The sequence below is a fragment of the Hyunsoonleella flava genome, from assembly GCF_004310325.1.
In the GTDB taxonomy this organism is placed as follows: Bacteria; Bacteroidota; Bacteroidia; order Flavobacteriales; family Flavobacteriaceae; genus Jejuia; species Jejuia flava.
The window spans coordinates 230505-288175 of record NZ_SIRT01000003.1; the positions used below are offsets into that span (position 1 = coordinate 230505).

At 33.8% G+C, this 57671-nt stretch carries 50 protein-coding genes (2 of these 50 cut by a window edge); 18 read left to right on the forward strand and 32 right to left on the reverse strand.

Going from position 1 to position 57671, the window contains the following annotated elements; all coding sequences use genetic code 11:
* Positions 1 to 603 carry the 3' portion of a tetratricopeptide repeat protein gene (locus EYD45_RS06190; protein ID WP_130963620.1) on the forward strand. It extends 1266 nt beyond the left edge of the window, so 603 of the gene's 1869 nt are visible here — the last part of the coding sequence; the start codon falls outside the window, past its left edge; it ends in the stop codon at positions 601 to 603.
* On the opposite strand, the gene bshC is transcribed toward EYD45_RS06190, so the two are convergent.
* The 6 genes from bshC to EYD45_RS06220 all read right to left on the reverse strand — a co-directional run bounded on the left by bshC (position 600) and on the right by EYD45_RS06220 (position 11950).
* On the reverse strand, positions 600 to 2201 hold the full coding sequence (bshC, locus tag EYD45_RS06195; RefSeq protein WP_130963622.1) for a bacillithiol biosynthesis cysteine-adding enzyme BshC: 1602 nt from the start codon (positions 2199 to 2201) through the stop codon (positions 600 to 602). The genes EYD45_RS06190 and bshC overlap by 4 nt on opposite strands.
* A 71-nt stretch (positions 2202 to 2272) precedes the next feature.
* The gene (locus EYD45_RS06200; protein WP_130963624.1) at positions 2273 to 2980 is read right to left on the reverse strand and encodes a hypothetical protein; all 708 of its coding nucleotides are present in this window, start codon (positions 2978 to 2980) and stop codon (positions 2273 to 2275) included.
* Positions 2977 to 8382 carry a T9SS type A sorting domain-containing protein gene (locus EYD45_RS06205; protein ID WP_130963626.1) on the reverse strand — a complete coding sequence of 1802 codons (5406 nt, stop codon included), beginning with the start codon at positions 8380 to 8382 and terminating at the stop codon, positions 2977 to 2979. The genes EYD45_RS06200 and EYD45_RS06205 overlap by 4 nt, the downstream gene beginning before the upstream one ends.
* Positions 8383 to 8406: 24 nt before the next feature.
* Positions 8407 to 10665, reverse strand: coding sequence for a peptidase G2 autoproteolytic cleavage domain-containing protein (locus EYD45_RS06210; RefSeq protein WP_130963627.1), 2259 nt, complete (start codon positions 10663 to 10665; stop codon positions 8407 to 8409).
* A 23-nt stretch (positions 10666 to 10688) separates the two neighbouring features.
* On the reverse strand, positions 10689 to 11222 hold the full coding sequence (locus EYD45_RS06215; protein ID WP_130963629.1) for a T9SS type A sorting domain-containing protein: 534 nt from the start codon (positions 11220 to 11222) through the stop codon (positions 10689 to 10691).
* 83 nt (positions 11223 to 11305) lie between these two features.
* Positions 11306 to 11950 carry a hypothetical protein gene (locus EYD45_RS06220; RefSeq protein ID WP_130963631.1) on the reverse strand — a complete coding sequence of 215 codons (645 nt, stop codon included), beginning with the start codon at positions 11948 to 11950 and terminating at the stop codon, positions 11306 to 11308.
* 602 nt (positions 11951 to 12552) lie between these two features.
* On the opposite strand from EYD45_RS06220, the gene EYD45_RS06225 reads away from it, so the two are divergent.
* Entirely contained in the window at positions 12553 to 13830 is a 1278-nt protein-coding gene (locus tag EYD45_RS06225; protein ID WP_130963633.1) for a carboxypeptidase-like regulatory domain-containing protein, read from the forward strand.
* Positions 13831 to 13885: 55 nt separating this feature from the next.
* Here the strand turns inward: EYD45_RS06225 and rimO are convergent, their stop codons facing one another.
* Entirely contained in the window at positions 13886 to 15190 is a 1305-nt protein-coding gene (gene rimO / locus EYD45_RS06230; protein WP_130963635.1) for a 30S ribosomal protein S12 methylthiotransferase RimO, read from the reverse strand.
* Positions 15191 to 15273: 83 nt separating this feature from the next.
* On the opposite strand from rimO, the gene EYD45_RS06235 reads away from it, so the two are divergent.
* Positions 15274 to 16347 (forward strand): serine hydrolase domain-containing protein, encoded by a 1074-nt coding sequence (locus tag EYD45_RS06235; protein WP_130963637.1) that lies wholly within the window; start codon positions 15274 to 15276, stop codon positions 16345 to 16347.
* 78 nt (positions 16348 to 16425) lie between these two features.
* Positions 16426 to 17481 (forward strand): serine hydrolase domain-containing protein, encoded by a 1056-nt coding sequence (locus tag EYD45_RS06240; protein ID WP_130963638.1) that lies wholly within the window; start codon positions 16426 to 16428, stop codon positions 17479 to 17481.
* On the opposite strand, the gene EYD45_RS06245 is transcribed toward EYD45_RS06240, so the two are convergent.
* Together EYD45_RS06245 and EYD45_RS06250 are read right to left on the reverse strand one after the other, a co-directional pair.
* On the reverse strand, positions 17478 to 19109 hold the full coding sequence (locus EYD45_RS06245; RefSeq protein WP_130963640.1) for an amidase family protein: 1632 nt from the start codon (positions 19107 to 19109) through the stop codon (positions 17478 to 17480). The genes EYD45_RS06240 and EYD45_RS06245 overlap by 4 nt on opposite strands.
* 41 nt (positions 19110 to 19150) lie before the next feature.
* Positions 19151 to 19579 carry an SRPBCC family protein gene (locus EYD45_RS06250; RefSeq protein WP_130963641.1) on the reverse strand — a complete coding sequence of 143 codons (429 nt, stop codon included), beginning with the start codon at positions 19577 to 19579 and terminating at the stop codon, positions 19151 to 19153.
* Between the two features lie 58 nt (positions 19580 to 19637).
* Between EYD45_RS06250 and EYD45_RS06255 the strand changes: the two genes are divergently transcribed.
* Entirely contained in the window at positions 19638 to 20954 is a 1317-nt protein-coding gene (locus EYD45_RS06255; RefSeq protein WP_130963643.1) for a M48 family metalloprotease, read from the forward strand.
* Here the strand turns inward: EYD45_RS06255 and EYD45_RS06260 are convergent.
* The 12 genes from EYD45_RS06260 to recR form a co-directional block, all read right to left on the reverse strand.
* Positions 20951 to 22423, reverse strand: a complete 1473-nt coding sequence (locus EYD45_RS06260; protein WP_130963645.1) for a DUF6770 family protein — start codon at positions 22421 to 22423, stop codon at positions 20951 to 20953. The two genes, EYD45_RS06255 and EYD45_RS06260, sit on opposite strands and share 4 nt — an antisense overlap.
* 14 nt (positions 22424 to 22437) lie before the next feature.
* The gene (ftsY, locus tag EYD45_RS06265) at positions 22438 to 23391 is read right to left on the reverse strand and encodes a signal recognition particle-docking protein FtsY (protein WP_130963647.1); all 954 of its coding nucleotides are present in this window, start codon (positions 23389 to 23391) and stop codon (positions 22438 to 22440) included.
* Between the two features lie 436 nt (positions 23392 to 23827).
* A complete protein-coding gene (locus tag EYD45_RS06270) occupies positions 23828 to 23980 on the reverse strand; it encodes a DUF4295 domain-containing protein (protein ID WP_130963649.1) in 153 nt (50 codons plus the stop codon).
* A 35-nt stretch (positions 23981 to 24015) separates the two neighbouring features.
* The gene (gene rpmG, locus EYD45_RS06275) at positions 24016 to 24198 is read right to left on the reverse strand and encodes a 50S ribosomal protein L33 (RefSeq protein WP_008992117.1); all 183 of its coding nucleotides are present in this window, start codon (positions 24196 to 24198) and stop codon (positions 24016 to 24018) included.
* A 24-nt stretch (positions 24199 to 24222) separates the two neighbouring features.
* Complete coding sequence (gene rpmB / locus EYD45_RS06280; protein ID WP_057778512.1) at positions 24223 to 24459, reverse strand: 50S ribosomal protein L28; 237 nt, start codon at positions 24457 to 24459, stop codon at positions 24223 to 24225.
* Between the two features lie 261 nt (positions 24460 to 24720).
* A complete protein-coding gene (locus EYD45_RS06285) occupies positions 24721 to 25971 on the reverse strand; it encodes a competence/damage-inducible protein A (protein WP_130963651.1) in 1251 nt (416 codons plus the stop codon).
* A gap of 2 nt (positions 25972 to 25973) precedes the next feature.
* Positions 25974 to 26315, reverse strand: coding sequence for an Hpt domain-containing protein (locus EYD45_RS06290; RefSeq protein WP_130963653.1), 342 nt, complete (start codon positions 26313 to 26315; stop codon positions 25974 to 25976).
* Position 26316: 1 nt separating this feature from the next.
* A complete protein-coding gene (locus EYD45_RS06295; RefSeq protein WP_130963655.1) occupies positions 26317 to 26928 on the reverse strand; it encodes a fumarylacetoacetate hydrolase family protein in 612 nt (203 codons plus the stop codon).
* 178 nt (positions 26929 to 27106) lie between these two features.
* Positions 27107 to 27880 carry a 3'-5' exonuclease gene (locus tag EYD45_RS06300; protein WP_130963657.1) on the reverse strand — a complete coding sequence of 258 codons (774 nt, stop codon included), beginning with the start codon at positions 27878 to 27880 and terminating at the stop codon, positions 27107 to 27109.
* Positions 27881 to 27972: 92 nt separating this feature from the next.
* Positions 27973 to 29301, reverse strand: coding sequence for a dihydrolipoamide acetyltransferase family protein (locus EYD45_RS06305; protein WP_130963659.1), 1329 nt, complete (start codon positions 29299 to 29301; stop codon positions 27973 to 27975).
* An 89-nt stretch (positions 29302 to 29390) separates the two neighbouring features.
* Positions 29391 to 30488: a glycosyltransferase family 2 protein gene (locus EYD45_RS06310; RefSeq protein WP_130963661.1), complete on the reverse strand. Its 1098-nt coding sequence runs from the start codon at positions 30486 to 30488 to the stop codon at positions 29391 to 29393.
* A gap of 10 nt (positions 30489 to 30498) precedes the next feature.
* Complete coding sequence (gene recR / locus EYD45_RS06315; protein WP_130963663.1) at positions 30499 to 31116, reverse strand: recombination mediator RecR; 618 nt, start codon at positions 31114 to 31116, stop codon at positions 30499 to 30501.
* 126 nt (positions 31117 to 31242) lie between these two features.
* Here recR and EYD45_RS06320 point away from each other — a divergent pair, with 126 nt between their 5' ends.
* Positions 31243 to 32703 carry a sodium:solute symporter gene (locus EYD45_RS06320; protein WP_130963665.1) on the forward strand — a complete coding sequence of 487 codons (1461 nt, stop codon included), beginning with the start codon at positions 31243 to 31245 and terminating at the stop codon, positions 32701 to 32703.
* On the opposite strand, the gene EYD45_RS06325 is transcribed toward EYD45_RS06320, so the two are convergent.
* The gene (locus tag EYD45_RS06325; protein ID WP_130963667.1) at positions 32674 to 33036 is read right to left on the reverse strand and encodes a CoA-binding protein; all 363 of its coding nucleotides are present in this window, start codon (positions 33034 to 33036) and stop codon (positions 32674 to 32676) included. The genes EYD45_RS06320 and EYD45_RS06325 overlap by 30 nt on opposite strands.
* A gap of 101 nt (positions 33037 to 33137) precedes the next feature.
* Between EYD45_RS06325 and EYD45_RS06330 the strand changes: the two genes are divergently transcribed.
* Complete coding sequence (locus tag EYD45_RS06330; protein ID WP_130963669.1) at positions 33138 to 35627, forward strand: TonB-dependent receptor domain-containing protein; 2490 nt, start codon at positions 33138 to 33140, stop codon at positions 35625 to 35627.
* Positions 35628 to 36111: 484 nt separating this feature from the next.
* Here the strand turns inward: EYD45_RS06330 and EYD45_RS06335 are convergent, their stop codons facing one another.
* A complete protein-coding gene (locus tag EYD45_RS06335; protein WP_130963671.1) occupies positions 36112 to 37119 on the reverse strand; it encodes a 3-oxoacyl-ACP synthase III family protein in 1008 nt (335 codons plus the stop codon).
* Between the two features lie 228 nt (positions 37120 to 37347).
* Between EYD45_RS06335 and htpG the strand changes: the two genes are divergently transcribed.
* The 8 genes from htpG (at position 37348) to EYD45_RS06375 (ending at position 47721) form a co-directional block, all read left to right on the forward strand.
* The gene (gene htpG / locus EYD45_RS06340) at positions 37348 to 39285 is read left to right on the forward strand and encodes a molecular chaperone HtpG (RefSeq protein ID WP_130963673.1); all 1938 of its coding nucleotides are present in this window, start codon (positions 37348 to 37350) and stop codon (positions 39283 to 39285) included.
* A 193-nt stretch (positions 39286 to 39478) separates the two neighbouring features.
* A complete protein-coding gene (locus EYD45_RS06345) occupies positions 39479 to 39871 on the forward strand; it encodes a hypothetical protein (RefSeq protein WP_130963675.1) in 393 nt (130 codons plus the stop codon).
* Between the two features lie 7 nt (positions 39872 to 39878).
* Positions 39879 to 40082 carry a hypothetical protein gene (locus EYD45_RS06350; protein WP_130963677.1) on the forward strand — a complete coding sequence of 68 codons (204 nt, stop codon included), beginning with the start codon at positions 39879 to 39881 and terminating at the stop codon, positions 40080 to 40082.
* Between the two features lie 133 nt (positions 40083 to 40215).
* Positions 40216 to 41103: an ABC transporter ATP-binding protein gene (locus tag EYD45_RS06355; RefSeq protein ID WP_130963679.1), complete on the forward strand. Its 888-nt coding sequence runs from the start codon at positions 40216 to 40218 to the stop codon at positions 41101 to 41103.
* A 31-nt stretch (positions 41104 to 41134) separates the two neighbouring features.
* Positions 41135 to 44779 (forward strand): ABC transporter permease/M1 family aminopeptidase, encoded by a 3645-nt coding sequence (locus EYD45_RS06360; protein ID WP_130963681.1) that lies wholly within the window; start codon positions 41135 to 41137, stop codon positions 44777 to 44779.
* A gap of 83 nt (positions 44780 to 44862) precedes the next feature.
* Positions 44863 to 46188 carry a hypothetical protein gene (locus tag EYD45_RS06365; RefSeq protein WP_130963683.1) on the forward strand — a complete coding sequence of 442 codons (1326 nt, stop codon included), beginning with the start codon at positions 44863 to 44865 and terminating at the stop codon, positions 46186 to 46188.
* 96 nt (positions 46189 to 46284) lie between these two features.
* On the forward strand, positions 46285 to 47211 hold the full coding sequence (locus EYD45_RS06370; protein WP_130963685.1) for a sterol desaturase family protein: 927 nt from the start codon (positions 46285 to 46287) through the stop codon (positions 47209 to 47211).
* A 9-nt stretch (positions 47212 to 47220) separates the two neighbouring features.
* The gene (locus EYD45_RS06375; protein WP_130963687.1) at positions 47221 to 47721 is read left to right on the forward strand and encodes a cupin domain-containing protein; all 501 of its coding nucleotides are present in this window, start codon (positions 47221 to 47223) and stop codon (positions 47719 to 47721) included.
* Between the two features lie 10 nt (positions 47722 to 47731).
* Here EYD45_RS06375 and EYD45_RS06380 read toward each other — a convergent pair whose 3' ends face one another.
* From EYD45_RS06380 to EYD45_RS06400, 5 genes are all read right to left on the reverse strand, one after another.
* Positions 47732 to 48415 carry a peptidoglycan DD-metalloendopeptidase family protein gene (locus EYD45_RS06380; RefSeq protein WP_130963688.1) on the reverse strand — a complete coding sequence of 228 codons (684 nt, stop codon included), beginning with the start codon at positions 48413 to 48415 and terminating at the stop codon, positions 47732 to 47734.
* A gap of 30 nt (positions 48416 to 48445) precedes the next feature.
* Positions 48446 to 50056 (reverse strand): hypothetical protein, encoded by a 1611-nt coding sequence (locus EYD45_RS06385; RefSeq protein WP_130963690.1) that lies wholly within the window; start codon positions 50054 to 50056, stop codon positions 48446 to 48448.
* A gap of 12 nt (positions 50057 to 50068) precedes the next feature.
* The gene (locus tag EYD45_RS06390; protein ID WP_130963692.1) at positions 50069 to 50650 is read right to left on the reverse strand and encodes a hypothetical protein; all 582 of its coding nucleotides are present in this window, start codon (positions 50648 to 50650) and stop codon (positions 50069 to 50071) included.
* Positions 50634 to 51185: an RNA polymerase sigma factor gene (locus tag EYD45_RS06395; protein WP_130963694.1), complete on the reverse strand. Its 552-nt coding sequence runs from the start codon at positions 51183 to 51185 to the stop codon at positions 50634 to 50636. Before EYD45_RS06395 ends, EYD45_RS06390 begins: the two co-directional genes overlap by 17 nt.
* A 382-nt stretch (positions 51186 to 51567) precedes the next feature.
* Complete coding sequence (locus tag EYD45_RS06400; protein ID WP_130963696.1) at positions 51568 to 52104, reverse strand: hypothetical protein; 537 nt, start codon at positions 52102 to 52104, stop codon at positions 51568 to 51570.
* Positions 52105 to 52355: 251 nt separating this feature from the next.
* On the opposite strand from EYD45_RS06400, the gene EYD45_RS06405 reads away from it, so the two are divergent.
* Both EYD45_RS06405 and meaB read left to right on the forward strand, forming a co-directional pair.
* Positions 52356 to 52910: a DUF2911 domain-containing protein gene (locus tag EYD45_RS06405; RefSeq protein WP_130963698.1), complete on the forward strand. Its 555-nt coding sequence runs from the start codon at positions 52356 to 52358 to the stop codon at positions 52908 to 52910.
* Positions 52911 to 52952: 42 nt separating this feature from the next.
* On the forward strand, positions 52953 to 54035 hold the full coding sequence (meaB, locus tag EYD45_RS06410; RefSeq protein WP_130963700.1) for a methylmalonyl Co-A mutase-associated GTPase MeaB: 1083 nt from the start codon (positions 52953 to 52955) through the stop codon (positions 54033 to 54035).
* Here the strand turns inward: meaB and EYD45_RS06415 are convergent.
* Genes EYD45_RS06415 through EYD45_RS06425 form a run of 3 tightly spaced genes read right to left on the reverse strand, consistent with a single transcriptional unit; the run spans position 54012 to position 56203 of the window.
* Positions 54012 to 54581 (reverse strand): phosphatase PAP2 family protein, encoded by a 570-nt coding sequence (locus EYD45_RS06415; RefSeq protein WP_130963702.1) that lies wholly within the window; start codon positions 54579 to 54581, stop codon positions 54012 to 54014. The genes meaB and EYD45_RS06415 overlap by 24 nt on opposite strands.
* 9 nt (positions 54582 to 54590) lie before the next feature.
* On the reverse strand, positions 54591 to 54818 hold the full coding sequence (locus EYD45_RS06420) for a hypothetical protein (protein WP_130963704.1): 228 nt from the start codon (positions 54816 to 54818) through the stop codon (positions 54591 to 54593).
* Entirely contained in the window at positions 54815 to 56203 is a 1389-nt protein-coding gene (locus EYD45_RS06425) for an MATE family efflux transporter (protein ID WP_130963706.1), read from the reverse strand. The genes EYD45_RS06420 and EYD45_RS06425 overlap by 4 nt, the downstream gene beginning before the upstream one ends.
* 312 nt (positions 56204 to 56515) lie before the next feature.
* On the opposite strand from EYD45_RS06425, the gene EYD45_RS06430 reads away from it, so the two are divergent.
* Complete coding sequence (locus EYD45_RS06430; protein WP_130963708.1) at positions 56516 to 57457, forward strand: TolB-like translocation protein; 942 nt, start codon at positions 56516 to 56518, stop codon at positions 57455 to 57457.
* Here the strand turns inward: EYD45_RS06430 and EYD45_RS06435 are convergent.
* Positions 57443 to 57671: the 3' portion of a hypothetical protein gene (locus tag EYD45_RS06435; protein ID WP_130963710.1), read on the reverse strand. 98 nt of this gene lie beyond the right edge of the window; the window shows 229 of its 327 coding nt (coding positions 99-327); its start codon lies beyond the right edge, outside the window; the stop codon is at positions 57443 to 57445. The two genes, EYD45_RS06430 and EYD45_RS06435, sit on opposite strands and share 15 nt — an antisense overlap.

Below are 57671 nucleotides of genomic sequence, written 5' to 3' on the forward strand. Positions count from 1 at the left end.
GAACAACAAATTGCCTTGCAAGAAACAGAAATCGATTTATTGGAAAAAAAAGGAGAAATCAATACACTGTATATCATCTTATTGGGGTTTGGTTTATTATTAGCATTAATTGGGTTTTACGCCTTAAGACAAAAACTAAAACGAAGTAAAACTGAAAAAGAAAAGTTAAACCTTGAATTGGATTTTAAAAAGAAAGAATTAACAACCCATGCACTACATTTAGCAAAAAAGAACGAAGTTTTAGAAAACCTGAAACAGCAAGCCAAAAACTTCAAAGCTTCCGAAAACTCTCAAAAAGGATACAATCAACTCATTAGAACCATTAATTTTGATTTAAAGGATGATAATAACTGGGAAAACTTTAGCAGGTATTTTGAGCAGGTACATACTGGTTTCAATAGCAAAGTAAAACAGAAATTTCCCGATGTTACTCCAAATGAGTTGCGACTTATGGCACTGTTAAAGATGAATCTGTCTTCAAAAGAGATTGCAAATATTTTAAATATTTCGCATGAAGGCATAAAAAAAGCTCGTTATCGTTTACGTAAGAAATTAGGAATTACAACTGAGGACTCTTTGCAAGATTTGGTGCTGAATCTTTAAAGAGTTAAAACCGCAAATTCAATTTTTAAAGGTTCTAAATTTTTAATTAATTGTGAAATCAGATCATCTCCATATTCCAAGTAAAACTCAGAGAAGTTAGCGCTGCGTTCTTGCAAGCTGCCGTTTGGGAACAACTCATTTTGAAGCTCTGTCATTCTAAACACCTGATCTGACAGGGCTTTCTTTTGCGCCTTTAGTAACCGTTTCTCTAATATGTCAAGACCTTTTAGTTGTTTCTTCTCTTGTGCTTTTACCGCTCCAATAAAAGACTTATCCGTTTGTTCTGCAAGTTTATACAGATTTTCAAATTGCGCTTTTAAATGCTCCTTTTGAGATGTAAAACTTAAATCGATATTAGAAATTTCTCGAACTTTTTTATTAATGAATGAATGGCGTTTCAAGAAAATATCTTCATTCGAAATATTTAATTTATTTAGCTTTCTTGTTTGTTTTTCAGTTTTAATTAATACTGAATTTCGAAGCAACAGCATAGGAAACGTTACATCTACAGCATCAAAATAAGATTTTAACTGGATCCAGTAGGCCAATTCACCGCCACCGCCAATGTAACAGAGATTGGGTAGTATAACCTCCTGATACAATGGACGCATAATTACATTTGGTGAAAACCTTTCTGGTTTCTCATTGAGATGTTTTAGTATTTCACTCTCGCTCCAAATGATATCCGTATTTAATACTTTATAAATATCATCTTCAAAAACAATACGCTCTCTTAAATTTTCATTTAGATAAAACAGATTTATTTCTCTTGGATTTACCTGTATTTTATAGGATTCGTCAACGTTTTCCAAGGCATCATTTGTTGAAGAAACATGTTTAAACGCTACTTGATTAACAAGTTCTTTTTCAACATAAGGTATAAACAAACGTTTTAAATCTTCATCATTGGCATCAACAATTACCAATCCATATTCCTTAAATAATGCATTAGCCAAAAAACGGGTAGCATCGGCTAAATTATCATGCTTCAAATAGGCATTTTCAAAAAGCAGCTTTAAGGATTCAGCATTTTTACTGGTTCCTAAATCTTGAGAAAACAACTCCAAAACCTCATCTAATCCATCAGTCGATAAGGCTCCTACAGCTCCACTGGCATCTCTGTTCCATTGAAATTTCTTTCCTTTAAAATTGAAATAGTTTATCTCGTCAAAATCATGATCTTCTGTCGCCATCCAATAAACTGGAACAAAATTGTACTCCGGATATTTTTCCTTTAATTCTTTTGAAAGGTTTATAACTGAAACTATTTTGTACAGAAAGTAAAGTGGGCCCGTAAACAAATTGAGTTGATGCCCTGTTGTAATGGTAAATGTATCTTCTGAATTTAAACTTTCAATATGTTGAATTGTTAAGCTTGATGTTTGAAGGGTTTTATATTGGTTTTTTAAGGCTTCAATTAAAACAGTCCTCGACCGCCCTTGAACAGACAAATTTTTCTCTTCAATTTGAGCTTTAAAATTTTCAATAGCAGGAAACTGATTGTAAAATGGTTTTAAATCAGAATTTTGATCTAAATAATCACAAATTAACTTTGAAAAATAACCTGTTTCTCTAAAGGGAAGGTAGTCTTGCTGCATATTTCAATTAAAAACATGTAAATATACAGTTATTCCATTTTCTAAAATCTAAAATTTAAGTTAAGACTTAACTAGAGTACCCTAAATTGGAATACGCCAGACTCTGAAGTATTTCCTGCTGCATCTTTAGTGACAATTTTCCAATAATAAATTGCACCAGAAGTAACGGATACATTTAACTCACTAGCTGTAACATCGGTTGCATGAATATCTGGATTGTTATTGGTGCCTAGATAAACATCATAACTAGCTATATCGTTATCAACATCACTTCCTGTCCATCTTAAATTAACATTTCCAGCATTAACCGATGCTGCCATATCAGGGGAATTAATTGTTGCTGGAAAAGGTGCATAAGTTTGCACGCCTGGACCAGAATTATAAAACTTCCAGGTTTCACTTTCAGCAATCACGGCACCACGTTTAGAAATAACATACCAAGAATAAGGTGTTGCTCTATTGAGTACTATACCAATTTTATCTTCAGTAGTTTCATCTTCAATGGTAGATCCATCAACTAAATTTGTAACAAAAATGCTATAGCTTTCGGCAATTTCACTTGCTTCCCATTCAAAAACCACAGTACTCTCTGTTGGAGTAATGTCCGCTCCTATATTACACAGACCATCTTTATGAGGAAACTGCAAACTTACTGTTAACCTTTCTATTTGACTAGGTTCTTCGGGATCTAAAGTATCTGGATCTGGTTCTACAGTTGAAGGGCTACTGCAGGCAAACATCAAAAAACACAAACTAAATATGTAAATTAATCTTTTCATTTCTTAACAATTTTAAAGTTAGAAACAGAATTATTTGATTGTATAAATACCGTATACAAACCAGTATTAAAATAGGTTGTATTTATACTGATGCTCCTTTTATCTTTTACATCAAATTCTTTTAAAAATACCATTTGTCCAATGGAAGAGTATACACTTACTTGAACATTCGCACTGTCCATTTCACCTAAATACAAATTGAGTTCGTTTTGAAATGGGTTTGGATGTACAAACATATTATTTGATAACAAAATAATCTCTTCGTGCTCACCCTGACAAGGTAAATCCGTAGAAATTTTTATGGTATTTTTTCCATGTTCTAGTTGTAACGTCAATTGAGATTCTGAAGTAGTAAACTTTAAGCCATTAAAGTCAATATTATAACTAGAACTCCCAGACATATTTACTGTAATTTCCTTCCCGTTTTTGCGTTTTCCAGTAATTACATCTAAGTTTTCTGGATGATTGATAATAATATCAAAACAACGTTGAAAATTGGGTATTTCATCTGAAGTTATACACAATCTGTATGTTCCTGCAAGCAGATTAAGAATATCTATCTCTTTTGTAAACGTATATTCTCTATCAAAATCGTCGCCAACCAAATGTGCTTTATATTCATAAAACTCTTTGGTAATAATATTTATCTTTCCATCATTATTATTCAAACAAGTTTCCCCCGTAATCAAAATAGTAAAGTTATCTTCTGGTAATGGAGAATATGTACAACCAAATAAATCAACAGCTTCACCAAATGGAGTTCCTGGACATAAATCGTCTTCATTAGCTACACCATCATTATCCGCATCATCACAAACTGTTTGGTAAGTCGCAGTAGGGTCTTTAAACCAATCATCATAAGTACCATCAACATTAGAAATAACTGCAACAGGATTATCAACCAAAATACAGCTTAAGTCTGGATTATCAGAAGCATTAAATACTGTTAAAAATTGATTTGCACCATTCTGAATATTTAACTTGTCTTGAAAAAACAAATTAGACGAACAGATAAGCTCAAGTAAATTTGAATTTAATGTAACATCTAATTCCGTTAACTGATTTGATGCACAATTAAGCCCCTCTATATCCAACAGTAAGCTTACATCTAGGGTTGAAAAGTCGTTTTCTGAAATATTTAGATTTGTTAAGCCTAAATTATTACCGAAATCAAGCTGGGTAAAATTATTTTCAGAAATATCTAAAACTCTTAATTCAATTAAATTTGATATATCTAAATCTGATAGGTCATTTCCCGAAGCGTCAATACTTTCTAACAATGCATTATTACTCAAATCAACCGCAGCTATTGTATTGCTTCCAAAATTTAGATTTACGAGATTTTCAAAATCTTCAATACCAGTTAAATCTGAAATTTCTTTATCAGCAATATCCAAAGATGTTCTATTTTGAATGTTTATTGTAGGCACATAATCGTCTAAAGGTGCAGTATCTAAACCAAAATCAATTAAGGCTTGTTCAAAGTTGTCATCTGGTACATAAGTTTCTCCAAAATGACAATCAATAGCATAAGCTGCTGTAGCGTCTTTCAACCAAGTTACTCCTGAAGGTTCAGCACCATTATCAGTTTGTATACAAGATAAATTAGGATTGCCTTGAGCATTTAGGTTTGTAAGACTTGTATTTGCTCCGTTTTGAAGATTTAAAACTTCCAACTCATTTGAAACACAACTTAAGTTTGTAAGCGCTGTATTAGTTGAAAAATCTAACTCAACAATAGTATTACCATCACAATTAAAAACTTCTAATAGTGAAATTAAACTTACATCAAATTCCAGAAAACTATTGTTTGCAATATTTACTGAAGTAACACCTAAATTATTTGTTAAGTCTAGACTTTCCAAAGTATTATTGGAACAATCAATGTCGATTAAATTAACATTGTTACTCACATCAATGGTATTTATCGCATTATTGGAACAATTAAAATTTTGTAATGCTTCAAAATCTTCAATCCCAGTTAAATCTGAAATACTATTTCCACTTATGTCTAAAGTTGCTATAACTTGAATATTCACTGTTGGAACGTAATCATCCAAAGGACCAACATCATAACCTAAGTTAATTAAAGCCTGCTCAAAATTATCATCAGGCACGTAGGTTTCACCAAAGCGACAATCTATACTATATTCTGCTGTTGCATCCTTAATCCAATTGGCTCCAATAGTGTTCACATCATCAACTTGAATACAAGTTAAATTTGGATTTTCAGTTGCACTAAAACTAGATATTTCACTATTTATTCCATTTTGAATATTAACAAAATCCAATTGATTACCAGACACATTTATGGTGATGGTATCTGGACAAAAATCTAAGGGATTATCCTCGTTTTGCGCAGGACATGTACCTGTTCCAATGTTAGACAAATCGAAACCCCCTGAGATTTCATTATCGCTACAATTAAACGTTTTTAATTGATTTAAATTGGTAGGCAGTTGTAAGTTTGTGATATCATTATTACTTGCGTTTAATTCAATCAAATTAATATTAGTATTTACATCTAAATCGGTAAGTTGATTGTTACTCACAGATAAGTACTTAATAGATACCAAACCATTTAGTACTGCACTCAATTGATTAATCTGGTTGTTATCTAAAATTAAGGTTTCTAATACTATTGAAGATAAATCGTCTATTTCAGTTAATTCATTTTGAGAACCGGAAAGTGCTATCAAATTAGTATTTGCTGATAAATTTAGATCTGCTAATTCGTTATCGGAAAAATCTAAAACTTCTAAAACTGCGTTTGCGCTGATATCAAGTAATGTCAAAACATTAGTTCTACAATTTAGATTACGTAATGCCAAACATCTGTTTACCAGTAAAGTTGAGAGTTCATTATTATTACAGCTTAAATTGGTAAGTGTAGAATTATCAACCGCATAACTTACAAAGTTTGAAATTTGATTATTATCACAATTAACTTCAATTAAACTATTATTGCCACTAATATCTAAAGTAACAATCTCGTTATTAGAACAATCCAATATTTCCAAATTAGCATTTATAGAAACATCTATGTCTGACAAACTATTATCCGAACAGAATAATTTGGTTAAGTTAGTTGTTCCAGTTGTATTTAGTAGACCATTTACATTGGCTGGGTTATTTGTTAAAAAATAGTTTGATCCACAGAACAACTCTTCTAAATTTACCATTCCACTAACATCCAGCTCATCTAAATAGTTATTGCTACAATCTAGCTCTATTAGCGATAAAAAGGCTTTAATACCTTCAAGACTTTCAATATTTTCTCCACTTACATTTAACGATGTTAAGTATTCTATATTTGAAGTCAACACCTGATTATCTAAAGGTCCATTATCTAAACCTAAATCAATTAAGGCTTGTTCAAAATTGTCATCAGGAATTGCTGTGTATCTATTGTTTTCACAGTCGTCATTATAACTAGCAATAGGATCAATCATCCAGCCTGCAGGAATATTTGCGATTACAGCAGCATCTATATTTATACAAAATAAATTGGGGTTGTTTGTGGCATTAAATACGGTGGTATTTGCATTATTACCATTTCTAATATCAACAAACTCCAAATCATTGTTATTACATGTTATACTTGTTAATGCTGTGTTTTCGGTTAGGTTTAATTCTACAATATTATTGTTAGAACAATTAAACGTTTGTAAGTCGGTAAAATCTTGAATACCTGTTAAATCAACAATGTTGTAGTTACTAACATCTAAATTAGTTTCGTTTTCAATATTTGCTGTTGGCACATAATTATCAAGTGGTCCAACATCAAAACCAGCATCAATAATGGCTTGCTCAAAACCGTTATCTGGCACATAGGTTCCACAATTTGAATATAAAGATGCTGTTCCAATAGCCCAATTTACACCACCAGGTATTGTGTTAGTATCTGCCTGAATACAAGACAAGTCTGGGTTGTTCGTGGCATCAAAATTAGAAAGGTTTACATTTTGTCCATTTTGGATATTTAGAGCTTGTAAAGTGTTAAAAGCACAATCGAAATCTGTGAGATCTACATTAGCACTTAAATCTAGAGATTGAAGAGTATTATTTGAACAGTTTAAATTTTCAAGAGAAAGATTAACACTTAAATCTAATTCTTCTAAATCGTTATTCGCAACATTTAAAATAGTTAAAACTGCTTGATTACTCAAATCAATATTGACTAAACTGTTTCTTGAAACATCAAAATTTGTCAATAATGTATTATTCGAAATATCCAAAAACTCAATAACGTTATCACTAATATTCAGTGTTTGGAGTGCTCCAAAATCTTCAATACCTTCAAGACTTTCAATATTAGAATTTGATACATCAAGGTTTTCAATTCCATTAATACTGGCCGTTAACACCAGATTATCTAGTACATCATCTAATCCCAGATTTATTAGCGCCTGTTCAAAATTGTCGTCGGGCACATAAGTATAAATATTAGCACAAGCAGTTTCTCCATAATACGTCCAATCATCCTTTGTCCAAGTAGCGTTTGGCGCAAAACCTGTATCAACTTGAATACAAAACAAATCTGGATTACCTTCAGAAGTGAAGGTTGTGATTAAATCGTTAAAACCATTAGCTACAATTAAAGATGTTAATTGATTGTTTGAAACATTAATTGAAGATGACCCTTGGCAAGCGGTAACTGGGTCGGTTTGCGGATTTGGACAATTTACCGAATTTATAGTGCTTAAATCTAAGTTTAAAAGTGCATTATTTGAGACATCTAATATTTTTAAATATGTATGAGATGAAACATCTAATGTCACTATTTGATTTGATGCACAATACAAACTTTCTAATTTTGTATTATTTCCAATATTTAATCCGTTTACCCTGTTATTTGAAATTGACAAAGAAACTAAATCTATATTTTGGCTTACATCAACATCCTCAATTCGGTTGTTTGAACAATTAACACTTTCTAATAACGTATTATTGGTAACATTCAGTAATGAAATTTGATTACTAGAACAATCTATTTCTTTCAAATTAGTATTTGCACTAATATCTATATCTGTCAGCTGATTTGAACTACACAATAGGGTTATTAAATTAGAATTATTAGAAACATCTATTGTAGATAAATTATTTTCATTGCAGATTAAGGTTTCCAGAGCAATGAAATCCTCTATTCCATTTAAGTTTAAAATATCAAGGTCGTTAACAATAAGAGAAGTTACAGTATCTATTCTATCAGTAAAAACTATTCCATTCCCTTCTATCCCATCTCCCATACTTGTATCGTCACCGACATCTACAATACCACCGTTTGCATCATGGGTTTCTAGATACTTCTCAAAGTTTATATCAGGAATTGCTGTAGTTTGTGCAGTTGCGCACAGAGACACAAATAGCATTACCATAGAAACTAGAATATAATTTTTCATAATTCTACTGGTTTATCCTAGATGTTATTTATGTCTTTTTTTCTTATCAATTTGTTTATGATAATGCATCTGCTTATCAAAACGTTGCATCAATTTATCTATTAATTTATTTTTAAAATCAGGTTCAGTTTTCACCTTGTTCCAGAAAACGTCATTATCAATATCATAACCATCTTCTCTTAGATTTTTCTCGGCAAGTTCGAATCCGTAATCAAAATCCTTACGTTCCACTTTAAAATATATTATTTCACCATGATCTGTATCCACAACATCATATTTTCGTTCATCATTTACTGCTTTAAATTCTGTATTTTCATCTGTATCATCAGATGCAATTAATGATGCTTTAATTTTATTTTGCTTTAATTCTTTAACTATACTTAAAATATCTGAGATTTGGCTTTTTAGCTGTTCTATCTGTAGTTCTTGTTTATTAACCTTAGTTTCTAAATTTTCTATTATTGGATTATTATCATTTGTATTTAAACCTACAGCAGTATTAACAACATTAAAACCAGTAATATTATTGCTACTTTCCCAAGCTATACCAACAATTTTCTTTACATCTTTAGTGGTTATTAAAGAAGGTGCAATTGCTACACCAATGCCATCATTTTTCCCACTAGGTATTATATAATCCCCAATATTAACTTTACCGAAAACTTTTACAGGAACTTGTCCCATAAATGCTACTTTTTCATAATTACTTTCATAATTTTTTACAGGCATATTTCCTAAAACTATGGGTTTTAAAGAGATAACCATCATTCGCTCTGAATCTGCTGTATTTTTTGATATTTTGCCACCTTTTACTCCAACTATATCGCCAAACGTCATTTTTTCATTTGAGTTAGCTCTTTGTAAATATTCTGCATAATCTCCCGCTCCAGATGCATAAGTAACACCTTGATACCTGATTTTATTATTATCATATAAATTTTTGTAGTCATTTGCTTTTCCAACTGCAATACTTGATGTAACAATTTTCCCAGCCTCTACTACTACAACTGCTGCAGCGTATGCCACAACACCCCAACCAGGACTTGTTACACAAGCACCAAGACCAGCGCATGGTCTAACATCTGCAAGAGCGGCTCCTAAATCCCAACCAGCTTTTGCACCATCCAAAACAGCAAAAGAATAATCTACCCAAGCATCATAAATATCATATTCTAAAGAACCTTGGTCAAATATATAATCTGCATTATTAGCAAATTCTCCGTCAATCTCACCCTCAATTCTACCCTTCATTGTATTACTATTATCCCAAAAAGACACGAAATTATTTCCGTTCCTGCTATATTGATTGACTTTTATAGCTATACCTTGTGAACTCCCTTCTACTAGTACTGGGTAATTTGCTATATTAAGTCCAGGATCAACACCATCTACTTGCTGTTTTTGGTCTGCAAAATCATCTTCATCATCTATAGTTTCTCTATATGCAATAGCATCTGTATGCACATTAGAAAACAATCTTATTTGTGAATCTGAATCAACCTCTACACTTCCTTTTAACAAGGTAGACTCATTGATGGTTAAATCATCAGCAACCAAACCAGTAAAGGTGGATTCTCCTACAACAGTTAAAGAGCCATTTAAAGTTGTTGGTGCATTTGGGTCGCCATCTGGTGGCCCTATCAAAGGGTCTCCAACATTTAAAGCTCCTGATAAATTAGATGCGCTTTGTCCTGTAACATTAAACGTATTGTTTAAGTTGGTTTCACCATCCACATTTAAATCTCCGGTTAAATTTGCAGGATTTCCATCTGCTATATTAAGCGTGCTATTTATAGTAGTTGGTCCGTTAACTGTTAATTCTCTATTTAAAAACGTATCATCATCAACCTCTAAAGTACCGGTAGCCGTTATATCTCTGTGAGCTACATAAGGCACGTAAGTTAATTTTTCAACACTCATATCCACAAAACCATCACCGTTATTAAAGTCTACTTCAACTTTTAAGGATTTTGGGTCTCCATTCCAATCAATCTTCTCAAAGTCATCATGATTTTCTGCACCAATAATTAAGTTTATTCTACCAAATTCATCTGTGGTTGTATTTTGTATTTCTGTAAACTCTACTACACCACTACCTGGAGCTATAATCGAGAATTTAATAGCAATATCTGTAGTAGGCAGGTAGTTGTCTGGAGAATCTACTCCTGGTAATTCTAGAGCATCAGGTCCAATAATAACCGCTTGATACGTTATACCATCAGTTTGTGCAAAGACTCCTGTAGCAATAAATAAAAATAAAATTAGGGTAATTATGCGTTTCATAACAGTTGGGTTTTAAATTGGTACTATATTTTTATGAGTTTTGAATTGAATAATTTTCCGTTTGAAATAGCTTTCAATGTATATGACCCCGAAGACAAGTTTTCGAGATTTATTTGTATTTTTCTTGAAGGTGAAAAACTCTTAGAATAGACTAGTTTTCCTAAAACATTATATACTTCAATGTTGATATCTTTAGAAATACTTTCGTTAAATGAAATTTGAATGTTGTAATCAAAAGGATTTGGATACACTATGGCCCTCAAACTACTGTAGGTGCTTTTAGTAACTTTAATACGTTCGTGCGGTTGCTGAAACCCTTGTCTCAAATAATAGCCATTATTTATTGACGTCCCTATAACACTTGATTGACCAATACTTTGGCTTACAACATACGTTCCTTTTGAGGTTTGAAATGTCTTACTAGAACCTCCAACTCCAACATTGGAGCGTATTATTTTGTACACTTTATCTTTTGTTCCGGATTGTCCATGTAATGCAGGCACTATCCAAATCATTAAAAATAAAAGCGCAGTATTTTTTATCAATTTTCTTTTCATATTTATAACTGGTGTTACTTTTATGATACTCTAAACTAGAGTAACTAATCCATATATGCTAGTGTGTCCATTGTTTGTCTACCTTAAAAATCGCAATAACATGTTGGTAAATTAATTATAAATCCTATTCCAAATTGGTGTGCATTCAACTTTAGTTTTTCAGCGCTAATCCCACTATTTATCAATATTGAGCTTCCATAATTATAGCCAGCAACAATTGCCGTACCACTAGAAATAGGATATTGCATGCTTATTCCCGCCCTAAGAAATAAAATATTGTTGTTGAACTCTGGTTCCCCCACTAAATTGAAGACATCATTATTAATAGTTTGAGTACCTCTTACCAAAAACTCATAACCCACTGAACCGTTTGCAAAAAACCTAAAGTCGTTATATTGAAATACTTTTATATCCGTTCCGCCTTTAATTCCTAAATAGCTTACATCCCATTCAAAGTAATTGTCTACACTACTTTCACTTCCAATTGCACCGTAGTTATTATAAGTTAATCCCCCTCTTAAAAATATAGTTTCCGCCTTATTAAGCGTGTGCCGATATCCCATCCCAAAATATGATTTTGATTGAGACAGAAGATTATTTAAGCGCTGTCCTCGGGAATTCTCATAATCGAATGAAGAAATAGTAGAACCATACTCCATATATAATTGTTGACTATTACAGTGCAACCCAAAGCAAACTAGAATTAAAAAAAGTAGTGACTTTTTCATATTGAGACTATTAAAAGGTGCTTGATTGAAAACTGGTCTTAGAAATTTGAAGATATAGATGTTCTAAATGTCCTGTCCTTTCTAATAACAATCTAGACAGAAAGAAAAAAAAGCAATACAGTAAAAACTTTATAAACGTAATGATATTAAAGGTTAGCATATATATTTAAGTTAGATTACTCCAAGGTATACATATAGACAGGATAAAAAAAATAAAACCGCTTATGTCCACCTTTTGTCCATTCAAAAACATGCAATTCACATATGAACTTGGTTATTGTTGAGAAAAAAAAGTGATGACAAGATCATTTCAAATCCTGAAAAAATTCAAGATTCTCAAACTTTAGCACAAGTCACTGTGGGAGACATTTTTATTGAGAATTAAGGGTATTAAACACAAACCACCTTTACTAAACCCTGCTATTAAATGTATCAGAATTGCCAAAAAGAGAAATAAACGTAATCCTATCAGTCATGAAAATAATTACTGATGAAGATTTCGAATATTTAAAAGTTAATTTTTGTGTTAAAAGCCATTGATTTGTAAACCTTTAGTATATTTTTTTATACATTAACATAAATAAAATTTAACACATCAAATTATGAAAAAGACGACCTCAATAAAATTAGGTTTAGTGTGTATGTTGTTGTGCTCTTTTTTTATGATACAAGCACAAGACACTCAAGCCATTAAAGAAATTAGCGGTACAGTACTTGATCAAGGTACTCGTGATGCATTGATTTTTACGGATATAGTTGTTGATGGTACTAATATTAGTACAGTTACCAATTCGGATGGAGAATTCCTATTAAAAATTCCTTATAAATATCTAGGTGAAAAATTAGTAATCACGCATCTCGGCTACGAAAGAAAACTTTTAAATATTGTAGACTTAGGTACTGATGAAAAAATTTATCTTAAGCCAAGTGTCACAGAGCTCACTCCGGTAAGTATCGCAGCTAATCCTTACGATGCAAGAACACTTGTAATGAAAACCTTGGCAAATAAAAGCACCGCTTACAATAATAAAAATGCATTAATGACAGCTTTTTACAGAGAAACTATCAAGAAGCGGCGTCGTAATGCCTCACTTTCAGAAGCTGTTGTAAAAATCCATAAACAACCTTATAGTAGCCTTAGAAATGATCACATAGAGCTTATAAAGTCTAGGAAAAACACTAATTACTCTAGATTAGACACACTAGCTTTAAAATTACAAGGGGGGCCTTTTAGTAATATATATACTGATTTGGTTAAATACCCCGAATATATTTTTACTGAAGAAGATATAGATCTTTATAATTTTAATTATGAAACATCAACTAATATTAATAAAAATTTGGTGTATGTTGTAAATTTCAAACAAAAGCCAAGTGTTAAAACGCCGATGTATTATGGTAAGCTTTACATTGATGCTAATACGCTAGCACTAACAAGTGCCAAATACAGTTTAAACGTTGAAAATAAAGAGCTATCTAGCCGTATGTTTGTTAGAAAAAAGCCCAGAAAAGTTGACGTTTACCCCACTGAAGCTACTTATAAGGTAAAATATAGAACCCAAAACGGTAAGTGGCATTACGCATATAGTAATATTGGATTGACATTTAAAGTGAATTGGAAAGGTAAATTATTTAATAGTATTTATACGTTGAATAGTGAAATGGCCATAACTGATTGGGAAATTCCTGAAACTAAGATTGCGAAATCACGCGAAAAAATGTTAAGACCATCTACCATTTTAACAGAACAAACCTCTGGTTTTTCCGATCCAGAATTTTGGGGCGCTTATAATATTATAGAGCCCGAAAAACCGATAGAAAATGCCATTAAAAAAATCAAGAAGCAACTTGATAAGCAAAATAAAAAAGAAGAATCTTAGAATATGGATTTCTTAAGACGAAAAACCGATAGAGCACTAAGCTATATCGGTTTTTTTATGTTACAACTTCTCCATATAAATCAAAATCCTCTGCTTCTAAGATTTTTACAGTAGTAAATTCACCCGTTTTCAAATAGGTATTCGTAGCATCAACCAATACTTCATTATCAACATCAGGAGAGTCAAACTCCGTTCTTCCAACAAAATAGTTGCCTTCTTTTCTGTCAATAACTACCTTAAACTCCTGCCCTATTTTTTGCTGATTAAGCTCCCACGAAATTTGGGATTGAATTTCCATAATTTCATTAGCTCTATCTATCTTCACATCTTCTGGAACGTCATCTTCTAAATTATAAGCATGGGTGTTTTCTTCGTGGGAATATGTAAAACAGCCTAAACGCTCAAAGCGCATATCTTTTACCCATTGTTTCAATATCTCAAAATCTTGTTCGGTTTCTCCGGGGTAACCTACTATTAAAGTGGTTCTAATGGTCATTTCAGGGACTTTAGACCTAAATTCTTCCAGTAGTTTAGTGGTTTTTTCTTTTGTTGTACCGCGACGCATACTTTTTAAAATCGTATCTGAAATATGCTGCAATGGAATGTCCAAATAATTGCAAATTTTCGACTCACGATTCATCACATCCAAAACATCCATCGGGAAACCTGTAGGGAACGCATAGTGCAAACGAATCCACTCGATACCTTCAACTTTAACTAAAGCCTCCAGTAATTCTGCTAGGTTTCGCTTTTTATATAAATCAAGCCCGTAATACGTTAAATCTTGCGCAATCAAAATCAATTCCTTAACACCGTTAGCTGCTAGCTTTTCTGCTTCAAGTACCAAATCTTCTATAGGGGTGCTTTTATGCTTTCCACGCATTAACGGGATAGCACAAAATGAGCAAGGTCTATCGCAACCTTCAGCAATTTTTAGGTATGCGTAATTTTTAGGCGTGGTTGTCAAGCGCTCACCAATCAACTCGTGCTTATAATCTGCACCAAGTGCTTTTAACAAACCAGGTAATTCTGTTGTACCGAAATATTGATCTACATTAGGTATTTCCTTTTGTAAATCTGGTTTATAACGCTCACTTAAACAGCCTGTTACAAACACCTTGTCCACATCACCAGCTTCCTTCTTTTGTATAAACTCCAAAATGGTGTTTACACTTTCTTCCTTGGCATTATTAATGAAACCACAGGTGTTTATAACTACAATATTTCCCTCTTCCTCATGTACAACATCTTTACCACTGGCTTTAAGTTGCCCCATAAGCACCTCACTATCATAAACGTTTTTACTACAACCTAGTGTAATAACATTTATTCTATTTTTTTTAAGTGATTTTGTACGCATATCAATTGTAAATCAGGGCGCAAAGATACAACTTAATTAAACCTTTTATATATTTGATTGTCCTAAATTGAAAGCCTACGACTATGAAAACAAAGATTTTTTTGTTGCTTTTGTTCCTCTCAATCGCTTTTGGTTGTTCTTCAAACGACACCAATGGAGATATCCAACAGCCCGATGAAAGTGTATATTTTCCACCTATTAACTCTGATACTTGGGAAACTAAATCTATTGATGATTTAAGTTGGAACCAGGATGCACTGGTTAATTTATTGGACTTCCTCGACGAGAAAAACACAAAAAGCTTTATAATACTTCATGACGGAAAGATTGTTTTAGAGGAATATATGAACGGTCATGACGCATCAAAACCCTGGTATTGGGCAAGTGCGGGTAAAACATTAACTACAGCAATTTCTGGTATTGCCCAAGATGAAGGCATTATAGATTTGAATGCTAAAGTTTCAAATTATTTGGGCGAAGGCTGGACAAGTGCACTTTTGGAAAAAGAAAATCTCATTACATGTAAACATTTGTTATCTATGAATTCTGGTTTGGATGATAGCCTTGGAGATAATGTTTCAAAAGAGAACTTACAATACAAAGCTGATGCAGGAACACGTTGGGCATATCACAATGTTTACAAAAAAATGCAAGATGTTGTAGCCTTAGCTAGTGGTAGCAATTGGAATACTTATTTTACTAGTAAACTAAAGAATAAGATTGGTATGACGGGTAATTGGATTCAAAATTCAGATTTTAACGTGTATTGGAGTAATACGAGAAGTATGGCAAGATTTGGTTTATTGATTTATGCAAAGGGCAAATGGAATAATTCTCAAATAGTACCTGAATCTTTTTTGAGCGAAGCTACAAACACATCACAAGACATTAATAAGTCCTATGGATATCTATGGTGGCTCAATGGAAAAGCTAGTTATCATTTACCTGCTACCCAGCTAGAGTTTAATGGCGAATTAATTCCAAATGCTCCTGATGACACCTTTGCTGCTCTAGGAAAAAACGATCAAAAAATTTACGTTGTACCAAGTAAAAAACTGGTTATCATTAGAATGGGTAATAAGGCCAACAACGATGCCTTAGCACTCTCTAGTTTTGATAATGATTTATGGGAAAAAATCAACTTATTAATTAATTGATATTAATAGATTGTAATTTAGCAAACAACAACCTGGGTGAGATACCTTAATTACATTTATAGAAGCATAGCGTTTAACATGAAAGCAATTATATTTCTAATCTTTAATCTTAGTATTTGGGTTAATATAATAGCTCAAAATAACGATTTATACTTTCCTCCAGTAAATTCAGATAATTGGGAAACTGTAAATATTGATGACACACAATGGAATGGTAAAGCTTTACAACCTTTGTTAGAATATATTAAAAATAAAGGTACAAAAGCATTTATTATACTAAAAGATGGTAAAATTGTTACTGAATGGTATGGTGATAATGTAACAAAAAACACTAATTTACCTTGGTATTCTGCTGGTAAAACATTGGTTGCTTTTACTGCGGGAATTGCACAACAAGAGGGGTTTCTTAATATTAACACCCCTTCAAACGACTATCTTGGTTCTGGTTGGTCTAGTTTAACAAAGCGGCAAGAAGATAGCATAACTGTTAAGCATCATTTAACCATGACTACAGGATTAGATTTTGAGGTGTTTAACAAAAACTGCACCTTATCCAGATGTTTACATTATAAAAATAAAGCTGGTTCTTTCTGGTTTTATCACAATGCGGCATATACTAAGATACAAGCAATAATAAGTGGAGCAGTAAACCAAAGTTTTATCAGTTATTTTAATAAGAAGTTACAGGATAGAATAGGCATGACTGGAGAATGGAAAGGCATTGGATACGCTAAACCATATTACAGTAATGCCAGAACGATGGCGAGATTCGGTCTACTGAATCTAAATAAAGGTATTTGGCAAGATACTCCAATTTTACAGGATACGATGTTTTTCCAAGAAATGACAAACACCTCTCAAACCCTTAACAAGAGTTATGGGTATTTATGGTGGCTTAATGGTAAAAAAAGTTTTAGGCTTCCTGGATTAACTAGAGAATTTAAAGGAAAACTGATACCAAATGCCCCAGATGATCTTATTGCGGGTTTAGGTAAAAACGACCAAAAGCTTTACATCGTACCCAGCCAGAATTTAGTTATTGTTAGATTAGGTGATAGAGCAAAAAAACGGAGATTCGGTCCAAGTAATTTTGATAATGAACTTTGGGAAAAGATTAATGCATTAATTAACTAATCATAGTTTTTAGGTGCTTTTCTTCTGTTTGATACTTGCTCAAAAATATATGCCCATTGTAGTAGCTTTTTTTCTGAAAATGACTTGCTTATAAACGTTAACCCTTTTGGAGCACCTTCTTCCGTATAACCCATCGGAACAGTAATCGCTGGGTATTCAGCAACAGCTGCAAAACCTGCGTGATAATTGTTTATGGACAGAAAGCCATCTAAATTATGAGCCGCAAAAGGAATATCAAAGTATTGCCTTCCATTGGTTTTAAGTGTACTTTTTATCGCTTGAAATTCTGCATCAGTAGCATTATCTGCTACAATACCTTCAAATAGTTTTTGTCCGTATGGCATTATATTTATGGAATCCGTTTTATTAAACTCAATAACATCCTGTACAGATTTTATCGCAACCGAAGCATCTGCATATTGCTCTAAATACTTAGGTAAATCTGCTTTCATATCTAAATTTAACAGCCTAAGAAAATTAGGCAAATCTATTTTCTCTTCTTCTATTTCTACAATTATTGCCCCTTTTGATTTCAAGTCTACAATCGCTTGAACATATAATGAATCTTCCAAAAGTCTTTTGGGCGCGCCAAAGCGTTTATCTTTTATAGAGGCCTCCCTAAGCTCTTCAAAATAAGATACTTTAAGAGTTTCTGATGATACTGATTTAGAATCGGTTGCATCAAACCCAAAAATAGCGTCCAATAAAATAGCATTATCAATCACATTTTTAGTCATTGGTCCCGCAGTATCCAAAGTTGAAGAAATAGGTACGATACCACTTCTACTTACCAAACCAATAGTTGGTTTTAAGCCTACCACAGAATTTTGGCTTGAGGGTGACAAAATAGAGCCGGAAGTCTCACTACCTATGGCTGCAGCTGCAAAATTAGCAGCTACAGCTACACCGCTTCCTGAACTAGAACCACCAGTATCAAAAACACGTCTGCCGTAAGGATTTAAGGTTTGGCCGCCAATAGCGCTATAACCACTTGGGCAATCGCCACAGAAAAAGTAGGCCCATTCACTTAAGTTTGCTTTTCCTAAGATGATGGCCCCTTTAGCTTTTAAACGTTCAACAATATGGGCATCCTGGGTATTGTTATTTTGCATTACAACTGCACCAGCAGTTGTAGGCATACCTTTTACGTTAATATTATCTTTTAGAAGAATGGGCATACCAAAAATGTAGCTAGTAATTTCTGAGTTAGCATTATCAGCCTCAATTGCATTTTTTATGACTTTAGGATTTAATGAAATGATGGAGTTTAAAGACAACTCATTTTCTCTATCATACTTTCTAATGCGGTATAAATAGAATTTTACTAGTTTCTCGTAATTCAGCTTACCATCCAAAATATAGTTTTGAATAGTTGGAATATCTTGTTCTAAAATTAATGGCTTAAGCGTATTATACATTTCTTCGGTAAAATCTTCTAAGTCTTTTTCAAACGGTTGCCATAGCTGATCCTTATCGATGTATTTTGAATCTAGAACTTTTAACTCTCTAAAATCTTTAGAAGAAATTGCACTGATATCTGTGGATACCTCAGAGTCTTTCGGCTCAGATTGGGTATTCTTACAATTGAATAACAGAATAATAAGTAGAAATGAAAGAAGATATCTCATATTTAGCATTTTTTATAAAAATACTAAATCATTTCAAGAAATTAATTGCGCTCTTCAAAAGGAACTATTGTCCCCTTTTCTAAATAATTTTTAAGTCCGTTAAGCAATAATGCCCAACAAAAGGAAGAGTGTTTAAAATGATGATTCTGGTTTACCCAATTTACATGGCTAAATTCCACTAGTGTTCCGTTTTCGGTTTCTTTTAAATCAAAACCGAAAGTCGTGGGATTCCAATCTGCATCTGATTTTGTCATTTTAAAATGAATGGATTTGTTAGGTTCTATTTTTGAAACCTTGCAATACCAATCGTATTTATCGGTAAAATTTAAATTATACTCTACTCCAAATTTTGGTTCTCCAGAGCTTTTTAATGTCCACCAATTATCTAGATGCTTGGGTAGCGAAATGGCGTTGAATACTTTTGAAGGCTTTTCTTCAACTAATAAACTATGATAAATATTGAATTTCATAATTAAATATAAAAGTTTCTAGATTAATTATCTATTTTTAAAATCTAAATCTTCATACATGAAATACCTCTTGCCGTTTTATTTCTTTTGTTTTTCATTGTTAGGTTATTCACAAAACCACCAACTTATAGACACTACTGATTACGAAAAGCACAAATCTTTAATTGCAGACTTTAAAACAAAAAACGAAACTTTCGAAGAACATATTAAAGCAAATTATAAGGGAAAATTAAGAAGGGAAATTTTAGGAATTTATACTGAATATCAAGGACAGTTTGAAGAAATTTTAGAGAATAAAAAACTATTGTTTGATACTCGTTTTGAAAAATATATTGACAGCCTTTTTAATACTTTGGTAGAAAACAATACGGAATTAAAAGACAAAGACATAAAGGTATATTTATCAAAAAGACCCTCTCCTAATGCGTTTAGCATTGGCAATGGCACCATTATTACAAATATAGGTTTGTTTTCGTTCCTTGAAAACGAGCACCAATTATTATCGGTTATGTCGCATGAAGTGGCGCATGAACTACTGAAGCATAGTCACAATAGTATTGTGAATAAGGCAAACCAAAATATTGCTGTATTAGGGAGCAATTCCTATTTCTCTAGAAATTTAAAGTTGGAAAAATATAATAAAGGTTCTCGTTCCTTTGAGAAACTTAAAAACCTTTTATATGAAGAAGGAGAAATAAAAAGAAAGAATGAAATAGCGGCAGATTCATTAGGGTATTTGCTATACAAAAACAGTAAATCTCCTGAAAATGAGTTTTTAAATACACTGATTACGCTTAAAAAGTATGATTCTGTTCCTTCTATAGCTTTAGACTCAACAATCTATATTAAAACTTTTGATTTACAAGAACAACCTTTCAATCACAAATGGTTGAAAAATGAAGATTTTGATCACTATAATTATGATTTTTATAAGGATAAAATAAATGCTGATTCCATAAAAGGGCATCCCGAAATTGATCATAGAATAGAAAAACTTAAACTATTTTTTCAAGAATTAAACACTGAATTTCCAAGTAACAATAGAACTAAAGTAGACAGTTCATTCTTAGAATTACAGGATTTAGCAAATAAAGCCTACGTAGAAAATCTCTTTTATAATAATGAATATGGCCTGAGCATTTACCTAATCTTAAAACGCTTGGAAAGTAATTTTGAAGACAAATATCTACAAAAATGGCTGGGTATTAATTTTAATGCTATTTATGAAGCCAAAAAGAAGTATCAATTAAATAGATATGTTGATAGAATTGTACCTAAAGAACAAAGCAAAAGTTACCAGCAGTTTTTGAATTTTATTTGGAATTTAAATTTAAATGAGATTAAAACTATAGCCGATTACTACTTAAAAAATTAATCTAAATTCAAGCGTTCTAATCTAATTTCGTCAAAGTCTGAATTTTCATTGAATTCTCTTAAAAGTATATAGCCCTCTTTAGCGATATACGGAGAAATGAAATAATCATCAGACGACATTGGGATTTTTTCGTGATTTATTTCGCCATCTACAATTGAAACTATGCCTAAAATCCAGTTTTTATCCTTTGTACCTTCCTCCTTTTGATAGTCTTGATAGAAAAATACTGCATCTTTTTCACTATTCAAGTACTGACCAAATAAGTAGTCAGAGGAAGAAAATTTACTCATGTCTTTTTCTATCACTTTTACATTTTTAATATCAAAATTACTATCAAATTCCAGAAGAATAAAATCTTCAGTTTTTACATGAGGGCCTAACAAAATATTATTGGCGATTTTATACTTTTCGGATAAAACCACAATACGCTCGTCGTTAAACACAAAATAAGCGTGCGTAAAAAGTTTATACCCAGCTTCCATTTTGCCCTTCTTATTCATTTCAATAAAATCTCCTGCATCTTCCCATAAAAAGTGTTTTTTTAATATTTCGTTACCATTTTTATCCAAAACAATCTTAAATAAACCCAATGCCCTGTCCCTATTATAGCCAACAATGCTATATGGACTAATTTTACCTGTTAAAACAGTATTTTCGCCAAGTTTTTTAACGGTGTAACTATAGCTGTATTTTGAGTTTGTATGTTCAAGTGGATATCTAAAATTGAGCTGTCCTGTATTAGCATCAATCTGTAAAAACTCCTTTTTTCGTTTACTACCGTCTTTTGAACTGTATATAAAATACAAAGCATCTTCTTGAAAAGATACAGCGCTAAAAAATGACGATACTTTATCGCCACCAAATTCATAATCCCAAACCTTTTCATTCTTAAGATTATAGAACTCTAAAATCTGTGGATTCACTTTAGCATTCTTTTTTCGCAGCTGTAAGACCAAATAACCATTATTGGCTGCAACAGGAACGTTAATATAAGCTCTTTCTCTTTGTACTTTCTTTATTGTATTAATATCTCTATTACCTTCTAAAACTGTGTCATTTTCAAAATAAAAAGGGTCTCCAATTTCATTATTATCCAAGTGCAATAACCTAGACGACGTAAATGCTACCCTACCAGTTGTATTACTATATCGTTTGGTGAGAAGTAAGGTGTTTCCCAATTTTTCTGGCAAGTAATATCTAGAATATATTTTCTTATACGCTACATCAACAAATTCGCCATTGGCTACTTTATTGAGGTTTTTATCCAGAATTGTATACTCATATTTTTCTTCGTTCTCACTTAACTTATCCATTTTAAAAAGAGTGAAGTAGCCATAAACGTCCTCATTCTCTTCATAAATTGGTGTAAACATCTGCATTTCTCCAGATGCTAAATTTGCTAAATTTGAAATTTGTGCTCCAGCAATTGTTGCCAGTGAAAGGCTTAAAATAAGTAGGATTCGTTTCATGTATGCTGTAAATGTTATTTAAAAAAAGAATCAACAAACTCATACTTGTTGAATACTTGAAGATCATCAATCCCCTCGCCAACACCAATATATTTTACAGGTATTTGAAATTGGTCTGAAATACCTATGACTACACCTCCTTTTGCGGTGCCGTCCAGTTTGGTAACGGCTAGCGAGGTTACTTCGGTAGCAGCAGTAAATTGTTTGGCTTGCTCAAAGGCGTTTTGTCCTGTGGAGCCATCTAAGACTAGTAATACGTCATGCGGCGCATCATCCACCACTTTTTGCATCACACGTTTTACTTTTGTCAACTCATTCATTAAGTTGACCTTATTATGTAATCGCCCCGCAGTATCTATAATAACAACATCGGCATCACTAGCTACTGCACTTTTTAAAGTATCGAAAGCTACAGAAGCTGGATCGCTACCCATAGATTGCTTTACAATAGGTACATCTACCCGATCTGCCCAAACTTGTAATTGGTCAATAGCTGCCGCTCTAAACGTATCTGCTGCACCTAACACCACATTTAAACCTTGTTTTTTAAACTGGCTTGCCAATTTACCAATGGTTGTGGTCTTTCCTACACCATTTACACCAACTACCATCATAACGTATGGCTTTTTGCCTTCTGGAATGGTAAATTCGGTATCTTCTCCTGAATTTGTCTCGGATAGCAAACCTGCTATTTCCTCACGTAGAATTTGATTCAATTCATCAGTTCCTAAATATTTATCCTTGGCAACGCGTTCTTCGATGCGCTCAATCACCTTTAAAGTTGTATTTACCCCAACATCACTGGTTACTAAAACCTCTTCTAAATTATCTAAAACCTCATCGTCTACTTTAGACTTTCCTGCTACGGCTTTACTAAGTTTGCCAAAGAAACTAGACTTTGATTTTTCTAGCCCTTTGTCTAAGGTTTCCTTTTTTTCTGAGGAGAATATTTTTTTGAAAAAACTCATTTATAATTGTTTATCCGTTTATAAGTTGAAACGTTTAATTGTTTCAACTCTTTGTTAGGGTATTCCTATCTCAACCTAAACTGTCTTTGTTTAAGACGGCTGGTCTTTCGCGTTAGGGATTGAGGCATTTGTTGAAGCTCCTCGACGTAGGAGAGAGCGACTGCCGAAAGCCCGACCCTTGTGGTAACGCCCAAATACTTGATAACAAATTTCTTGCCTTTAATTTTAACATGAAATATTGTCATTAAAAATTTGAAGTGTAAATATACTTAAAGGAAATAAAATCTTGATAGGGTTTAAAAAGAAATCCCACCAAAATAGGCGGGATTAATTCGATTACGAAACCTTGACTTGACATAAACTCAATGTTTCTATCTCATTAAAAAAGCTGCTCTCTTTACAGACAGCAGCTTTATAATATTGTGGTAGTGAACGTTTATTTCTTGTTTAAGAAATCGTTTACTAGTTCTGGAGACATTACTGATTCTACAAACATGTAAGCTCCTGTTTTTGGAGACTTAACCATTTTGATAGCTTTAGTTAATCTTTTAGACCCTGTTTGTAACGATGCTACTGCTTTCTTTGCCATGGCTTATACTTTTTAGTTTTACGCTGTAAAACTTATTACTTAATTTCTTTGTGAACTGTCATTTTCTTTAAGATTGGGTTAAATTTCTTTAACTCCATTCTATCTGGCGTGTTCTTTTTGTTCTTGGTAGTAATGTACCTTGAAGTTCCTGGTTGTCCAGACTCTTTATGCTCTGTACACTCTAAAATTACCTGTATTCTATTACCTTTCTTTGCCATCTTAAACTACTTTACGCTGACGTTTTATTTTAAAAATCCTTTAGACTTAGCTTCTTTAATAGCAGCCGAAATCCCTATTTTATTAATCGTCTTTAAAGCAGAAGTTGACACTTTTAAAGTTATCCACTTGTCCTCTTCTGGAATGTAAAAACGTTTCTTTACTAAGTTAGCATCAAATCTGCGCTTAGTTTTATTCATTGCATGAGACACGTTGTTACCAACCATTGCCTTTTTCCCTGTAAGTTCACAAACTCTTGACATTACTTTTTACTTTTAAATGTGTTGTTGCTTAAAAACGAGGTGCAAATATACTTAAATTTTGAATTATGACAATTAAAATAACGAATTTTTTAAAAGGATTTATTTCAAGTAAAAATCAACCTTAATTTTGATCATTTTCGAGAGTTTTGGATGGCGTAATGGCCTTAAAAAATTCTGTTATTTTTGATTCCAGTTTCTACGGAAATAACAATCTTATGGGTAACGTCAACAAGAAGCGCTGAGGAATGTTTTTTCAATTTATTAATTTTTCAAAATTTCTTTTTCGAGCATTTCCAAAGCTTTGTTTACCGCTTTTTTAATGACGCGTTTCCTCGCAGAACCTAGCATGAATGCCTCTGAAACCACTGCGTCTTTTGAAGCTACAGCAATAAATACCGTGCCTACTTCAACATCGGAGTCTCCTTTTGATGGACCGGCATTCCCTGTGGTTGCCACACCATAATCAGCATTAAATAAATCTCGGACATTTTTGGCCATGGCTTCTACAACCTCAGCACTAACTACTGAATGTTTTTCGATGAGCTTTTTTGGCACACCCAAAACTTTAATTTTAGATTCGGTGGCATAGGTAACAACACCACCGTTAAAATAAGAAGAGGCACCTGCATTTTGTGTAAATTGTTCTGCAACGTTACCACCAGTACAACTTTCAGCAATAGCTAATGTTTTTCCTAGTTTGGTTAAACGGTTTGCGATAATAACTTCCAATGACTTTGCTTCATCCTCAAAACCTACAAAAGCGTCTTCTATTAAAGGCAACACCTTTTGAATTTGCTCTTCAATATTTTGCTCTACTTCTTTTTGGTTTTCACCCTTTGACGATAGACGTAAACGCACACTTCCTAAGTTTGGCATGTAGGCAAGTTTAACGGTACTCGGTAGCGCATCTTCCCATGCTTCAATCCGCTTTGCCAGCGTGCTCTCTCCCAGTCCGTAGGTCAATAAGGTTTTATGCAGTATATATGGAAACTTATATTTGTCCTTTAGTTTAGGAATAACTTTGCTTACCAACAACTTTTTCATTTCAAAAGGCACTCCCGGTAATGAAACAAATGTTTTATCACCCTTATCTAGCCACATACCCGGGGCAGTTCCTAGCTCGTTCATCAAAACAGTTGCTGTTGAGGGCACCAATGCTTGGTCTTTATTTACCTGAAGCAATGTTTGTCTCACATACTTTTTCCAAATATCCTCGATATTTTTAGTGACAGACGCGTCTCTAACCAAAGTGTCATCAAAATATTCTGCAATGGTTTTTTTTGTAATATCGTCTTTTGTAGGTCCTAAACCTCCCGTAATGATAATAATGTCTACTCTACTTTCGGCATCTTTAAAAGCTTGAAGAAGATGGGCCCTATCATCCTGTACCGAAGTGATTTGATAAATAGAAGCACCAATACTATTTAATGTTTGTGAGATAAAGGCAGAATTGGTATCAATAACCTGACCTATAAGAAGTTCGTCGCCAATGGTTATAATTTCTGCCAGCATATTTACAATCCGAAATCTTCCTTAATTTCTGCAGTAGCATTATCTACCGCAGTAATCACAATATCCAACTTATCAGTAATATCCACATCCGTTTTTGTAAACTTACCCCAATCTTGCACTTCAATTAAATCTTTTAGCACCCCTAATTCGAATAAATCAATGGTAGGCTTCATTTTATGTGCCGCTTGGTATGCGGTATGATAATCTTTTTCAGCCACGGCCTTTTTTAAACGTTCAGCATCCTCAGGTACTTCTTCTAAAAATGTAGCGGCCAAAGCCATTACAAAATCCTCGTCGTTATCCGCTAACTCTTTTACTCTAAATAATTTATAATGTTGTTCCATGTTATTTAACAGTTATAGAAAATAATTCTTTGTCTCCTATAAAACCTTTTAGTTTATCGTTAGCAACAACCTTACCAACTCCAGCAGGTGTGCCCGTAAATATAATATCTCCAATCTTTAAAGTGAAATATTTCGAGACATATTCTATTAATTCATCAATTTTCCAAAGCATGTGGCTTGTATTTCCTTTTTGTACAATATTATCATTCTTTTTTAAAGAAAACTCAATAGCGTTTATATCGGTAAACTCATTTTTAGAGAGCCATTTGCCGATAACCGCTGCGCCATCAAACGCTTTTGCCTTCTCCCAAGGCAATCCTTTTTGCTTCAATTTACGCTGCAAATCACGAGCCGTAAAATCAATTCCAAGTCCTATTTCATCGTAATATTTATGCGCAAACTTTTTATCAATATGCTTACCCACTCTATTTATCTTCACCAAAACCTCAACCTCATGATGTACATCATCAGAAAAATCTGGAATAAAAAACGGTTGCTTTTTTAGCAAAATAGCAGTATCGGGTTTTAAGAATACCACAGGATCGGTTGGTTTTTCATTTTCCAACTCAGCAATGTGTTCAGTATAATTTCTACCTATACATATTAGTTTCATCTTTCAAAAATATTTATTTGGGCGTTACCCTCCTTTCGTCGGGTCGGGCTTTCACTACTCAATCCCTCCTACGTCGGGGATTTCAAACATACCGTTCAATCCCTAACGCAGGCAAATCTGCAATCATCGTCCTCAATCGTCTCCTGTCTCCTGTCTCCTGTCTCCTGTCTCCTGTCTCCTAAAGTTTATTATTAAAGCTTCTCAATTTTATTGCAGTAAGTACCTTTTTAGTATACAACGGGAAATCCGCATTCAATAACCAACCAAAATAGCCAGGTTCTTTTTCCAAAACTTCAGTGACTAATTTTCCTTTATGTTTTCCAAAAGAAAAACACTCTTCACCTTTTTTATTATACGCTATAAAGCCAGCAAAATCAGCAAACTTCTTTCTGGAACTAAACTCAGCTAAAAACTTTGTGTCATTTTCCAGTTCCTCATATTTTTCTAATTGCGCCTTTAGTACTTCATAAGTAGCCAAAGTGTCAGCCTCGGCACTATGCGCATCATCTAAGTTTTTATCACAATAGAACTTATAGGCCGCACTTAAGGTACGTTGTTCCATTTTATGAAAAATAGTTTGCACATCCACCGATTGGCGGTTTTTCATATCAAAATCCACATCGGCGCGCAACATCTCTTCAGCCATAAGTGGAATATCAAACCTATTCGAATTAAAGCCTCCCAAATCGGAATCTTTGATCATATTATAAACCTCTTTGGCCAACTCCTTAAACGTTGGTTTATCAGCTACATCTTCATCATAAATCCCATGTATTTCCGAAACCTCTTTTGGGATTGGCATTTCAGGATTCACACGCCATGTTTTGCGTTCCTCTTTACCATTGGGATGCACTTTTAATATTGAAATCTCGACAATTCTATCAGAAGTAATGTTGATTCCTGTTGTTTCTAAATCGAAAAAACAGATGGGTTTTGTTAGGTTTAATTGCATTAAATATTGTATTTGATATTTTCTTGATTGGCGTTGTAAAAATAAAAAAACCCAACTGTTTTGGTCGGGTTTAGATCATGGGTTATTATAATCTATACTTCTCTATCGCTATCCCACGCCTCCAAATAATCTTTTACAGCTTTCACAAACATGCCACCAAGTGCACCGTTAACAACACGATGGTCATAAGAATGTGATAAGAACATTCGGTATCGGATACCTATAAAATCACCTTCAGAAGTTTCGATAACCGCAGGTACTTTTCTAATGGCCCCCAGGGCTAAAATACCCACTTGGGGCTGATTAATTATAGGCGTTCCCATGATACTCCCGAAAGAGCCTACATTAGTCACCGTATAAGTGCCATCTTTTATATCGTCTGGTTTTAATTGGTTTGTTCTAGCCCTATTTGCTAAGTCGTTCACCTGTTTGGTCATCCCTACCAAATTCAATTGGTCGGCATTTTTTATTACAGGAACTATTAAGTTACCGTCAGCTAGAGCTGTAGCCATTCCCAGATTGATATTTTTCTTTTTGATGATTTTATCGCCATCAACAGAAATATTCAACATTGGATAATCACGCAACGCCTTGGCAACGGCCTCCATAAAAATAGGCGTGAAAGTCAGTTTTTCCCCTTCTCTATTTTCAAAAGTATCCTTGACTTTTTTACGCCAGTTCCAAATTTTGGTAACATCGGCTTCAATAAAACTTTGCACATGTGCAGAGGTTTGTAGAGAGTCCGTCATATGCTGGGAAATCAATTTCCCCATACGCGTCATTTCAATAATTTCATCTTCACCACTTACCACAACAGGCTTTGCTTCCGCCTTCGGCACAATAGGAGCAGACTGACTAGCCGGCTCTGGTTTGGGCACTACTTTTTGAACAGGAGCATCTCCTCTATTTTCAATATATCCTAAAATATCATTTTTGGTCACTCTTCCTTCTTTTCCCGTTCCTGGAATAGCGTCCAATTCTTCTTGTGAAATACCTTCTTGCCTAGCTATATTTTTTACCAGTGGCGAATAAAAACGTTCATTGCTCGAAATAGTTGGTGCAGCAGAAGTCACTTCAGCTTTCGCTGTTTCAACACGCTCGGTCAATTCATTTACAACAGCCTCAGAAGCAGTATTTGATGTCTCTTCTGAAACCTCCGTAGTAGCCTGCTCAACCTCTCCTTCAATTTCAATAACAGCTAATACTTGACCTACTTGAACTACATCATCTACCTCAAAGCGCTTTTCAACCAAAACACCCTCAACTTCACTTGGCACCTCACTATCTACCTTGTCTGTTGCAATTTCTAAAACTGCCTCATCAAGTTCAATAGTATCACCAACATCCTTTAACCAAGATGTAATAGTTGCCTCAGCAACACTTTCCCCCATTTTCGGTAATGTTAATTCAAACTTTGCCATTTCTTTAAATTAAAGCCTTTATTCTTTATTTTGATTGCAAAATTAACTAAAAATCGTTAATTCTTTTAAATTATATACAATAAAACCCATCAAAACACAATTATCTCGCCTCTACCCGAAGCACTATTACTTCCAAGGATAAAGTTAGACCTTTTGGGCAATATTTTAAAAGTGCATCTTTTACTATTTGAGTATTTCTCTATTAAAGCCATTATTTCTTTAAAAGTCAAAACATTGCTATCAAATATTATTTCATTGCCTGACTCAATGTTATCTATGTTACGATTCACCACTAAAGACTTATCCAAACGAGATGCTAATCGATCATTAACATTATCAGAAACGAGTACGTATTGAGATGGTTCTATATTTTGTTTTTGCTCACTTCGCTTTAAAAAAGGGATAATTTTAATGCCCAGAGCAACAAGCATATCGAACAATATGTTGCGCTTAAAGTGCTTCTTATAAAAAATTTGCATTGCACCGTAAAAACGTTTCGCATATTTTTTGTCTTTTAACGTACTTTCTCCCTTGTAGTGTAAAACAGTTGTTTCACCATAATAGTAATTTTGCAAGCCTTTCTTCCTGATTTTATAAGACAAATCAATGTCTTCTCCATACATAAAATAATCTTCATCAAAACCTGAAACTTCACTATAGAGCGCTCTTTTTAAAAACATAAATGCACCCACCAGAATTTCTACCTTACCTGTTTCATCTTTACCTAAATGATTGGCGTAATAGTGTTTTGAATTCCCTAAAAACTTTTTTAACGCTGTTTTTACAACGGGAATATTTCGTTTACTTTCAGGCAAAAAACGCCCAGTACCATCTATCAGTTTACAACCTACCGCGCCTAAGTTTTCCCTTCCTTCACAAAACTGCAATAGCTTTTCAAAAGTATCTTCCGCTACAACCGTATCCGGATTTAAAATACACAAATATTCGCCTTGGGCTTGGTTCACACCTATATTATTACCCTTTGAAAACCCATGATTTTCTTTGTTTTCGATTAAATTGACATTGGGAAATAGCTGCTTTACCATCCTACAACTATCATCTTCAGAATTATTATCTACTACAATAATTTCTGCGTCAATATTAGTAATGGCAGCTTGCACACTTTTTAAACATAATTCTAAAAAGTAGCGCACATTATAGTTTAATATAACTATGGAGAGTTTCAATGAAAGACAGTTATAATTTTAGTGATGATTCAAACGGTACACGATTTAAAATACTTCTTCCCAGTGTAATCTCATCAGTATATTCCAATTCGTCGCCAACTGAAATTCCTCTGGCTATGGTTGATGTGGTAATGTTATACTCTTGAATTTGTTTGAAAATGTAAAAATTGGTGGTGTCGCCTTCCATGGTCGAGCTCAACGCAAAAATAATTTCCTTCACGGTTCCTGATTTTACTTTTTCAACCAGTGGCACAATATTTAAATCATGTGGGCCAATGCCATCTATTGGAGAAATCTTACCGCCCAAAACATGGTACAAACCTTTAAAAGAACTCGTATTTTCTATGGCCATAACATCCCTTATGTCTTCAACAACACAAATTACACCTTCATCTCTGTTAGGGTTTGCACATATTTCACAAAGCTCAACATCACTAATATTGTTACAGGATTTACAAAACTTAATACTCGTTCTCATATTCATCAATGCTTGGGATAATGCAGTAGTTTGCGCTTTGGGCTGCCTTAGCATATGCAATACCAAACGTAACGCTGTACGCTTACCAATACCAGGTAATTGAGACATTTCATTTACCGCATTTTCCAGCAATTTTGAAGAAAATTCCATAACTGCGAAATTACAGTTTAGACTTGAAATTCGCTAATTTTAAAGTACCCAATTAAAATACTGGTTGTTCCGTTTGGTTTTTGAAAATGAATAGTTGTATTTTGAAAACTTGAAAAATAAAATTGCATGAGTGCCACACAAATTCTGCTTTTAATAGCCGCTTACTTTATTGTATTGATATTAATTTCCTATTTCACAGGAAAGGAAGATTCTAACGAGGCCTTTTTTAAAGCCAACAAATCGGCACCATGGTATTTAGTGGCGTTCGGGATGATTGGGGCATCTTTATCTGGTGTAACTTTTATTTCGGTACCAGGAATGATTGGCGGACAACAATTTGCATATATGCAAGGGGTTTTTGGTTTTTTTGTTGGCTACTTGTTCATCATAAGCATTCTTTTACCATTGTATTATAGGCTAAACGTTACTTCGATTTATGAATATCTAGAACAACGTTTTGGGGTTGTAAGCTACAAAACAGGCGCGTTTTTCTTTTTGTTATCGAGGGTAACAGGCGCTTCCTTTAGATTGTTTTTAGTGGCCCTTGCCATGCAATACATTGTTTTTGAACGTATTGGTATTCCATTTTGGATTACTGTGGTAATTTCAATTTTACTTATTTGGCTATATACCAATCGCGGTGGCATTAAAACGATTATCTGGACAGATACCATACAAACTTTGGCAATGTTAACCGCCGTTTTAGTGGCTATTTTTTTAATAAATGAACGATTGGATTGGACATTTATGGAAGCCCTGAGCTCAGAATCATTTTCTAAGAAAAGTAAAATATTTTTTTTTGATGACCCTAATACCGTAACTTATTTTTGGAAATATTTTGTTGGTGGTATATTCATCGCCATTGCCATGACTGGACTTGACCAAGATATGATGCAAAAAAACTTAACATGCAAAAATAACAGGGAATCACAAAAAAACATGTTTGCTATGGCAAGCCTATTAGTGGTGGTTAACTTAATTTTTCTTTCGTTAGGTGCATTACTGTTTATTTATGCTGAAAAATTTGGCTTAGACATTCCTGTAGTAGACGGAAGAATAAGAACAGATTTATTGTTTCCAGAAATTGCTATGAACCAAAACTTGGGAAATGCACTATCCATTACCTTTATTATTGGGTTGATAGCTGCTGCATACTCTAGTGCCGATAGCGCCCTAACCTCATTGACAACATCGTTCTCAGTAGATTTTTTAAATATTCATGACAGGCCCAAAGAAGATCAAAAACCTTTACGTAAAAAAGTACATATAGGTGTATCTCTTTTACTCATTATTGTTGTGATTATCTTCAATTATTTAGAAGGTAATGTGGTGAGTAATCTTTTTAAATTTGCAACATTTACTTACGGGCCCTTACTTGGGCTATTTACCTTTGGAATTCTAACTAAACATCAAATAAAAGACAAGTATGCATGGATAGTTGCTCTACTCTCCATCATTATCAGTTTTGCAATCACCAATTTGCCTGAAAGCATTATTGGCAAGTATCAATTTCATTGGGAAATACTACCGCTTAATGGCTTAATAACCTTTCTTGGTTTAATACTGATTCGTAGAAAGCAAGACTAGAGTGCAAGCTGCTTCAAAGGAAATATTGTTTTCCCTAAGAAGCTTATACAATTCTGGGTTCTCCGTCCCAGGATTAAAAATGACGCGCTTTGGTTTAAGGGAAATAATATAATCGTAGTAGTCAACTTGCCTTTTCGGATTAAGATATAGCGTTACGGTATCAATATCTTCATAAGCCATTAAATTAGTATCTATACTAACTCCTGAAACCTCACCTTCTCTCAATCCAAAAGCTACAGTTTCTACTTTATTTGCTACCAATCGATGTATAGCGTAGTTGGAATATCTATTTGGTTTTAGGGAAGCTCCAAGCACTAAAGTTTTCTTATTCATATGTTAAAAAAATTAATTTTTTGTTAAAACTAGTAACATTATTCCAAAAGAGACGTCTCTTTGTTAACTATAAACATCATCAATCAAACTAATCAATCCAAATGAAAAAGACTATTTCATTAAGCATTCTTTTATTTGCTTTTTTTTCACTATCAGTTTACGCTAATCCAACAGATCCCAATGATGCAAAAAAAGGCACTATTTCAGGGAGAGTTTTAGACGCAAAATTAAAACAACCCTTACCTTATGTAAACGTTATTATCAAAAATACAACAGGAGAAACGTTAACCGGTGGCATTACTCTAGATAACGGATCTTTTAAAATTGAAAAAATTGAAGAAGGTAATGTTACCGTAAGCATACAATATATTGGCTACAAAACCTACAACAAAGCTGTTACTTTAAAACGAGGCAATTACAAAGTAGATTTAGGCGATATTTATCTTGAAGAAGAACTTGAAGATTTAGAAGCTGTAACCGTTGTTGCCGAAGTATCAACAATTCAACAAAAAGTAGATAGAAAAGTAATTACTATAGGTAAAGACCTTACCACTGCAGGCCCTACGGCAAGCGATATTATGAATAACCTCCCTTCTGTAAATGTAGACCAACAAACAGGTAACATCAGTTTAAGAGGAAATGAAAATGTTCGTGTAATGGTCGATGGTAAATTAAGTAATGTGCCTGTAGCGCAACTTTTAAGACAGATTCCCTCGACGTCTATTAAGTCTATTGAACTTATTACAAACCCTTCAGCGAAATATAATCCAGAAGGGATGAGTGGTATAATTAATATTAAACTACATAAGAATACTCAAATTGGATTCAACGGTAATTTTAACGTTGGCGTTACAAAGGAAATTTTTGCAAAATTCAATAGTTCTATCGATATGAACTACCGTAATGGCAAATTCAACTTCTACGGTAACTACGGTAACAATATTGGAAAATACGATAATTTCGGTTTTATAGATAGACTTGATGACGACTCACGTCAGGACTTCAAGTTTTTCAACAACAACCAATCGCACTTATATAAATTTGGTGTAGATTTTTATATGAATGACAAAAACACCATTTCGGTATTTACCAACCAAAATACCTTTAGCGGAAATGGTTTTGGCAACACCTTCCTTACATTCCCTGGTCCTATCAATCAAGCGCAACTTTTTGATAACATTACAGACAATATCTCTAGTCAATATAACGTAGCCTACAAGCATACCTTTAATGAGGCCGAAGACGAAACGCTAGATATAGAAATAGACCATAACAATTTTGAAAATGATGAAATTGCAAATTTCAATTTTAGAAACTTCAGCTTTCCACCAAACTACACAGATATGGTTGACACCAAAAGGGATCAAACTTTTATTAATGTGGATTATGTAAATCCATTAAATGAAAAAACAAAATTAGAAGTAGGATTGGAAGCGCGCTTTTTTAATTCTGATGTAGATTACGAATCTAGCGGACTAACCTTTGATGGACAAGGCAATATTATCCCAACACCAAGTACTGATTTTGAGTACAATAGAGATATTTTCTCTGCTTACGCTACCTACGGAAGAACCATAAATGAGAAATGGAACTATCAAGTAGGCGCACGTTTTGAACAGGTACTTGAGGATGCAGATGCCCTTCAATTTTTTAGTGACAATACAACTGCGTCTTTCCCTTTTGAAAATGAGTATTTCCAAGTATATCCTTCAATTTTTGTAAGCTATAAGGCCTCGGATAAAAACACCTATCAATTTAGTGCTAGTCGCAGAGTAGACAGACCAGGGCTACAACAAGTAAACCCTGTTAGGGAATGGGCCACACCAAGAGTATCTTCATTTGGAAATCCAGAATTATTGCCTCAGTTTACAAATTCAGTTGAGATAAACTACACACGTAAACTAAAAAAGGGAACTATAACCGCTGGTATTTTTGGGAGACTGATAGAAGATAATATTAATCGTTTTGTGCGCATAGATAGAAATAATATTCCTGCCGGAAATGCCATATTAACGTTTGACAATTTTGATAACACCACCGCTTATGGTGTAGAACTTTCCAGTAACTACAGACCGACAAAATGGTGGAGTTTAAATGGTAGTTTTGACTTGTACTCTCAAGAGCAAAGAGGTATTACCGAAATAATAGATACCGATGACTTGCCAAATGCAACTGAAGCTGATATTATAGCTCAAAACACAAAAGTGGATAATGTAGTATGGAATTTAAGATTGTTTAACAATTTTAAGGCCACTAAAAAATTAAATTTTTCGTTATTTACTATGTATCGCGGTGAAGAAAAAGGGATTCAGTTTACCAGAAAACCAATGTTTATGCTTAACACAGGAATGCGATATTCGTTTTTGGAAGAGCAACGTGCCACATTTAGCTTCAATTATAGTGACATCTTAAACACAATGAATTTTGAATTTGATGGCGTTACACCATTCCCTAGTCAAGGGCAGTTTAATTGGGAAAGCAATACTTGGAATATTGCGTTATCTTATAGATTTGGAGGTGGAAAATATAGAGCTTTACGCAGAAAACAAAGAGACGACAATACGAAACAAGGCAGCGGAGGCTTCCTATAAATTATTTTAATAATCTGATAATAGTTGATGGTTAGTGTTATATTTAGATTATTAAATAGAACCCCTGAAGTGAAACTTCGGGGGTTTGTGCTTTATATATCTCCAATAAGAATGTTAAAATTCGTTAAAATTAAAAACAGTTACAATAATAACCGATTCCAAACGTTATATAACAACCAAAAACCGTATTTAGTAATTATTTGAGTTAGTCGCTTTATTATAAGAATTCATTAAAACGGTTAGTGCGCTTCAGCGCATATAAACTCGGAATTCCAACAAATTTCGAGTTTTATTTTCGTATGAACTGGGTGAGAATAACTCAACTTAAAATATTTGTTTTGCTATTATCATCTAAATAAGCCATAAGAGCTTCTCTTTTCAAAATTTGTGTTAATTGAAACTGGTTGGTTAATAGCATTAAAAAATCCGAAACTGTATGAAAATACCAGTTTCGGATTTTTGTTTATAAAACAGATTTAATAAATTACCACTTCATAATAACACTACCCCAAGTAAATCCACTACCAAAAGCCGCCAAAACCACGGTATCGCCCTCATTAATCTTACCCTCTTCCCAAGCTTCGGTTAAAGCTATAATTACCGATGCAGCAGTAGTATTACCATATTTTTGAATATTATTAAATACTTGTTCGTCGCGCAATCCAAACTTCCTTTGTATAAATTGAGAAATCCTCAGATTTGCCTGATGTGGAATCAACATATCGATATCTTCCTTTTGAAGATTATTTACCTGTAAGCCTTCAACAATTGCTTCACTAAAGCGTACAACGGCATGTTTAAAAACAAATTGCCCATTCATATAGGGATAATATGATGTGTCATCGGGATCATTGGCTTCTAAAATTTCTGGCACCCAGTGCTTAATGCTTGGTCCCTCAACAACTAATTCCTCGGCATATTTCCCTTCAGAATGTAAGTGAGAAGATAGTACGCCTTTTGCATTATCTTCCGTTCTACTCATTACCGCGGCTCCTGCCCCATCACCAAAAATTACAGTTACATTTCTACCTCTGGTAGACTTCTCTAACCCTCCAGAATGGAACTCAGCACCAATTACCAAAACGTTTTTATACATTCCTGTTTTTATAAATTGGTCTGCTACGGAAACTGCATAAACAAACCCAGTACACTGGTTTCTGATATCCAAAGCACCAATGGTAGGCATTTCTAACATATCCTGAATTTGTACACCACAACCAGGAAAGTAATAATCGGGACTGAGGGTTGCAAAAACAATAAAATCTATATCATCCTTTGTTAATCCTGCACGTTCAATGGCAATTCTTGCAGCTTTTGCACCCATAACCGCCGAAGTATCTTCAGTGCCTTCCTTAATCCATCTACGCTCCTTTATCCCAGTACGTTCCTGTATCCACGCATCATTGGTGTCCATTAGTTTTGATAAATCATCATTGGTCACCACATTATCTGGTACATATTTACCAAGGCCAATTATTCTAGAATTATACATATCCCCGATTTTAGTTTAAACCAAAATACAAAATAATAATATCAAACATCAAATTCCAAAATACTAAATTCCAAAAACCAATCTCAAAAACTGAAAATCGTAAATCTTTAATGTCAGTTTGTCATATTTATCTACTTGGTACTTTTTTTGTCCTGTGTTGATTGATAAACCAAAAATAAAATTAATCAGATTCCCTTCTTCGAGGGAATGACAAATAAATTATTTACCATGACAAAAGGAAACATTAATGTATCGGTAGAGAATATCTTTCCGTTAATTAAAAAGTTCTTATACAGCGACCACGAAATATTTCTTCGTGAATTGATTAGTAATGCTACGGATGCGACACTAAAACTGAAGCATTTAACTAATGTCGGAGAAGCGAAGGTAGAATATGGCAATCCGCAAATTGAAGTTAAAATTGATAAAGACAACAAAAAGCTACACATTATAGATCAAGGTTTGGGTATGACAGCCGAAGAGGTTGAAAAATACATCAACGAAGTGGCTTTTTCTGGTGCTGAAGAATTTTTAGATAAATACAAAGATTCTGCTAAAGATGCTGGTATTATTGGTCATTTTGGTCTTGGTTTCTATTCTGCATTTATGGTAGCAGACAAAGTCGAGATAATCACAAAATCATTTAAAGATGAACCTGCAGCACATTGGACTTGTGATGGTTCACCAGAGTTCACCTTAGAAAAGGCAGACAAAACCGAAAGAGGAACGGAAATAATACTTCACATTGCAGAAGATTCTACAGAATTCTTAGAAGAAGCTCGTATTCGTGAACTTTTGAATAAGTATAATAAGTTTATGCCTATTCCAATCAAATTTGGAACGAAAGAAATAAACGATCCAGAGCACGAGCCAAAAACTACTAAGGACAAAGACGGTAAGGAAACTACTAAGGACAAAGACGGTAAGGAAACTACAGAACCACATCGACAAATCACTGTAGATGACATTATTAATAATCCAAACCCAGCATGGACAAAACAGCCAACAGATTTAAAAGATGAGGATTACAGCAACTTCTACAGAGAGCTGTACCCAATGCAGTTTGAAGAGCCTTTATTCAATATCCACTTAAATGTTGACTATCCGTTTAACTTAACGGGAATTTTATATTTCCCAAAGTTAACTAACGATATGCAAATTCAGAAGGATAAAATTCAGCTGTATCAAAACCAAGTATTTGTAACTGATAATGTTGAAGGTATTGTTCCTGAATTCTTAACGATGTTACGTGGTGTCATTGATTCACCAGATATTCCGTTAAACGTATCACGTTCTTATTTACAAGCTGATGGTGCAGTTAAAAAGATTTCATCTTACATCACCAGAAAAGTGGCGGATAAGTTGAAATCCTTATTCAATAACAATAGAGAGGATTTTGAATCTAAATGGAATGATATCAAAATTGTAATTGAATATGGTATGCTTTCAGAAGAAAAATTCTTTGAAAAAGCAGATGCTTTTGCTTTATACCCAACAGTTGATGGCAACTATTATACGTACCAAGAATTGTATGATAAAATAAAAGCAAATCAAACGGATAAGGATGATAAGTTAGTGATTTTATATGCTTCTGATAAAGATGCGCAACATAGCTATATTGAAGCTGCCAAAGCTAAAGATTATGAAGTATTATTACTAGATTCTCCAATAGTTTCACATTTAATACAGAAGTTAGAAACATCTAAAGAAAATATTTCTTTTGCGCGTGTTGACGGCGATCATATTGATAACTTAATCAAAAAGGATGACACCAAAATTTCTAAGTTGGATGAGGACCAAAAGAAAGCTTTGGACGAATTACTAAAAGAGGTGATTCCATCTGAAAAATTCATGGTGCAGTTAGAAGCTATGGATAGCAACGTAAACCCGTTTATCATCACACAACCAGAGTTTATGCGCCGTATGAAAGAAATGCAACAAACTGGCGGTGGCGGTATGTTTGGTATGGGCAATATGCCAGAAATGTACAACCTAGTGGTAAATACAAACTCAGACTTAATTGGTGATATTTTAAACACCAAAACACGCAAAAAACAAGAGCGTTTAATTAACCAAAGTTTAGATTTAGCACGATTATCTCAAGGTTTATTAAAAGGTGAAGAGTTAACAAACTTCATAAAACGTAGCTACGAGATGATAAAATAAGTTGATGCGCTGATACATTCAGCAACCACTATACATTTAAAACCACTTTGTGAAAGCAAGGTGGTTTTTTAGTTTGGATAATGAACTGTATAAATTCTTTTGCCTACCTTATCTTAAGAGTGGTAAGACTTCATTAAAACTAAATTTTATCTTTGTATTACACTAAGCAAAAACAAAGCGTTACATTAGTAATATGCAAACAAAACCTAACAACCTCAATACGTTTAGAATTCTTTATTTAGTGAAAGGAATTTTAACCATCTGCTTCTCACTATTCTTTATATTTTATGCGGGTATGGGGCTATTTTTTAATACAGCAATAGAACGTTCTCAGCAAGATGTTGAAATGCCTTTCAATTTCGGATGGCTTTTCGTTGCCATAGGTATTATCGGCATCATTGCTTGTGTTTCAATTGGTATTTTAAATCTCTTAACTTCAAAATATCTCAAGGAAATCAAAAACTACAACTTTATTTTCGCCATTGCCATAGTTAATTGCTTAACTGGTGTACTTGGAATTGTTCTAGGTGTTTTTACATTAATTGAATTAACAAAGCCTGAGATAAAAGAGTTGTTCGGTAAATAAATTAAGAATGCAATTGAAACCGATAAAGATTGGAAAACTAATTATTTCTCCAAAGAAATTTTTGGCACTTTTGGGCGCTATTTTCATTGTTGGTATTGGCATAGGCGTTACCGTAGCATCCAAAAACAACTCAAAGTTTCCCATAATTTTTTGCACTATCATTGCTGTAGCTATTATTGCAACAACGTTCTTCCGCAAAAACTCATTATAAATTAACATTTTATAATATTTCGTCTTTATTTAATTACAATTCACACCTGTCTATAAATTAAGCACTTACGATTAAAACCCCATTAGAAATATTTGATTATATTTAGAAAGACTAATCAAAAAACCTTCGCTTAATGGAATTACAAATTAAAGATTTGAGTAAAACTTACTCAAATGGTGTACATGCTTTAAAAAACGTTTCACTTAACATACCACAAGGTATGTTTGGCCTTTTAGGCCCTAATGGTGCCGGAAAATCATCGCTTATGAGAACTCTGGCAACACTTCAACAGGCCGACTCTGGATCCATCATGCTAGATGATATTGATATTTTAAAAGACAAAGGCAGAGTAAGAGAAATTCTGGGATATTTACCTCAAGAATTTGGTGTATATCCTAAAATTAGTTCTTATAACATGCTAAACCACATTGCCTCTTTAAAAGGTATTTCCAACAAGGATGAAAGAAAAGATTTAGTAGAATCGCTTCTAAATAAAACAAATTTATGGGATGTTAGGAATAAAAGTTTGGGTACTTACTCTGGTGGTATGAAACAGCGCTTTGGTATCGCACAAGCCCTAATAGGAGAACCCAAATTAATAGTTGTAGATGAGCCTACTGCTGGTTTAGATCCTGCAGAACGCGTACGTTTTCATAATTTACTAAGCGAAATTGGTGAGAATACCATAGTTATCTTATCTACGCATATTGTAGATGATGTTTCAAATCTATGTAATAATATGGCTATTATTTGCTTAGGAGAAGTAGTCGCACAAGGAAAACCTAGTGCTTTAATTGAAAACGTAAAAGGTAAAGTTTGGAAAAAAACCATTGACAAGTCAGAGATTGAAAATTACAAGCAAGAGATGCAAGTAATTTCCACACATCTGAAAAGTGGAGATACTGTTATTCATGTACTTAATGACAGCCAACCGGACAGTTCTTTTGAAGCTTGTGAAGCTGATTTAGAAGATGTATACTTCGCGGAAATCTCATCTAGAATGGATACTGCATTAGCATAATTGTTAAACCTTCAACTAAAACACTACAATTATGTTTAAAGAAATTTTCTTATTCGAATTAAAATATAGATTTAAAAGACCTGCTACTTGGGCTTATTTCGGAATTCTTTTGGTTTTTGGTCTTATTGTCGCCATTAGCGGTGATGTACCTGCTTCAGAAAAAGCTTATGTTAATGCACCAACAACCATCACCAGAATGCTTAGTATTATAAGCATATTTGGTATTATGCTGGCAAGTGCTATTATGGGCGTTCCTATTTACAGGGATATTGAACATAAAACAGAAAACTATTATTTCTCTTATCCGATAAGTGAAAAAGGATATATTTTGGGACGTTTCTTAGGATCTTTATGTATACTTTTTCTAGTTAGCTTAGGATTTCAAATAGGCTTGATTATAGGGTTTGCCATCGGGCCAAACGCAGGATTTACAGAGGCAGAACGCTTTATAACACTCAACCTTTGGCATTACATTCAACCCACACTTTTAATATATTGGACCAATTTCTTCTTTGCTGGTGCAATTTTCTTTGCATTAGTAACAATGACCAAACGAATAATGTTAGCATATGCAGGTGGCGCCATATTATTTATTGGCTATTTAATAACCTTAACGCTTACCCAAGATATTGAGAATAAAAATTTGGTTAGCATATTAGATCCTTTCGCTTTTGAAACGTTTAACAACATAACAAGATACTGGACGCCTGTTGAACAAAACACCCAAATATTACCACTAACAAGTGCATTGATTTGGAATCGTTTATTATGGGTAGGTATTGGACTTGTAGCCTTTTTATTTACATTTTTTAGATTCGATTTTATTAAATTCCTGAATAAGAAATTCAAAACAAAAAAGAAACATGAAAACCTAGACGCGTCAAACCCTACTGCAGCTTTAACTAAACTTCCTAAAGTATCGCAAGTTTTTTCAAGCGGACTAAGTATAAAGTTATTGTTCGACTTGGCTAAAATGGAGTTTAAAAACATCATTAGAGACAACTTTTTTAGGGCCATTCTCATTGCAGCACTTGCATTCCTATTATTTGATGCTTTCTTTGGATTCCCAATATACGGTACGCCCTCGCTTCCACTTACATACTACATGTTGGAAGTCAAAAATTTTAATTACAGTATACTCATTTTTGTACTTATCGTATTTATGACTGGTGAAGTACTTCATAGGGAACGTGGAGTGAATTATGATCAAATTTTCGGATCATTACCCTTAAAAAACAGAATAGTGTACGCCTCAAAGTTTTTAGCTTTGGTTATGATTAGTTTTATGTTAGTAAATCTCGTTTTATTAAGTGGAGTACTAGCACAAACCTTGCAAGGGTATTTTAACTATCAGTTCGATATGTATTTTACAGACTTGTATCTCATCGAGTTTCCTAAATACATCACATTTATTCTATTAGCATTTTTTGTGCATTCCATAGTTACCAAAAAATTTATGGGGCACGTTATCGCCATCGCTATTTGGGCACTGCTTTTTGGTATCAACGCGTTTTTAAAAGTAGACAATAATCTGTATTTATATGGATACACCCCTGGTTATACAGTTTCAGACATGAATGGTTTTGGCCATTTTGGGAAAGCCCTGTTTTGGTTTAAAACCTATTGGTTAGCTTGTGGAGGTGTATTGCTTGTAATTGGGTATTTATTTTGGAAACGTGGCACAGACTCTGGCAGAAAGGCTAGGTGGCAATTGGCTAAAGAACGTCTCAACTTACGAACTATTAGTACTGGCATTCTATTACTCGTGGTTTTTATTGGTTCGGGGGCTTTTATAAATCACAACACAAAAACTATTAACAAATATAAAAATGAAGAAGAGGGTGAAATAGCTCAAGCAGCATATGAAAAAACGTTAAGTAAATACGATAAAATTGCCCAACCCAAGGTTATAGATGTAAAGGTTAATGCAGACTTAACACCTGAAAATAGATCAGCCAGAATTAAAACCACCTATTTAATGGTGAATAAGACCAACGAAAACATAGATTCATTACACATAAATTGGGGAGCCGAGGGCTTGCTGAAAAAGGAGGTTAACACCTTTACAATTGAAGGGAAGTCACCAAAACTAGGAAATAGTTACGATGACTTTGGATATGAAATATACGCTTTAGATAAACCATTAAAACCAAATGATACTGTTACAATGGTATTAGACATTACGGGATACTATAAAGGTTTCCCAAATGAAGGCACGGGTTCGGCTATTGTGTATAACGGTACATTTTTGAATGACAATTTCTTTCCCTCTTTCGGATATAATGCTAACGCGGAAATGACAAGCGATTTAGATCGTAAAAAATATGGCTTACCTATTAAAGATTATCAATTACCAGAACAAGATGATCCTTGGGGCACCAGCAACCTACTATTTAATGACGATGCTGATTATATTACTTTTGAAGGTACGGTAAGTACAGCACCAGATCAAATAGCTGTAATGCCAGGGTACTTACAAAAAGAATGGGAAGAAAACGGCAGAAGATATTTTACCTATAAAATGGAAGGTGATTTGGATTTCTTTTACAATATTTCATCTGCAAATTATAATATTCATAAAGATATCTGGACTGGAAAGAATGGTGAAAAAGTGAATATAGAAATTTTTCATCATCCAACACACACTTATAACATAGATAGATTTGTTAAAGGTGTAAAGCATTCAATGGATTATTTCTCTGAAAATTATGGCCCTTATCAATACAGGCAAATGCGCATTTTAGAATTTCCCAGGTATGCCACCTTTGCCCAATCTTTCCCAAATACTGTTCCTTTTTCAGAAAGTTTTGGTTGGGTTGGTGATTTTAGTGATCCTGAAGATTTGGACTATGTATATACCGTTACTTCGCACGAAGTGGCACACCAATGGTGGGGACATCAAATTACCCCATCTGCAACAAGGGGCTCTAATCAAGTATCGGAGTCTATGGCAGAGTATTCCTCACTAATGGTAATGAAAAAAGAATATGGTATTGATGCGATGCAAGATTTTCTAAAAAGAGAACTTGACAATTATTTAAGAGGAAGAGCTAATGAAAGTAAGTTTGAAAAGACACTTCTTGATAATGACACACAAGCATATGTATGGTATAGAAAAGGTGGTTTAATTCTATATGCATTACAAGATTTAATTGGCGAAGACAACCTTAATAGTGGATTTAAGGCGTATACAGAAGCTGCGAGATACAGGCAAAAAGCACCGTTCACTACAACCAAAGAGTGGTATCACTATATGAACTCTGTAACACCAGATTCTCTAAAATATTATTTAGAAGATAGTTTTGAAAAAATAACACTTTACTCCAATAAAATCTCTAAAGCATCTTACAAAAAGCTGGCAGATGACAAATACAAAGTTACTATAACAGTTGAAAGCTCAAAGGAATATTTTGATGGTCTAGGAAAGCTTCTAAAAACAAGTGAAAAACCAAATTTATTAGATATTGGGATTTTTGATAACGATATCAAAAACAGCAACGGAATGACTATTAAATCTCCGCTCTTTATTAAAAAAATATGGGTGAAACCAGGAGAATCTACATTTACATTTACTACGGATAAATTACCTGTAAAAGCAGGAATTGATCCTTATAACAAAATGATTGATAGAATACCGGATGACAACCTTATTAGTGTAGAGGAAGAAACAGATTAATAGCTTAAAACTTTTAATAGAGCAGTAATATCTAAGCAGTTTTTTAATAAAAAGTAATTATCTTTCATCATAAAAGTAATGTAATGAATAACGATTACAATAATCCCGCGTTTAAAAAACTGCTTCAAAAGCTACAAGAAGAGAGTTGGCAGTTAGAATTGCTCATATCTGGATTTGCAATTTTCGGGCTTTTTACAGCTTTTGAACCCATTTCCGTAAGTGGGCAGGAAGCCAAAAATGCGGAACAAGTATATAAATTAATCATTTGTATCGTTGGGCTCATTTCTTGTGGCATACTTATATTCAATCTGTTATTACATGTACTTTTAAGAGGCTTGTGGATAGGTGCCCTTGGCTTGCGCTACGTTTCTGGGGATATTGATTATGAAAAGCTTAATTACAGCAATAAATTTACCAAATACCTAAAAAAAAGAGTTGGCTCGTTTGACAAATATATCGCTACGCTAGAGAATTATTGTAGTATTATTTTTGCCATCTCCTTTCTACTTATTTTCTATGTACTTGCACTTACCTTTACTATAATTGTTATCGCGTTAATTGGCAATTACATTATAGATAATGATAGTCTTCCTTCATGGGTTTCAAACGGTGTGGGTATTCCTCTAATGATTTTCTTTGTATTTGGTGCCTTATTTACATTTTTTGATTTCGTAACTCAAGGACTGCTAAAGAAGAAAAACTGGGTCTCAAAGCTATACTTTCCCATATATTGGGTGTTTAGTTTTGTTACACTTTCGTTTTTGTACCGACCAATTATCTATAATTTCTTGGATAATAAATTTGGTAGGCGCTTAAGTTTCTTATTAACACCTTTGTTTATTTTACTCTTTGTAGCTACAAGCTTTCGCTATAATAGCTCAAACTACTTTGGTAAAAACTTAAATTCTAATTCATACATACTCAATAATGACCATTATGAGGATTTATTAGACGAGAAGCTGGAGAACATTGATAATGTGATGATACAATCAAAAGTCATAAGCGATCCTTTTGTAAAAGTATTTGTAAAATATGATGACAACATTGAAGACCGAATGTTTTATTATAATCCAGGACTAAAACCAAAAAAGGACATACGTGGTGTAACCTCAGACATTGTTATAATTAATGACTTTGATAGAAAAATAAGAAAAGATAGCTTAAGAAAAGAATACATTAAAACCTTCAATAGTATCTATTTTGTAGCCATAGACAGCATAACCTATAAATCTGATTTTGTTGTCAGTAAAACAAAAAAGGGCACGCTTGGTTTTGAAACCTACGTAGGCATATCATCTTTAAGTGAAGGCAAACATTTGTTGGACTTAAGAAGATACCGCGTAGAGAAAGACAAGGACACCACTATTTTAAGAATTGAGCGTATTCCATTTTGGTATTATAAAAACTAACCTATTAAATTCTTAAAACAAGAAGAATTCCGCCGTAGAATATATATATTAGCAAAAATCGAGACATTCTCTCTTCATACATAAGGTAAATAGTATATGAATTTTACAAACCCATTAGTCTATGGGATTCCTTGTTTTCTGGGATTAATATTAGTTGAACTCACATATAGCAAAACTCACGACCATAAAAATCTTTACAACTGGAAAGACCTAGCATCTAGCCTTACTATGGGCATAGGCTCAGTAGTTTTAGCACCTTTAGTTAAAACTGTCTCTGCTATAATTATTTTTAATTATATGTATGAATTATTTAACCCTATGGTAGATGGTATTAGAACAAATATTATGGGATGGAAATCTTTTGGTTACTCATTAACCGTTTGGATATTGTGCCAGTTTTTAGATGATTTTACGTACTACTGGTTTCATAGGCAAAACCACATGATACGTTTTTTATGGGCAGCACACATTGTACACCATTCTTCTGATAATTACAATTTAGGAACAGCGGTTAGAAATGGCTGGTTTACTATTTTATACAAACCTTTATTTTATATGTGGTTACCAGCAATAGGTTTCCCTCCTGAAATGGTAATTGTATGTTTAGGTATAGAGGCCCTTTGGCAATTTCAGTTACACACAGCTTATATACCTAAATTAGGTTTTATCGAAAAAATATTTAACACCCATACGATGCATCAAGTACACCATGCTAAAAACTTGGAGTATATGGATAAAAACCATGGCGGATTTTTAAATATTTTTGACAAAATTTTTGGCACTTGGAAAGAGTTAGATGATGATATAGAAATTCAATATGGTGTTACCAAACCACCTAATTCATACAATCCGTTGGTAATCTTAACGCATGAGTACAAAGATATTTGGAACGATATGAAAAAGAGCTCTAATCCATATCATAAATTCATGTATGCCTTTGGGCCTCCAGGATGGAGCCACGACGGGAGCACACTAACGATTAGGCAAATGAGAGCAGAAGCTGCTAAACAAAGACAAGACTAACGAGTTTATATGAATAAAGTTCAAGATATTATTAATCAACTACAACTTAAGCCGCATCCTGAAGGTGGATATTTCAAAGAAACCTATAGAAGTACTGGTATTATTCCCCAAAAGTGTTTAGATTCTGAATTCATTGGAGATAGAACATATTGCACTGGTATATATTTTTTATTAACCTCAGATACGTTTTCAGCATTTCATCGCATTAATCAAGATGAAATGTGGCATTTTTACAAAGGTTCCCCTCTAACACTTCATATGATCTCTCCAGAAGGCGACTATTCAAAAATTAGTATTGGGAATGATATAGAAAACAGAGAAATGTTACAATTCGTAGTTCCTGCTAAATATTGGTTTGCTGGCGAAGTTAGTGGTGAAGATAGCTACGCTCTGGTTGGTTGCACGGTTGCTCCTGGTTTTGATTTTAGGGATTTTGAGATGCCCTCACGAGAAAACCTCATCTCATTATTTCCACAGCATTCAAAAATAATCACAAGACTTACGCGCTAATAACGAACTATCAAAAACTAAATAATAGCTCAGGGTTTGGACAATTCTCCATATAAAATTCCAAATCTTGCTTTGAGCAAACTCCAGGATAATCTCCAAAACTCCCTTGTAAATTCCTTATAACCTGAAAATGCAAATGTGGTGGATAGTCACCATTTACCCTTGCATCTCCCAAAGTAGCAATCTGTTCATTTTTGTTAAACCGCTGCCCAACTTTTAAATTTTTAATGGACTTTAAACTCAAATGTCCGTAAAGGGTATAAAACACCTCATCCAAAATACAATGTTCTAAAATTATCGTCGGTCCATAATCACCGTAGTTACTGTTATTTCTAAAACTATGCACAATGCCATCTAAAGGGGCATAAATTGGTGTTTCTGCAGCACACCAAAAATCTAAGCCCAAATGTATATCTCGCTTACTACGTGTATCATCAAAATGTTTACTACGGCTATAGATAGCACGCTTTTCAAGGTAACCACCATAGGCAACCGCGGCATCGTGTTTTTCTATAAACGTATCAATGTATATTGAAAAGGCTTCCGAAGAAGAAATATTAAAATTCTGTAGGTCTACATTGCCTTCTGATAAATCTATGGCAACATATTTTGATTTTGGAATGGAAGCATCTAAAACGTGAAGTGGTTGAGAGGAGATGCTTTTTAAGAAGTTGCAAAATTCACTTGAGGTCATTCATTTGTAATTTCCTCAAAGTTAAGGTATCTACTCCATAATTACTTTACTGTATTTGGCATTTACTGTTACGGTTTTGTTACTCTCGGTATTGCTCATAGAAAAAGAACTAATATCCTGCCTATCTCCAGTACTATTAGGGTGCACTAAATAAGAATGTGTCCCTTTGTAATTCATATTATAGTTTACATCTGGCATAACGATATAAGCCTTATTATTTTGCAAAATAAAATTTAGGTTGGTAAACGTATCTGCTACATTAAGTATTTTAACATCTCCAATATTACTGTCAATAATAGCACTACTTACTACATCGTTTATTTTAATATTAGACGATGTGCAATTAAGCACCACATGCTTTACGGTTTTTATTTGGGCCTCTTTTACATGGTTTAAGTTAAGTTCGCCTAAATTCCAACTGCTAACATAAACTGGTGCATAAGCTGCATTAATGGAAGAGTTACTTCCACTAATGCCAGCTGCTTTAAATATAGTATGTGATAAATCGGCTTGTACATCGTCCAAAACAGATGCAAACTCTAATTCACCATGCCTAACATCTAACTTTACCTTAGCTTTTTTAGGCATTTTTATAATTATGGTTTTTTTAAGGTGGGAATGGTTGCCCTTATCAAAAAACAGGCTTCTGTTTCTTGATTGTGCGGCACGCTTTTTGGCAAGTTCAGCGCGTTGTTTTGCCATTTTCTCTCTTAGCTCAACACGCTTTTTAGCGATTTTTTCACGTTGCTCTGCCATTCGCTCCGTGGCCTCAGCTCGTTTTGCATTCATTTCAGCAAGTCGCTCATACTGCTCTGCAGTGCGTTCTGCCTGTCGTTCCATCTGTTCTGCTTGTCGCTCCATTTGTGCAGCAAAACGTTCTCCCCAAGCTTCCATTTTTTCTGCATATTTCTCACCCCATTCTTCTCCAAACTTTTCACCCCACTTCTCCATATCCTTGCCAAACTTCTCACCCCATTCCTTGCCAAACTTCTCGCCCCAGGCTTCCATTTTTTTAGCATAATCCTTTCCGTAAGTAGATTCGAATTTTTTAGACCACTTTTCTAAATACTTATCCCCATCTTTTTTATACGCTTCATAATCAAAAGCTACAGCACCAACGCCTTCTGGTAGTTCAGGCAACTCTGGCATCTCAGGAAGTTCTGGCATCTCAGGAAGTTCTGGCATTTCAACAACATGCATGTTGTCAAAATTAAAATCGAAATCAAAGTCCATCTCTGGCAACTCTGCTAACTCATATTTTAAATTTTTTAATGCACGCTTTACTTCATCAGAATATTGACCACTAGCATCAAAACTGTAAGTATGGGGCGCGTAAGATCCTCTTGTATTTATGGTTACCAAATCTGTTGAGCCATCTATATCAAGCTTCCAGCCTTTAACAATTTCGTCTAGCTCTTCTTTAGAAAGCTCATCACTCTCCACAAAAGCCTCAATACTTACTTCATTCTTGTTCCAAGTATCAAATACAATATTACAATGGCTTGTGTTAAGATCTATAGTAACATTTTTATCAACTTTAAAACTTTGCGACACTTTGGTTACTTTTTCTTGTGCTCCCAATACTGTTATTGCGAAACAAGCAAGTACCAATACTTTTAATTTTATAATTGTTCTGTTCATCTTTTGATTTTTTTAAATAGATTGTGTTACCTCAGGTGATTCTTCTGAAGCGTTTAAGGTTTTTAATTGATCTTTTAAGCGATACAATAGGTTTAAACGAAATCTTAAATTATCTATCAATGCAGTAATGGTTAATTCTGTAGCACCATTTTCAGTAAGTTCTAAAGACAGCTTTTTGTATTCTTGGTTCAGTTCATTAAGCTGCTCTAAATAACCATCAAAAACAACTTTTGTTTCTGCAGTAGGTTTCATTTTCGACAATTCTAAATTTATACTTGCCAAATAATAATCTTCTACCTTTTTCAAGTCTGGAGATATCTTACCTAAAGCGCCCCCATTAAGTGATTCCTCAGTAGATGCTAATTCAGGATCTGTTTTAACATCAAGAGTCATAAATTTATAAGCTCCAAAACTCAAACCAATTAACAACACTACGCTAGCAGCGATATTTAACCAACTAAATTTAGTAGATGTCTTTTTCTCTTCAGGAAACGCTGCTTCTAGTTTCTCAAGAAAACGTGCTTCATGGTTTTTTGGCATTTCCTCATGTGTCATAGTCTCTTTTTTGAATAAATCTCTAATATCCTGTGCCATTTTTTTGCGCTTTTAATAATTCTTGCAATTTCACTTTACCTCTAGATAATTGTGTTCTAGATGCTACTTCAGTTATATTTAAAATCTCCGATATTTCCTGGTGGTCATACCCTTCAATTAAATATAGCATTACTACGTATTGATATTTTTCAGGCAGCTGATTAATCGCCACCGTAACATCGTTTACCGTAATTGTATCTTCTACCAACCATTTGTCGTTATGTCCCGTATCAACCACTTTAAGGTGCACCTCGTCTAACTCTACTAACTGTTGTTTTTTTGATTTCAGAAAGTCGATACTTTTATTAACCACAATACGTTTTAACCAAGCCCCAAAAGTCACTTCAGCCTTATATTGGTGAAGTTTCGAAAACGCCTTAATAAACGCCTCCTGTACCACATCTTCAGCATCATGCGCATCCTTCAAAAATCGTTTCGCCACAATGTACATACCGTTGCAGTACTGGTTGTACAACTGCATTTGCGCCTTACGATTGTTCTGTTTACATTGTTCAATAATGTCAACTTGAAACATGCTAATACTTTTGGTGATAAGTTAGTTCATATTAAAAGACGATAAAAAAAACAGAGTGTTGCAAAAACTTTTATTTTTTTTGAAAATTAAGCATTTGGGCGTTACCCACAAGGGGTCGGGCTTTCGGCAGTCGCTCCCTCCTGCGTCGGGGAGCTTCAACAAATGCCTCTATCCCTAACGCGGGTCTGCTTGCTAGCTAAAAGCCTAAATCTTTAAAACAGTACAGCTTTATGAAGATTCGTTTGACGGTTACGTATATGAAATGTTGCGTGTTTGTGTGCGAGGATTTTCCGAAGGAAAATCAGAAGCTAGCAAACAAAGCAACTTCCATTGTTAAGGCACAAAATAGCAATTTTTTATATACTTTGTTGTAGTATGTTTTTTATTCCAATTCTACTTCTATTTCTTTTGACATAAAAGGTTTGCCCTTTCCTCCATAAACAGTTCTGCAATTTCCTTTTATTAAAATAATTGGATTTTTAAGTATAAAGTATTTATCTATTTTGTTCTTTATATTCAATTCAGGTATTTCAAATACAATTTCGTTTACCGATTCAGATATGGTTCCTAAGAATATTTTTTCAAAAGGTTTTTCCTTTGAAATGGTATATTCATCAATATATTCGCTGTCGTCTCCAAATATAGGTGGACCTTCAATGAATCGTTTTTTTAATTTCTGATGAAATTCAAATTCTTCTGCTTTTGATAAAAATGAAATCTCAATATTATTTAGGTCTTTATAAAATCTAATAGTTTTTTCTACCTCGGTTGGGTAAATTTTTATGGTCAATTCAAAGTTGTCATTAGACTGATACGTTTCTTTATCAAACTCCAAATAGAGATTGGTATTTTCAAAATCATTTTTCGAGCAACTAAAAGCTAAAATCGAAAGCAGGAAAATTGTTAAGGTGTTCTTCATTCTCAAGATATACTACAACTTTGAGATATGCGCCGTTTTTTAATGGCTTATATCCGACGTCGAACGAAGGTAGCCGAAAATTTCTACAAAGTCAAGCAATTGAGTTTTAAAGCATACACAAGAAACAAAACTAAACCTGCAGTTTTTCCAAGCACATTTACCTGTAAAACAACAATCCAAATTATTTCACGTTTCTACTTTACCAATACTTAGGCATAAAGTATCTTTGCATTGCAAAACCCTCTCATTTCATGAATACCTTTTTAAAGCGTACTATTTTCGTATTATTCCTTGCTGCAGCTGGCATTTTTGCATATTCGTATTTTAACGACGGATTACAAAAGCGAAAAAGTCCAAAAAAAAATGTAGCCTTTAAAGTTGACGATTTAAAACTAAACGTATTTTATAACCGCCCCTCAAAACGTGGAAGAAAAGTTTTTGGAGCTTTAGTACCATATGGCGAGGTATGGAGAACAGGCGCCAACGAAGCCACAACCTTCGAAACCAACCAACCCCTTAAAATAGGAAATGGTTACATCCAAGCAGGCAAATACACATTATGGACCATCCCTAATGATACGGCGTGGACCGTCATATTCAATTCTAAACAATACCCTTGGGGCGTAGACCATAAAACATTAGAACCTTTGCGCGAACCGGAATTTGATGTTATAAATTATACTGCACCAGTTGAGAATTTAGATACCACTGTAGAACAATTTACTATAGCTTTTGATAATTCTACAGACAAACTATATATGACTATGGCGTGGGATGATGTGTTAATCAAAGTACCTTTAAGATAAGTATACATTAAAATATTATCTTAGGGATTCATTCTTTTACCTGTGAGTAGCAAAAAGAAATCGGCTTTAAAACAATCTGAAGGTGTTTCCAATCCTGAAATCACTAATCAGGAATCTATTTCTAATTTTAAGTCAAAACGCGGTAAAAACCTTAATAGTGATACTCTGGTGAGCGAACTATTAAATGGTAACATCACGCATCTTAGTCGTGCCATAACTCTTATAGAAAGCACCAATCCAGAACATACGCAACAAGCCAACGCTATTTTAAAGAAATGCCTACCACATGCCAATACATCTATAAGAATAGGCATAACAGGAGTTCCTGGAGTGGGAAAAAGTACCTTTATTGAAGCTTTTGGAAAGTTACTAACAGCACAAGGCAAACGCGTTGCTGTTCTTGCTATAGATCCAAGCAGCTCACTTACTAAAGGCAGCATCTTGGGAGATAAAACCCGAATGGAAGACTTGGTAAAGGATAAAAATGCTTACATCCGTCCATCAGCTTCTGGTAGTTCTCTGGGAGGTGTTGCCAGAAAAACAAGAGAAAGTATCATTTTATGTGAAGCTGCTGGTTTTGATGTGATTATTATTGAAACTGTTGGTGTAGGACAAAGTGAAACTGCTGTGCACAGTATGGTGGATTTCTTTTTATTATTGAAACTGGCTGGTGCTGGTGATGAATTGCAAGGTATAAAACGTGGTATTATTGAAATGGCAGATGCTATTGTGATAAATAAGGCAGATGGCGAAAATAAAAAAGCGGCTAAACTTGCAAAGGTTGAGTTTGAACGTGCTTTACACCTCTATCCCAAAAAAGATTCTGATTGGATACCAAAGGTATCACTATGCAGTGCCTTAAAAAATGATGGGATTGACGCTATATGGAAACTGATTTCAGATTATATAACACTTACAAAAAGCAACAATCATTTTATCAACAAGCGAAATGAGCAAAACAAGTTTTGGCTAATTCAAACTATAGAAAATCGTTTAAAATCTGATTTCTTTAACCAACCTAAAACTAAAGCGGCATTAGAAGAACAACTTCAACTTATAGAAAAGAATAAAACCACACCTTTTGCCGCGGCAGAGTATGTTTTAAGCTTGAATAAATCGTTTTAAAAGATATTGTGATAATTTATAAAAAAGATATCCAGAAATGGCACCAAAGGTCATTCCGCAAATAATATCTAAAGGGTAATGCACACCTACATAAATTCTGCTATATGCCACTACCGCACTCCAAAATAATAATATAAAAATCAGATTTTTATAGTAAGGCCGTAATGCTAAACCAGCAAACACCGCAGCAGCCATAGAATTTGAGGAATGCCCTGAAAAGAAACCATATTTGCCACAATACGCAGCAACCATTCGCATTGCGTCATTTATACTTTGGTTTCCACATGGTCTTGGTCTTTCAAATCCGCGTTTAAATACATTAGTTATCTGGTCGGTAAACGTAATCATCAACGCCACCACAATCACAAATACCAAAAGTGATTTAGCCCCAAATTTTTTGTACAACAAAAACAAGAGTACTGCATAAAGTGGAATAAAAGTTAACTTATTTGTGATTATTAGCCACAAATTATCCCAAGGTTCAGAACCCAAATTATTCAAAAATAAAAATAGCTCGGTATCGTATTCTAAAAGTTGCTCTATCATACTTAAGATTTAATCTTCATATTTAGCAATTTCAGCATCGTAAAAATCAGTTGCCAATTTTATAACATTTTCGGTTTCGGTTTCCAGTTCCTTTTGATCTTCAGCATCAAAATCCTCAAACCATTCCACCTCATCATTTTCAAGATTAATTATAAATCGTGGAAATTCTGTATGAATTACAAAAATTGCGTCTGGGTATGCTGTATTATCGCCTAGTATAAATTTTGGGAGTGTCATTTGCTTAAATTTGATGTTGACAAAATCAATCTTTTAGTTAAATAATTAAATCGAATATACAATAAAATTGCTGCGGCTGTTAATCCCGCTAACAGTCCTATCCAAATACCAATACTGCCGTAAACATCGGCTTTTCCTAAAAACCAAGAAATTGGGAATCCTATCATCCAATACGCCACAAACAACAAAAGCATAGGCACTTTAACGTCTTGCAGACCCCTTAGCGCTCCTAATACCAATACTTGAATACTATCACTTATCTGGAAAACGGCAGCAACCAATAGCAATTTAGAGGCAATTTCTAAAACCTCTTGATTATCTAAAGCATTTACAATATCGTTGTGATCTAAATATATTTTCGGTAATTGATTATGAAATATTAAAAACAGAATAGCGAAAACTACCGCAAACACAAACCCAAATAAAAAAATTGAAAAAGCAATACGCCTCAATTCCCGGTATTGTTTTAACCCTTTTTGGTTCCCCACTCGAATCATAGCAGCAACACTTAATCCCATGGCCACCATAAATGTCATGGAAGCTAAATTTAAAGCGATTTGATTAGCTGCTTGTGGGTTTTTCCCTAACAAACCACTTAACCAAATTGCCGCAGTGAAAATAGCTACTTCAAAAAACATTTGCATTGCACTTGGCGCACCTAAATTGAATATTTTCTTAAGCATTAGCTTTTCCAAAACAAAGAATTTTATTTCAGATACATAATGTACCGAACGCCCGTTTCGTTTTAATAAAAACCACAGGTAGCCAACCATGATAATTCGAGACGCTAGTGTACCATAAGCAGCACCAACAATTCCAAGTTGTGGCATTCCAAATTTTCCAAAAATTAACATATAATTTAAAACAATGTTTACCAAGTTTCCTAAAAGTGTAGCGTACATGGGATATTTAGTCATAGACAACCCATCACTAAATTGTTTAAAGCCTTGAAAAATTATCAAAGGAATAAGTGAAACCGCCACCAAATCTAGATAAGGAATGGCCAATTGTACCACCTCTTCTGGTTGCTTCATAAAATACATGAGCGGTTTTGCAAAAAACACCATGGCGAACAGTGCAACACCTAAAACTGTACATAAGAAGAGACCATGTTTAAAATAAGATTTGCCAATTCTAAAATTTTGTTCGGCATCTGCTTCGGCAATTAATGGTGTTATGGCTGTTGAAAATCCAATACCTAAAGACATGGCAATAAACATAAAGCTGTTGCCCAAAGATACTGCAGCTAATTCGGCAGTACCTAATTGCCCTACCATAATATTGTCTACAAAGCTCACAAACGTATGCCCAAGCATGCCCAACATCACAGGAGATGCTAGTTGCCAATTATATTTGAACTCTTTGGTATAGTTTTGCAGTTGCATTGTACAAATGTAGAATTTACAGCTTGCATTACCGAATTATAGTTTATTAACAAATGTTAATAAATAAAATCAAAAACTCTGATTTGACTTGAAGTATATTCATACATTTGACACATAATAATCCCTCCTTATTTAACAAAATAGCATTAAGAAACATCCAGCTTTCATTTTTAAATTAGGGATTAAAAAATTAAAGGGTATGTTTCTACAGAAAAAAAGGGGAAATTTAAATTTCCCCTTTTTATTAACATTTCTTTCGGAATAGCAAGGTCTTACTTTTTATATATTGCTTGGAACCAATGTTTATTTTGTATGAAAGCAAATTTTCCTTTTCTGTACTTATTTTTCTGTGTTATAAACATCTTTCAAGCACAACAAAAACCTCAATCCTTTTTGCCCGAAGCCGTAAAACAATTTCCTAATGTTAGGGATATTGCTATTTCCCCAAACGGTAATGAAGTTTTGTTTACTGCACAAAGTACCATGGGAAACCTTTCAGCAATTATTGAAGTAAAGAAAAAAAATAATGGATGGGGCTTACCAAAAATTGTTTCCTTCTCCGGTCAGTATTTTGACTTGGAGCCTTTTTTCTCAAAGGATGGACTAACACTTTATTTTGTATCCACCAGACCAAAACCTGATTCTAAAAACGAAAAGAAGGATTTCGATATATGGTATGTTACTCGCAAAAGTTTAAAGGATGAATGGTCTGCACCTATGAATATGGGCAGCCCCATAAACACTGAACATGGTGAATTTTACCCTTCTATTGCGAATAATGGCAACTTCTATTTTACCAGAGATAACCCAGAGCTAAAACGAAAAGACGATATTTATGTAAGCAAGAATGTGAATGGTGAATATACCGAAGCTATAGTTTTATCAGACAGCATAAATACAAATGGGTACGAATACAATGCATTTATTGCTCCCGATGAGTCCTATCTTATTTTTGGGGGATATGGTCGAAAAGATGGATTTGGAAGTGGCGACCTGTATATTAGCTACAATACGAAAAACGGATGGAGTGCAGCTAAAAATTTAGGAAATGTAATAAACTCAAGTAAAATGGACTATTGCCCGTTTGTTGGTGTTGATAACAAAACACTTTATTTTACAAGTAAAAGAGACTCCACTAATGCTGAGTTTGACAAACCTCTCACAACAGAAGAATTCCTATCTGAGCTTTATAAATATGAAAATGGAGTGAGTAGGCTTTATAAAGTCAATATTGAAGTATTAGTAAGTCGCTGAATTATATTTGAAATAAACATGATTTTCTTTTTCATATTCAATTTCACTTACTTTAAGAACTACTTTGTTAACTAAAATTATTCCAATTAATGTTTCATTTAAAAAACATTCCCATGTATGCCCTACTCCTGAAATAGATGGTAAATAACCAGGATATAAATTTTTAATAAACGCTTCAGGATTAACAAATGATGGCTGAGTTATATAGCTTTCA

Coding starts and splice junctions, on each gene's coding strand:
- EYD45_RS06290 (WP_130963653.1), bottom strand. CDS start 26,315: ATGGAACAACATTATAAATTATTTAGAGTAAAAGAGTTAGCGGATAAC.
- EYD45_RS06270 (WP_130963649.1), bottom strand. CDS start 23,980: ATGGCAAAGAAAGCAGTAGCATCGTTACAAACAGGGTCTAAAAGATTA.
- EYD45_RS06330 (WP_130963669.1), top strand. CDS start 33,138: ATGAAAAAGACTATTTCATTAAGCATTCTTTTATTTGCTTTTTTTTCA.
- rimO (WP_130963635.1), bottom strand. CDS start 15,190: ATGCGTACAAAATCACTTAAAAAAAATAGAATAAATGTTATTACACTA.
- EYD45_RS06225 (WP_130963633.1), top strand. CDS start 12,553: ATGAAAAAGACGACCTCAATAAAATTAGGTTTAGTGTGTATGTTGTTG.
- EYD45_RS06380 (WP_130963688.1), bottom strand. CDS start 48,415: ATGACCTCAAGTGAATTTTGCAACTTCTTAAAAAGCATCTCCTCTCAA.
- EYD45_RS06425 (WP_130963706.1), bottom strand. CDS start 56,203: ATGCAACTGCAAAACTATACCAAAGAGTTCAAATATAATTGGCAACTA.
- EYD45_RS06250 (WP_130963641.1), bottom strand. CDS start 19,579: ATGAAATTCAATATTTATCATAGTTTATTAGTTGAAGAAAAGCCTTCA.
- EYD45_RS06325 (WP_130963667.1), bottom strand. CDS start 33,036: ATGAATAAGAAAACTTTAGTGCTTGGAGCTTCCCTAAAACCAAATAGA.
- EYD45_RS06220 (WP_130963631.1), bottom strand. CDS start 11,950: ATGAAAAAGTCACTACTTTTTTTAATTCTAGTTTGCTTTGGGTTGCAC.
- EYD45_RS06200 (WP_130963624.1), bottom strand. CDS start 2,980: ATGAAAAGATTAATTTACATATTTAGTTTGTGTTTTTTGATGTTTGCC.
- htpG (WP_130963673.1), top strand. CDS start 37,348: ATGACAAAAGGAAACATTAATGTATCGGTAGAGAATATCTTTCCGTTA.
- EYD45_RS06215 (WP_130963629.1), bottom strand. CDS start 11,222: ATGAAAAGAAAATTGATAAAAAATACTGCGCTTTTATTTTTAATGATT.
- EYD45_RS06385 (WP_130963690.1), bottom strand. CDS start 50,056: ATGAACAGAACAATTATAAAATTAAAAGTATTGGTACTTGCTTGTTTC.
- EYD45_RS06320 (WP_130963665.1), top strand. CDS start 31,243: ATGAGTGCCACACAAATTCTGCTTTTAATAGCCGCTTACTTTATTGTA.
- EYD45_RS06405 (WP_130963698.1), top strand. CDS start 52,356: ATGAATACCTTTTTAAAGCGTACTATTTTCGTATTATTCCTTGCTGCA.
- EYD45_RS06245 (WP_130963640.1), bottom strand. CDS start 19,109: ATGAGATATCTTCTTTCATTTCTACTTATTATTCTGTTATTCAATTGT.
- EYD45_RS06375 (WP_130963687.1), top strand. CDS start 47,221: ATGAATAAAGTTCAAGATATTATTAATCAACTACAACTTAAGCCGCAT.
- EYD45_RS06350 (WP_130963677.1), top strand. CDS start 39,879: ATGCAATTGAAACCGATAAAGATTGGAAAACTAATTATTTCTCCAAAG.
- EYD45_RS06355 (WP_130963679.1), top strand. CDS start 40,216: ATGGAATTACAAATTAAAGATTTGAGTAAAACTTACTCAAATGGTGTA.
- EYD45_RS06335 (WP_130963671.1), bottom strand. CDS start 37,119: ATGTATAATTCTAGAATAATTGGCCTTGGTAAATATGTACCAGATAAT.
- EYD45_RS06300 (WP_130963657.1), bottom strand. CDS start 27,880: ATGCAATTAAACCTAACAAAACCCATCTGTTTTTTCGATTTAGAAACA.
- EYD45_RS06400 (WP_130963696.1), bottom strand. CDS start 52,104: ATGAAGAACACCTTAACAATTTTCCTGCTTTCGATTTTAGCTTTTAGT.
- EYD45_RS06415 (WP_130963702.1), bottom strand. CDS start 54,581: ATGATAGAGCAACTTTTAGAATACGATACCGAGCTATTTTTATTTTTG.
- EYD45_RS06285 (WP_130963651.1), bottom strand. CDS start 25,971: ATGCTGGCAGAAATTATAACCATTGGCGACGAACTTCTTATAGGTCAG.
- EYD45_RS06255 (WP_130963643.1), top strand. CDS start 19,638: ATGAAATACCTCTTGCCGTTTTATTTCTTTTGTTTTTCATTGTTAGGT.
- rpmG (WP_008992117.1), bottom strand. CDS start 24,198: ATGGCAAAGAAAGGTAATAGAATACAGGTAATTTTAGAGTGTACAGAG.
- EYD45_RS06345 (WP_130963675.1), top strand. CDS start 39,479: ATGCAAACAAAACCTAACAACCTCAATACGTTTAGAATTCTTTATTTA.
- EYD45_RS06370 (WP_130963685.1), top strand. CDS start 46,285: ATGAATTTTACAAACCCATTAGTCTATGGGATTCCTTGTTTTCTGGGA.
- EYD45_RS06365 (WP_130963683.1), top strand. CDS start 44,863: ATGAATAACGATTACAATAATCCCGCGTTTAAAAAACTGCTTCAAAAG.
- EYD45_RS06420 (WP_130963704.1), bottom strand. CDS start 54,818: ATGACACTCCCAAAATTTATACTAGGCGATAATACAGCATACCCAGAC.
- EYD45_RS06390 (WP_130963692.1), bottom strand. CDS start 50,650: ATGGCACAGGATATTAGAGATTTATTCAAAAAAGAGACTATGACACAT.
- rpmB (WP_057778512.1), bottom strand. CDS start 24,459: ATGTCAAGAGTTTGTGAACTTACAGGGAAAAAGGCAATGGTTGGTAAC.
- EYD45_RS06240 (WP_130963638.1), top strand. CDS start 16,426: ATGAAAGCAATTATATTTCTAATCTTTAATCTTAGTATTTGGGTTAAT.
- EYD45_RS06395 (WP_130963694.1), bottom strand. CDS start 51,185: ATGTTTCAAGTTGACATTATTGAACAATGTAAACAGAACAATCGTAAG.
- EYD45_RS06295 (WP_130963655.1), bottom strand. CDS start 26,928: ATGAAACTAATATGTATAGGTAGAAATTATACTGAACACATTGCTGAG.
- ftsY (WP_130963647.1), bottom strand. CDS start 23,391: ATGAGTTTTTTCAAAAAAATATTCTCCTCAGAAAAAAAGGAAACCTTA.
- EYD45_RS06430 (WP_130963708.1), top strand. CDS start 56,516: ATGAAAGCAAATTTTCCTTTTCTGTACTTATTTTTCTGTGTTATAAAC.
- EYD45_RS06305 (WP_130963659.1), bottom strand. CDS start 29,301: ATGGCAAAGTTTGAATTAACATTACCGAAAATGGGGGAAAGTGTTGCT.
- EYD45_RS06235 (WP_130963637.1), top strand. CDS start 15,274: ATGAAAACAAAGATTTTTTTGTTGCTTTTGTTCCTCTCAATCGCTTTT.
- recR (WP_130963663.1), bottom strand. CDS start 31,116: ATGGAATTTTCTTCAAAATTGCTGGAAAATGCGGTAAATGAAATGTCT.
- EYD45_RS06210 (WP_130963627.1), bottom strand. CDS start 10,665: ATGAAACGCATAATTACCCTAATTTTATTTTTATTTATTGCTACAGGA.
- bshC (WP_130963622.1), bottom strand. CDS start 2,201: ATGCAGCAAGACTACCTTCCCTTTAGAGAAACAGGTTATTTTTCAAAG.
- EYD45_RS06260 (WP_130963645.1), bottom strand. CDS start 22,423: ATGAAACGAATCCTACTTATTTTAAGCCTTTCACTGGCAACAATTGCT.
- EYD45_RS06205 (WP_130963626.1), bottom strand. CDS start 8,382: ATGAAAAATTATATTCTAGTTTCTATGGTAATGCTATTTGTGTCTCTG.
- EYD45_RS06360 (WP_130963681.1), top strand. CDS start 41,135: ATGTTTAAAGAAATTTTCTTATTCGAATTAAAATATAGATTTAAAAGA.